General features: G+C 34.2%; 45 protein-coding genes (2 of these 45 running past the window's edge). 22 read left to right on the top strand and 23 right to left on the bottom strand.

From position 1 onward, the window contains the following. The 3 genes from R3L15_RS02505 to R3L15_RS02515 form a co-directional block, all read right to left on the bottom strand. Positions 1 to 58, bottom strand: partial view of a YpdA family putative bacillithiol disulfide reductase gene (locus tag R3L15_RS02505; RefSeq protein ID WP_405023544.1) — the 5' end (the start) only. Its footprint begins 908 nt before the window's first position; 58 of the gene's 966 nt are visible here — the first part of the coding sequence; the start codon lies at positions 56 to 58; its stop codon lies off the left edge, out of view. 2 nt (positions 59 to 60) lie between these two features. Further along, positions 61 to 1,290 (bottom strand): MFS transporter, encoded by a 1,230-nt coding sequence (locus R3L15_RS02510; protein ID WP_338733027.1) that lies wholly within the window; start codon positions 1,288 to 1,290, stop codon positions 61 to 63. 289 nt (positions 1,291 to 1,579) lie between these two features. Beyond that, positions 1,580 to 2,332 carry an NrtR DNA-binding winged helix domain-containing protein gene (locus R3L15_RS02515; RefSeq protein WP_338733028.1) on the bottom strand — a complete coding sequence of 251 codons (753 nt, stop codon included), beginning with the start codon at positions 2,330 to 2,332 and terminating at the stop codon, positions 1,580 to 1,582. Positions 2,333 to 2,947: 615 nt separating this feature from the next. Between R3L15_RS02515 and R3L15_RS02520 the strand changes: the two genes are divergently transcribed. From R3L15_RS02520 to R3L15_RS02535, 4 genes are all read left to right on the top strand, one after another. After that, positions 2,948 to 5,197 carry a TonB-dependent receptor gene (locus R3L15_RS02520; protein ID WP_338733029.1) on the top strand — a complete coding sequence of 750 codons (2,250 nt, stop codon included), beginning with the start codon at positions 2,948 to 2,950 and terminating at the stop codon, positions 5,195 to 5,197. Between the two features lie 274 nt (positions 5,198 to 5,471). Further along, positions 5,472 to 6,368, top strand: a complete 897-nt coding sequence (locus R3L15_RS02525; RefSeq protein ID WP_338733031.1) for an alpha/beta hydrolase — start codon at positions 5,472 to 5,474, stop codon at positions 6,366 to 6,368. Positions 6,369 to 6,407: 39 nt separating this feature from the next. After that, positions 6,408 to 8,747 carry a glycoside hydrolase family 3 N-terminal domain-containing protein gene (locus R3L15_RS02530; protein WP_338733032.1) on the top strand — a complete coding sequence of 780 codons (2,340 nt, stop codon included), beginning with the start codon at positions 6,408 to 6,410 and terminating at the stop codon, positions 8,745 to 8,747. A 204-nt stretch (positions 8,748 to 8,951) separates the two neighbouring features. Further along, on the top strand, positions 8,952 to 9,551 hold the full coding sequence (locus tag R3L15_RS02535; protein ID WP_338733033.1) for a DUF1684 domain-containing protein: 600 nt from the start codon (positions 8,952 to 8,954) through the stop codon (positions 9,549 to 9,551). 1 nt (position 9,552) lies between these two features. Here the strand turns inward: R3L15_RS02535 and crcB are convergent, their stop codons facing one another. Both crcB and R3L15_RS02545 read right to left on the bottom strand, forming a co-directional pair. Continuing rightward, complete coding sequence (gene crcB / locus R3L15_RS02540; RefSeq protein ID WP_338733034.1) at positions 9,553 to 9,921, bottom strand: fluoride efflux transporter CrcB; 369 nt, start codon at positions 9,919 to 9,921, stop codon at positions 9,553 to 9,555. Positions 9,922 to 9,923: 2 nt separating this feature from the next. Continuing rightward, on the bottom strand, positions 9,924 to 10,943 hold the full coding sequence (locus R3L15_RS02545) for an SRPBCC family protein (protein ID WP_338733035.1): 1,020 nt from the start codon (positions 10,941 to 10,943) through the stop codon (positions 9,924 to 9,926). A gap of 91 nt (positions 10,944 to 11,034) precedes the next feature. Between R3L15_RS02545 and R3L15_RS02550 the strand changes: the two genes are divergently transcribed. Then, the gene (locus R3L15_RS02550; RefSeq protein ID WP_338733036.1) at positions 11,035 to 13,077 is read left to right on the top strand and encodes a dipeptidyl-peptidase 3 family protein; all 2,043 of its coding nucleotides are present in this window, start codon (positions 11,035 to 11,037) and stop codon (positions 13,075 to 13,077) included. Between the two features lie 186 nt (positions 13,078 to 13,263). On the opposite strand, the gene R3L15_RS02555 is transcribed toward R3L15_RS02550, so the two are convergent. Continuing rightward, the gene (locus R3L15_RS02555) at positions 13,264 to 13,449 is read right to left on the bottom strand and encodes a hypothetical protein (RefSeq protein ID WP_338733037.1); all 186 of its coding nucleotides are present in this window, start codon (positions 13,447 to 13,449) and stop codon (positions 13,264 to 13,266) included. 154 nt (positions 13,450 to 13,603) lie between these two features. Between R3L15_RS02555 and R3L15_RS02560 the strand changes: the two genes are divergently transcribed. Beyond that, positions 13,604 to 13,990, top strand: a complete 387-nt coding sequence (locus R3L15_RS02560) for a nucleoside triphosphate pyrophosphohydrolase family protein (protein ID WP_338733038.1) — start codon at positions 13,604 to 13,606, stop codon at positions 13,988 to 13,990. 37 nt (positions 13,991 to 14,027) lie between these two features. On the opposite strand, the gene R3L15_RS02565 is transcribed toward R3L15_RS02560, so the two are convergent. After that, on the bottom strand, positions 14,028 to 15,098 hold the full coding sequence (locus tag R3L15_RS02565; protein WP_338733039.1) for a branched-chain amino acid aminotransferase: 1,071 nt from the start codon (positions 15,096 to 15,098) through the stop codon (positions 14,028 to 14,030). A gap of 110 nt (positions 15,099 to 15,208) precedes the next feature. On the opposite strand from R3L15_RS02565, the gene R3L15_RS02570 reads away from it, so the two are divergent. The 4 genes from R3L15_RS02570 (at position 15,209) to R3L15_RS02585 (ending at position 17,877) form a co-directional block, all read left to right on the top strand. Then, entirely contained in the window at positions 15,209 to 15,727 is a 519-nt protein-coding gene (locus R3L15_RS02570; RefSeq protein WP_338733040.1) for a DUF4920 domain-containing protein, read from the top strand. 11 nt (positions 15,728 to 15,738) lie between these two features. Further along, a complete protein-coding gene (locus tag R3L15_RS02575; RefSeq protein ID WP_338733041.1) occupies positions 15,739 to 16,191 on the top strand; it encodes a hypothetical protein in 453 nt (150 codons plus the stop codon). Position 16,192: 1 nt separating this feature from the next. Beyond that, a complete protein-coding gene (gene mnmD / locus R3L15_RS02580) occupies positions 16,193 to 16,873 on the top strand; it encodes a tRNA (5-methylaminomethyl-2-thiouridine)(34)-methyltransferase MnmD (protein ID WP_338733043.1) in 681 nt (226 codons plus the stop codon). 98 nt (positions 16,874 to 16,971) lie between these two features. Continuing rightward, complete coding sequence (locus R3L15_RS02585; RefSeq protein ID WP_338733045.1) at positions 16,972 to 17,877, top strand: TIGR01777 family oxidoreductase; 906 nt, start codon at positions 16,972 to 16,974, stop codon at positions 17,875 to 17,877. Between the two features lie 69 nt (positions 17,878 to 17,946). Here the strand turns inward: R3L15_RS02585 and R3L15_RS02590 are convergent, their stop codons facing one another. Further along, on the bottom strand, positions 17,947 to 18,600 hold the full coding sequence (locus R3L15_RS02590; protein ID WP_338733046.1) for a YceI family protein: 654 nt from the start codon (positions 18,598 to 18,600) through the stop codon (positions 17,947 to 17,949). Positions 18,601 to 18,761: 161 nt separating this feature from the next. On the opposite strand from R3L15_RS02590, the gene R3L15_RS02595 reads away from it, so the two are divergent. The 9 genes from R3L15_RS02595 (at position 18,762) to R3L15_RS02635 (ending at position 27,968) form a co-directional block, all read left to right on the top strand. Beyond that, positions 18,762 to 19,304, top strand: coding sequence for a nucleotide exchange factor GrpE (locus R3L15_RS02595; RefSeq protein WP_338733047.1), 543 nt, complete (start codon positions 18,762 to 18,764; stop codon positions 19,302 to 19,304). A gap of 3 nt (positions 19,305 to 19,307) precedes the next feature. Beyond that, positions 19,308 to 20,432 (top strand): molecular chaperone DnaJ, encoded by a 1,125-nt coding sequence (gene dnaJ / locus R3L15_RS02600; RefSeq protein WP_338733048.1) that lies wholly within the window; start codon positions 19,308 to 19,310, stop codon positions 20,430 to 20,432. A gap of 270 nt (positions 20,433 to 20,702) precedes the next feature. Continuing rightward, positions 20,703 to 21,632 (top strand): ABC transporter ATP-binding protein, encoded by a 930-nt coding sequence (locus R3L15_RS02605; RefSeq protein ID WP_338733049.1) that lies wholly within the window; start codon positions 20,703 to 20,705, stop codon positions 21,630 to 21,632. A gap of 2 nt (positions 21,633 to 21,634) precedes the next feature. Beyond that, complete coding sequence (locus R3L15_RS02610) at positions 21,635 to 22,948, top strand: ABC transporter permease (RefSeq protein ID WP_338733050.1); 1,314 nt, start codon at positions 21,635 to 21,637, stop codon at positions 22,946 to 22,948. A gap of 2 nt (positions 22,949 to 22,950) precedes the next feature. After that, positions 22,951 to 23,850, top strand: coding sequence for a mechanosensitive ion channel domain-containing protein (locus R3L15_RS02615; RefSeq protein ID WP_338733051.1), 900 nt, complete (start codon positions 22,951 to 22,953; stop codon positions 23,848 to 23,850). A 3-nt stretch (positions 23,851 to 23,853) separates the two neighbouring features. Then, positions 23,854 to 25,017 (top strand): sigma-54 dependent transcriptional regulator, encoded by a 1,164-nt coding sequence (locus R3L15_RS02620; RefSeq protein ID WP_338733052.1) that lies wholly within the window; start codon positions 23,854 to 23,856, stop codon positions 25,015 to 25,017. Positions 25,018 to 25,026: 9 nt separating this feature from the next. Next, positions 25,027 to 25,908, top strand: a complete 882-nt coding sequence (locus R3L15_RS02625) for a PPK2 family polyphosphate kinase (RefSeq protein ID WP_338733054.1) — start codon at positions 25,027 to 25,029, stop codon at positions 25,906 to 25,908. Between the two features lie 87 nt (positions 25,909 to 25,995). Continuing rightward, positions 25,996 to 27,399, top strand: coding sequence for a M20/M25/M40 family metallo-hydrolase (locus R3L15_RS02630; RefSeq protein WP_338733055.1), 1,404 nt, complete (start codon positions 25,996 to 25,998; stop codon positions 27,397 to 27,399). Continuing rightward, a complete protein-coding gene (locus tag R3L15_RS02635; protein WP_338733056.1) occupies positions 27,399 to 27,968 on the top strand; it encodes a hypothetical protein in 570 nt (189 codons plus the stop codon). Before R3L15_RS02630 ends, R3L15_RS02635 begins: the two co-directional genes overlap by 1 nt. A gap of 8 nt (positions 27,969 to 27,976) precedes the next feature. Here R3L15_RS02635 and lysA read toward each other — a convergent pair whose 3' ends face one another. Next, entirely contained in the window at positions 27,977 to 29,182 is a 1,206-nt protein-coding gene (gene lysA / locus R3L15_RS02640; RefSeq protein WP_338733058.1) for a diaminopimelate decarboxylase, read from the bottom strand. A 205-nt stretch (positions 29,183 to 29,387) separates the two neighbouring features. On the opposite strand from lysA, the gene sucC reads away from it, so the two are divergent. Then, the gene (gene sucC / locus R3L15_RS02645; protein WP_338733059.1) at positions 29,388 to 30,581 is read left to right on the top strand and encodes an ADP-forming succinate--CoA ligase subunit beta; all 1,194 of its coding nucleotides are present in this window, start codon (positions 29,388 to 29,390) and stop codon (positions 30,579 to 30,581) included. A 39-nt stretch (positions 30,582 to 30,620) separates the two neighbouring features. Here sucC and R3L15_RS02650 read toward each other — a convergent pair whose 3' ends face one another. Then, entirely contained in the window at positions 30,621 to 30,884 is a 264-nt protein-coding gene (locus R3L15_RS02650; protein WP_338733060.1) for a DUF1456 family protein, read from the bottom strand. A 235-nt stretch (positions 30,885 to 31,119) separates the two neighbouring features. Between R3L15_RS02650 and R3L15_RS02655 the strand changes: the two genes are divergently transcribed. Further along, on the top strand, positions 31,120 to 31,521 hold the full coding sequence (locus R3L15_RS02655) for a TerB family tellurite resistance protein (protein WP_338733061.1): 402 nt from the start codon (positions 31,120 to 31,122) through the stop codon (positions 31,519 to 31,521). Here R3L15_RS02655 and uvrB read toward each other — a convergent pair. From uvrB to R3L15_RS02700, 9 genes are all read right to left on the bottom strand, one after another. Beyond that, entirely contained in the window at positions 31,518 to 33,521 is a 2,004-nt protein-coding gene (uvrB, locus tag R3L15_RS02660) for an excinuclease ABC subunit UvrB (RefSeq protein WP_338733062.1), read from the bottom strand. The genes R3L15_RS02655 and uvrB overlap by 4 nt on opposite strands. Before the next feature lie 46 nt (positions 33,522 to 33,567). Then, positions 33,568 to 36,690 (bottom strand): T9SS type B sorting domain-containing protein, encoded by a 3,123-nt coding sequence (locus R3L15_RS02665; protein WP_338733063.1) that lies wholly within the window; start codon positions 36,688 to 36,690, stop codon positions 33,568 to 33,570. A 61-nt stretch (positions 36,691 to 36,751) separates the two neighbouring features. Beyond that, positions 36,752 to 39,079, bottom strand: a complete 2,328-nt coding sequence (locus tag R3L15_RS02670; protein WP_338733065.1) for a choice-of-anchor L domain-containing protein — start codon at positions 39,077 to 39,079, stop codon at positions 36,752 to 36,754. A gap of 63 nt (positions 39,080 to 39,142) precedes the next feature. Further along, positions 39,143 to 43,993: a choice-of-anchor L domain-containing protein gene (locus R3L15_RS02675; protein WP_338733067.1), complete on the bottom strand. Its 4,851-nt coding sequence runs from the start codon at positions 43,991 to 43,993 to the stop codon at positions 39,143 to 39,145. A gap of 91 nt (positions 43,994 to 44,084) precedes the next feature. Beyond that, the gene (locus R3L15_RS02680; protein ID WP_338733068.1) at positions 44,085 to 45,875 is read right to left on the bottom strand and encodes a gliding motility-associated C-terminal domain-containing protein; all 1,791 of its coding nucleotides are present in this window, start codon (positions 45,873 to 45,875) and stop codon (positions 44,085 to 44,087) included. Positions 45,876 to 45,959: 84 nt separating this feature from the next. Continuing rightward, on the bottom strand, positions 45,960 to 48,410 hold the full coding sequence (locus R3L15_RS02685) for a T9SS type B sorting domain-containing protein (protein ID WP_338733069.1): 2,451 nt from the start codon (positions 48,408 to 48,410) through the stop codon (positions 45,960 to 45,962). 9 nt (positions 48,411 to 48,419) lie between these two features. Then, a complete protein-coding gene (locus R3L15_RS02690; RefSeq protein ID WP_338733070.1) occupies positions 48,420 to 51,128 on the bottom strand; it encodes a T9SS type B sorting domain-containing protein in 2,709 nt (902 codons plus the stop codon). Between the two features lie 33 nt (positions 51,129 to 51,161). Further along, positions 51,162 to 51,989: an ABC transporter permease subunit gene (locus R3L15_RS02695; protein WP_338733072.1), complete on the bottom strand. Its 828-nt coding sequence runs from the start codon at positions 51,987 to 51,989 to the stop codon at positions 51,162 to 51,164. A gap of 17 nt (positions 51,990 to 52,006) precedes the next feature. Beyond that, positions 52,007 to 52,903, bottom strand: coding sequence for an ABC transporter ATP-binding protein (locus R3L15_RS02700; RefSeq protein WP_338733073.1), 897 nt, complete (start codon positions 52,901 to 52,903; stop codon positions 52,007 to 52,009). 101 nt (positions 52,904 to 53,004) lie between these two features. Here R3L15_RS02700 and R3L15_RS02705 point away from each other — a divergent pair, with 101 nt between their 5' ends. Next, positions 53,005 to 54,066 (top strand): hypothetical protein, encoded by a 1,062-nt coding sequence (locus R3L15_RS02705; protein ID WP_338733074.1) that lies wholly within the window; start codon positions 53,005 to 53,007, stop codon positions 54,064 to 54,066. Here R3L15_RS02705 and R3L15_RS02710 read toward each other — a convergent pair. The 4 genes from R3L15_RS02710 to R3L15_RS02725 form a co-directional block, all read right to left on the bottom strand. Beyond that, positions 54,063 to 54,575, bottom strand: coding sequence for an IS1096 element passenger TnpR family protein (locus R3L15_RS02710; RefSeq protein ID WP_338733075.1), 513 nt, complete (start codon positions 54,573 to 54,575; stop codon positions 54,063 to 54,065). The genes R3L15_RS02705 and R3L15_RS02710 overlap by 4 nt on opposite strands. Positions 54,576 to 54,674: 99 nt before the next feature. Beyond that, positions 54,675 to 55,691 (bottom strand): COX15/CtaA family protein, encoded by a 1,017-nt coding sequence (locus tag R3L15_RS02715; protein WP_338733077.1) that lies wholly within the window; start codon positions 55,689 to 55,691, stop codon positions 54,675 to 54,677. Beyond that, on the bottom strand, positions 55,675 to 57,102 hold the full coding sequence (locus R3L15_RS02720; protein ID WP_338733079.1) for an HD domain-containing protein: 1,428 nt from the start codon (positions 57,100 to 57,102) through the stop codon (positions 55,675 to 55,677). The genes R3L15_RS02715 and R3L15_RS02720 overlap by 17 nt, the downstream gene beginning before the upstream one ends. Positions 57,103 to 57,147: 45 nt before the next feature. Next, positions 57,148 to 57,671, bottom strand: partial view of an L-threonylcarbamoyladenylate synthase gene (locus R3L15_RS02725; RefSeq protein ID WP_338733080.1) — the 3' portion only. It continues 37 nt past the right edge of the window; 524 of the gene's 561 nt are visible here — the last part of the coding sequence; its start codon lies beyond the right edge, outside the window; it ends in the stop codon at positions 57,148 to 57,150.

Here is a 57,671-nt window from a genome sequence, read left to right on the forward strand (position 1 = left end):
CGCAAGCAATACCAATAGGACCTGCACCAATAATTATTACGTCTTTTGTTATTATCACTTTTATAGAATTTTTTTATGTAATTGTGTGTTAATTTTAGGTTTTATGACTTGTTTTAACCATTGTAAAAGTATTATACAAACTACTGATAAAAATACCATTACCAGCCACGTGTTGTTATATCCAAGTGTGTCTGTCATTTGCATTCCAGCATTATGTCCAAAAATGTGCGATATGGAAAAAGCAATGCTATACAACGCCATATATTCCCCTTGATTTCCTCGTTTAGAGCGATCTAAAGCAAAGGCATTAGAGAATGGAAACATAACCATTTCGGCAAAGGTCATTAATAAAATACCAATTACCAAAACCCCTGTCCAAGAAAATACAATGACTACTAAAAAACTTATAGCAAGAAGGATGGCACCTTGAATCATAAGTGTTATTTTAGAATAGCTTTTAGTTTCAAGCCATTTAATTATAGGCATTTCAAGCAAAAATATAACAAGACCACTTAAGCCTAATAAAAGTCCTATTTCAACCTCATTTAATAGGTGTATGTTTTTATAGTATATAGGCATGGTGGAAAAGTATTGCAAGAATACAATGCCGAATAGTACCATAGCCAAAATAAAAATCATGAAAGGCATGTCGCTATATGCCGATTTTGGGCTACTGTTTTTATACTCATCAAGAACATTTGCTTTTTTAGGATTGAGTACTCTAATTAATAAGAAAGCAGCAGCAATGCATGTTATACCATCTAACCAAAATAAACCATTGTAACCAACATTGGTGATTATAAACCCGCCTATAGCAGGTCCTGCAGAGAAGCCTAAATTAATTGCTAAGCGAATAAGGGTTACCGAGCGAGTTTTGTTTTCTGCTTTGCTATAAGCACTCATAGCCACAAAAGCTGCTGGACGGAAGGTATCGGCTAGAATCATAGTTATAAATATACCTAAACAAATGGTGTTAAATGTTTGTAGATATTGTAACCCTATAAACGCCACTCCTGTTGTAAATAAGCTAAGCATCATTACTTTGTAATAGCCTATAACATCGGTTAATTTACCACCAAGCCAAGACCCCACTACCGACCCTAAGCCAAAGGCTGACATAATCCAACCGACTTCGCTTACTGTAAAATTTAAATTGGCTGTTAGGTATAATGATAAAAAAGGAACCACCATGGTACCTGCTCTGTTAACTAGCATGATTAGTGCCAACCACCATATTTCTTTTGATAGCCCACCAAAGGTATTTATGTAATTGTTAAATAGTCGTTTCATTTGTTTGAACAGATATATAAAAATAAAAAGTCCAACGATGACGTTGGACTTTTTACAATTGTTTTATGTTGTAATTACATTACTACAATACATTGTTAGTCCAATACTCGTAAAGAATTTTGGTAGACTGTTTATATGTATTGACTGTACGTGTCATGTTATTTTTATAATTAGCTTTTGCTAAGGTAGTTATTTTTTTGATAGGTTTTAAGGTTTATACTAAAGCTTATTTGCATACCTATGCATTCTCGATAAAATTAAGGAACTGAAAGCAATTATTCCTAAAAGGTTACCAGTTCTCTTGTAAACCATTTTCTAAAGCTTTATTGTAGACTTCTAAATTAAAGCAGTATAAATCGGGGGCTTTATGTGCGCCACCTTTTCTAGTTTCCTCAAGTTTGGTTAAGATGCCGTAACGTTTCATTTTCCTAAAAAAGTTACCTCGGTTTAATTTTTTTCCTAGAATAGCTTCATACAGTTTTTGAAGTTCTGGCATGGTAAATTTTTCAGGGAGTAGGTTAAGACCTATAGGTTTATAATTTAAGTCTCTTCTAAGTTGTGCAAGCGCTTCTTGAAAGATTTGATTGTGATCCATCATAAGTGTTGGAGTTTTTGAAACGTCTATCCACTTTGAGCTATGAGAAAACTCATCGTTCCTTACGGTTACTGATGTATAATCTATTAAGGCGTAGTACCCAACTGAAATAAAACGTTGTTTAAGCCAAAAAGAATCATCAAATTCCTTAAAAAAACCTTCACTTCTATGAAATTTACCAAAGGTTTTAAACTGATTTAAAAAAATGTCTCTTACACCTGTTCGTTCTTGCAGTATTCTATGAGCTGCATCATCCATATTTTCCACTTTTTTGATATAACCTCCAGGAAGCGACCATGTGTTTTCGCGAATAAGCTCTAGAAGTAAAATTTTAAGGGAGTTATTATGGAAACCAAAAACAACACAATCAATAGATATATGAGGCAGACATTCTTTATGAAGTGTCTCCGACCATTTAAGAATAGTTTTACTTAATAAATCTTTCATAATAGTGTTCTTTGGTTCAAAAATACGTTTTCGTTTACTATTAGTCTATAAATTGTATACGTTTTGTTTTTTTCTTGTTTTCAGAAGTAAGAACTATAAAAAAATAACTTAGAAGCCTTTTGAAGTAAACGGCGCATAATATTAATATATGGTAAAATATAACCAGTAATATTTGTAAATCATCATTTTTGTTTACGTAAAATTAGTAAAAAATTAATGATTCATTTTGAAGCAATGAAAAAAAATTGTATCATTGCTTCAAAATGAAACGATAAAAAGTATTTACGAAAACGATATCACTTAGAAGTAACCAATTAATTTAAATTGACGATGAAATTTAAACATTTATCAATCTATAGTTCTAACATTGCAGATGAACATCCATATATGATTGCTGAAATTAATAAAGTTGTAGAAGCCATACCATCAATATGGTAAAAGGAGTAGACCAATTGAAATATTGGGATTATAATCCTTTTAAGGAAATGCAATTATAGGAGTAATCTTACTTTTTAATATCCTTAATAACGTATTTAAAGCGCAGAAAAAACTGCTTAATAGATTTCTATAAATAGAAGTCCTAACTAACCTATACTTAAACTCAAACATATTAAAATGAAAACAAATAACGTGAAACATAGGATAGGAGTATTACTTTTAATACTTATTTTACCTCTTTCTGTGTCGGCACAGATAGACAGTCTTACCGTTACAAAAAACCGAGACTCAGTAGCGGTTAAGAAGGCTGCTTCAAAGACGGAAGAAAGTGACAGAAATGTAATGCTTAATGCCGCCAACAATTCGGGTCCAAGAGATGTAAACATTGGTTTGCCTGCAACGGTTGGGGGAATTACCATTCTTGAGAATGATTTGCCTGTTGTGTATTATTTTTGGCCAGAGTTGCCTAACAAAACCTGGAGACAAAGTGTTTCTTTGAAAAATACAGGGCTTTTAAAAATGGAAGACCTCGCCAATTCTATGGGAGATCTTGGTTTTGCAGTAAACTCATACACACAAAACGGAACCAAAGATTTTCACGTAAAAGGTAATTTATCCGGAAGTCATTTTGGATGGTTCAAAGGAGATTTGAATGTTTCTGGACCTATGACTAAAAACGGATGGACGTATTCGGCAGGAGCTTTTGTAAACTTCGATCCTTCAACTTATGACCTTGGTTTTAATGATTATGTAGACCAAACAAAAGTGTTTAGAGCAGGAGTTACTAAGTATTTTAAAGATGATAAAGGGGAAATCAACATCTTTTATAAATATGCAGACTCTTATGTAAATACTAACTATGCTGTTTTTGAATACGGTCCAAATGGAGAAGCATCAGAAATTGATGGTTTCGAAATTGGTAGAGATTCATATTTCTTAAGAAGTGGAAATGTGAGGTTTCAAGATATTGTTTCTGGTGATTATTATTACGGTGCTTTTGATGGCGATGATAATACCAACACTTCGCACAACATAGATGTATTTGGTAACTATAAAATGGATAACGGATGGAATTTTAAATATTCTACGCGTTTGCATTTGGCTAACTCTAATTCGCTATACGGAGTTCCATTGAGTATTTTTAGTGTTGACGCAGCCGATGGTTATACCATTCAAAGCACAGGAGAAGCGTATACCGGAAATGTTGGTACGCAGTTAGCCCTAAACTCGCGCGATATTCCTACAACTACAATTATGGGAAGATTTTCTATCAACAAGCAAATCAAAAACCACAATATTACTTTCGGAATTTTAGAGCAATACTACAATGTAGATAAATACAACTCTAACAGATCATTGTATTTTCAAACTGTGGAAGATCAGCCGCAATTGTTAGTTGGTTCTGCTACAGATGAGTATGGTTTCTACGGTTACAACAGCAGTGCTGAATATTTCAACGGATCTGAAAACAAATTATCGGTATACGGTTCAGACGACTGGAAGGTTTCTGATAAATTCAACGTAAAATACGGATTAATGTTAAGATCTCATTTAGTAAACGGAGATTATTCACAAACGCCTCGTTCTGTAGGTTTTACTTTAGCAGATGCTGAATTAACAGATATAGATCACAGTTTCTTTCACATTGCAGGAAACATCAACGCTAACTATAACATTACCAAAAATTTTGGAGTGTTGGCTAACTTCTTGTACACAGAAGAAAATGGTAAGTTAGAAAGCTATTCTTCTCCAATTTCACCAAGTGTTGTAAAAAGTAGAAGTCCGTTAGCGGGAGCAGGTGTTTTCTGGAATACTAAATATTTCAGCTTAGTATCACAAGCAACGTATTTAACTAAAAACAACTATTTAACAAGATACAACTTAGTTAATCCGGCAAACGATACAGAAACGCAACAAACTACGATTTTCTATGATATTCAAACGTTGGGTTGGACTACCGACATGATGATTACGCCGTTCAAAGGGTTTAACTTACACTATTTAATTACATTACAAGATCCTGTTTATAAAGACTTTACGTTCGATGCTTTTGGTCAAAATTATGACTATAGCGATAAAACGGTATTAGAAATTTCTAAAGTTTTAATGGAAATAGATCCTAGTTATACAATAGATAAATGGAGATTTTGGGCAAGTTTTAGATACTTCAGTGAGCAATATGCAAACATTAACAATGCCTTGTATTTTGCGCCACGTTGGGAAAACTTCGGAGGAATCAATTATCAATACAATAATCACGTAAGTTTTGGTGCTACTGTGGTTAACTTCTTAAACCAAACAGGAGCTAAAGGAACCATCAACGGTGCTGAGTTGATCAACGATGCAAGTCAGTATTACGGAAGATTATTAACAGGGTCTTACATCAGACCATTCACCGTACAACTTTCGGCAAATTTCAATTTCTAAGATAGAATGAAAGTTTTATGAAGTATAAATGAGTTTTGGCAATCCCGATGTAACGTCGGTATTGCTAATGCTTGTTCGAATCAGAGAGTCATCATCTAGATTTCTGATTTTTCTTAAAAAGATACAGGTATGAAAAAAAGTATTGTTACAGGATTTTGTTTGCTATTGGGAAGCGCTACACTTTTTGCTCAAGATGCAGATATTAAAACTGTAAAAAGTAAATCCGGAATGGAGTGATTTTAGACGAAAGAACTCAAAAATATAAAATGAACTAATGATGAAAAATATTGCACAAAAATGGGGTGTGTTACTATGCTTTTTAGTAGTAAGGCTTTCAGCAATCGCGCAAGATCAAACTATCAAACTGTATGATGGAGTAGCACCAGGTTCTGAAGAATGGAACTGGAAAGAAAGTGAAATGTATTCAGATCTATTCGGAACAGAAGTGGTATATAATGTTACTTCTCCTGAATTATTAGTATTTAAACCCGAAGACGGAAAAGCCAATGGAACAGCAATGATCATTGCTCCAGGTGGAGGTTTTCAAAGTTTATCTATCAATAGAGAAGGTACTTTAGTAGCTAAAGAACTGGCAGCTAAAGGCATAACTGCTTTTGTGTTGAAATACCGTTTAATGGAAACGGAAACCAACGATCCAGCTCGAGAAATGATGGAAAAACTAAAAGATCGTGATCAGTTTTACAAAAGTTCAGCAGCAGTCCAAGAATTGGCGGGTAACGATATCAGAACAGCGATTACTTACATTCGTCAACATGCAACTGATTTTAAGGTAGATGCTGATAAAGTAGGTGTAATTGGGTTTTCAGCCGGTGCAACCGTAATTATGCATAGTGTTTTGAAAAGTGAAGATGAAATCACACAACCAAACTTTGCTGCTTCCATATATGGCGGTCCAACAGATGAATTGATGGCGCAGAAATTGCCGGAAAACAAATTACCATTATTCATTTGTGCTGCCACAGACGATCAATTAGGCTTGGCTCCAAAGAGTATTGCTTTGTACAACAAATGGTTCAAAGCAGGTTATCCGGTAGAATTACACATGTATGCAAATGGTGGTCACGGTTTCGGAATGGGAACGCAAGCGCTTCCAGTAGATACTTGGTATAAGAGATTAGAGGATTGGTTAAAGCAATTCAAATATTTATAAATCACAAATAACAAATAGAACAAGATGAGAAATTATATTATGAAGCTAGGAGTTGGTGTATTGGTAGCTGTAGGTGGTTTGCAGTTGGCAACAGCCCAAAAAGCTCCACAGTATGGGAAAGCTTCCATAGATGAGTTGATCCAGGCGATGACTCCGGAAGAAAAAGCAGCTTTACTAGTAGGTCCTGGAATGCCAGGATACGCAGGTTTGGTACCTTTAGAAGGTGAGCCAGATGTACGTGTGTTAGGTGAAGCAGGTGGTAATGATAAAGTAGACAGATTAGCAATTCCTGAAACGGTTTTTGCAGATGGTCCTGCGGGATTACGTATTCAACCAAAACGTCAAAACGATCCTAATACCTATTACGCAACAGCGTTTCCTGTTGGGACTGCGTTGGCATCAACCTGGAATACAGATTTAATTGAATCTGTTGGTGAAGCTATGGGTGAAGAAGTAAAAGAATACGGTGTAGATGTGTTGTTAGCTCCGGCTTTAAACATCCACAGAAACCCATTAAATGGTAGAAACTTTGAATATTATTCGGAAGATCCTTTGGTGGCTGGTAAAATTGCTAGCGCGTATATTCAAGGGATTCAGTCGAATGATGTGGGTACTTCTATCAAGCACTTTGCAGCCAACAATCAGGAAACAAACCGTTTGTCTGTCAATGCGCACATCACTGAGCGTGCCATGCGTGAAATCTATTTAAGAGGTTTCGAAATCGCTATTAAAGAGGCGAAACCATGGACGGTAATGACGGCTTACAATAAATTGAATGGAAAATATGCTTCTGCAAGCAACGATTTATTAACGGCTATTTTAAGAGACGAATGGGGATACAAAGGATTGGTAATGACCGATTGGTTTGGTGGATATCCTAGTTTTGAATCTATTTTAGTAGAAGGTACTGTAAGTGATGTTGTTGCGCAAATCAATGCGGGTAACGACTTATTAATGCCGGGAACTGAAACACAGCGTGAAGCTTTAGCAAAAGCAATTGCAGACGGAACCGTAAATGAAGAGGCTGTAAATACAAGTTTAAGACGTATTTTAGAATACATCCAAAGAACTCCAACTACTGATAGCTATAAATTCAGCAACAAGCCAGATTTAGAAGCGCATGCAGAAGTAACTAGAAAAGCAGCTGCTGAAGGAATGATCTTATTGAAGAATGATGACAATGCGTTACCGTTCACAAACAAATCTGAAACCATTGCTGTTTTTGGTGACCATTCGTATAGCTTTATTGCTGGTGGTACTGGTAGTGGCGATGTAAACGAAGCGTATAGCATTTCGTTATTGCAAGGATTAAACAACGCTGGGTATTCAGTAGATAAAGAACTGCAAGCTTTGTATGAGCCTTTCGTAGAAAAAGCGGTAGAAGACGAAAACAAACGTCGTGAAGAAGTAGGTTTATTGGCCGATAACAAACGTTTGCCGGAAATGTTACCAAATGCAGATTTAGTGGCAGCAAAAGCAAAATCTGCTGCTGTAGCGGTAATTACTTTAGGAAGAAATTCAGGAGAACAATTCGATAGAAAAATCGATGACGATTTCTATTTAGGTCAAGATGAAGTAAAATTGATCAACACCGTTACCAAAGCTTTCCATGCAGAAGGTAAAAAAGTAATTGTGATTTTGAATATTGGTGGAGTTATTGAAACTGCTTCTTGGAAAGATAAAGTAGATGCTATTTTGCTAGCTTGGCAACCAGGTCAAGAAGGTGGAAATTCTGTAGCAGATGTATTTAGTGGAGCAACCAACCCAAGTGGGAAACTAACCATGACGTTCCCAATTGACTACAATCACCATGCTTCTGCAGCAAATTGGTTAGGCGTTCCTGCTGAAAAACCAACCGATGTGTATTACAAAGAAGGTATTTATGTAGGATACCGCTATTTCAATACGTTTGATGTTCAACCATCGTATGAATTTGGTTTTGGAGGTTCGTACACTACTTTTGAATATTCAGATGTGAAGTTGAATACCACTACTTTTGAAGACGAAATTAAAGTATCTGTAAAAGTAACCAACACTGGTAAAGTAGCAGGTAAAGAGGTTGTTCAAGTATACTTGAGCGCTCCGGCTAATTTGGTTGACAAACCATCTGAAGAATTAAGAGCTTTTGGTAAAACAAAAACTTTAAAGCCAGGTAAAAGCGAAACCTTGAAATTTACTTTAAAAGCAAAAGATTTAGCTTCGTTTGTAGATGCACAAAGCGCTTGGATTGCAGAAAAAGGAACTTACACAGTTAAAGTTGGAGCTTCTTCAGAAGACATCAAAACAACTGCAACCTTTACAGTAAACAACAATATTACTGCAGAAAAAGTAAACAACACATTTGATTTAGATGTTCAGATGGAGGTCTTAAAGAACTAGTCTTAACAATGAAAAAATAAAAAGTCCTGTAGCTGCTACAGGGCTTTTTTTATTTAACGTATTAACTTATTAATTATGTCTTTCCATTTTTCAACAGCTTGTAATTGTCCGTTAAGCATCATTTGGGTTTAGATGTTAATCTAACCATATTAATTTTTTTATTGTTAGTAAGAGTTTGTTATATCTTTGTATAAACCTTTTTTTATGAGATTTATTCTGAGTTTATTTTTAGCTGTTACATTATTTACATGTGCCCAAGATAAACAACCTTTATTAGGTGATACCGATTGGCAGCGTGAACAAAATGCCGATTTTAAAGATGCTACTAAATCACCTTTGAAATCAAAAGATAGAAAACACTTTAAAGGACTAGATTTTTTTAAAGTAGACTCTAGTTTTGTGGTACAAGCTAGATTAGAACTCACGCCAGACAGTAAATGGTTTAAAATGAAAACAACAACTAACCGCATAAGTGAAGAGCGTGTGTATGGTATTCTACATTTTACTTTAAAAGGAACCTCTTATAAACTTAATGTATATCAAGGTAAAGATTTAATGACACGCGAAGGGTTTGAAGATTATCTGTTTTTACCGTTTTTAGATAATACCAATGGCGATAGTACTTATGGCGGTGGACGCTACATCGATTTGCGTATTCCTAAAGATGATACGATTGTTATTGATTTTAATAAAGCTTACAACCCGTATTGCGCCTATAACGAAAAATATTCATGTCCTATTGTTCCTAGGAAAAATTATCTTGATACCAATATTACAGCAGGTGTAAAAGCCTTTAAAAAATAATTTATTTAGCTAAGTAAATACCAAGAAACACAGCTAAAAAGCCAACAATAAAACTAGCTATAGTATAAAACGCAAAACTTGTAAAATCACCCGATTTTAAAAATACATGGTTTTCATAAGCAAATGTTGAAAAGGTGGTGAAACCACCACAAAATCCAGTGGCTAATAGTAATGTTTGATTTTGTGATAGAGTATTGTTTTTTGCTGCCAAACCAAGAATAATACCAATAAGTAAACTTCCCAATATATTGGCTAAAAAAGTACCATAAGGAATGCCTGTTTGAGAGTTATTAAGATATTTACCCAATAAAAAACGTAATACGCTACCAACACCACCACCTAAAAAAACGAATACTAGACTTTTAAGCATACTTATTTAATAGCTATAAATAATTCGGTAATCCATTCTGCTGGATTAGGTTCTTTACCAGGATCTGTTACATACGATTCTACCATAGTATGTTTATCTGCAAACACCAAATTATATTGTTCGACATATGTCATGGTTTTTTCCCAAGCTTCCGATAGGTTATTGTAATCGCCTTTTAAGGTTGTTTTTACAGCTTTAAACGGTTCTAACTGCCCTGTAAGAATATCGCCTTCAGGAATAATAATTTTTTCGGTAGTAGGAATACAACACGATAAAATAACGGTGCCTTGCTCTTCATTCCAATCATGGTATAAGGTAAATGGCATGCCAGCTTGTGAGATGTTGCTGTTAGCGGCGAAAGCCCCTACTTTTGGCATCATTTCTGGAATTTTATTTTTAATATCATCTATTCGGCATGAAGCTGTGGTGTAAATATAATAGCCGCCGCCATGTTGTGTTAAGCCATTTACTTTAATACTGTATTCTTTAAGCTTTGCTGTGGAAATGCTATCTAGTTTTTCTAAGCCGCGCTCAAAATCAGGGCCAATCATTTTATCAAAACCACCCATAAACGCTGCATAGCCTTTAAACATAAACGGAATATTGTCGCTATTCATTTTCCAAGTAACTTGTGTTTGGCCATCTTCTGTAGGTGTGAACTTCCAAGTTATTTTAGAAGGTGTATAATCGGCAAATTGAAGTTCTTGTTCAATATCAGAAAACTCTCTAGCACCAATAGTTTTCATGTTTCCAGCACCATCTTTATCTTTCCAAGAATATGCCCCATCAACACCTTTTGTTTTTTCAGCATAGGTTAACTTAGTTGTCGGATCTTTTTCTAACCAAGGCGACCAAGCTTCCCAGTTTTTAAAGTCAATAATCTGATTATAAATTACCTTAGCAGGTGCTTTTATCGTTCTAGTCCTTTTTACTTCAAACTCATTAGGTTGTACAGCAATATAAATTGCCATACCTATAATGGCTATTAAGATTATAAAGAGTAGATATTTTAAAAATTTCATAAAGTTGTTAATTAGTTACTCAAAGATAATCAATTTTAGCAATGTTGTTATATTGTTTACATTTGTAGGAATAACATAAAATCACTAATTAATGAAATTTAAATCGATATTACCAGTAGCCTTGTTGGTTATTATGGCTTTTTCGTGCAAAGAAGAGGCGTCGCAACCCGAAGTTGTAGAAACCAAACCTGTTGAAGTCGCTCAAGAATTTGACTATACGGTTGAACAGTTTGCCGATATTAAAGTATTAAGATATCAAATTCCAGGATGGGAAAACCTTACTTTAAAAGAACAAAAGCTTGTCTATTATTTAACGCAAGCGGGATTAGCTGGGAGAGATATTATTTGGGATCAAAACTACCGTCATAACCTTAAAATACGTGAAGCTTTAGAGCAAGTTTACACACAATATCAAGGTGATAAAACAACTGATGATTGGAAAGCGTTTGAAGTTTATTTAAAGCGTGTATGGTTTAGTAATGGTATTCACCATCATTATTCTAACACAAAATTAAAACCAGAATTTTCTTCAGAGTATTTAACCACATTATTAACAGAAACAAGTACCACTTTAGAAGGCGAAGCTTTTGAGGTTATTTTTAATGATAATGATACTAAGAAGGTTAATAAGGCAAAAAACATTGATAATGTTGCTATGTCTGCAACCAATTTTTATGGTCCAGATGTTACAAACGCCGATGTTGAAGCGTTTTATGCTAAGAAAACATCGCCAAATCCAGAAAAGCCATTATCGTTTGGGTTAAACTCCCAACTAGTTAAAGAGGATGGCGAACTAAAAGAGCGCATCTATAAATCGGATGGTTTATATGGTTCGGCTATTGATGAAATAGTATCGTGGTTAGAAAAAGCAAAATCTGTTGCCGAAAATAAAGCACAAGCCGATGCCCTTGCACTATTAATTACTTATTATAAAACAGGCGATTTACAAACTTGGGACGACTATAACGTAGCTTGGACAGCTGCTACCGAAGGAAATGTAGACTACATTAATAGTTTTATTGAAGTTTATAACGATCCATTAGGGTATAGGGGGTCTTATGAGACTATCGTTCAAATTAAAGATTTTGATATGTCTGAAAAAATGGCGGTTTTATCTGAAAACGCCCAATGGTTTGAAGATAATTCTCCATTAATGGAAGACCATAAAAAGAAAAACGTTGTTGGTGTTACATACAAAGTTGTTAACGTTGCTGGCGAAGCTGGAGACGCTTCTCCAAGTACCCCAATAGGCGTAAACTTACCAAATGCTAATTGGATTCGTGCGGCTGTAGGAAGTAAATCGGTATCCTTAGGGAATATTATTAATGCCTACAACAACGCAGGTGGTTCTGGTCGCTTAAAAGAATTTGCCCATGATGAAGATGAAATTCAATTAGAAGATACTTACGGACAATTAGCCGATAAATTGCATACCGCTTTACACGAAGTTATTGGTCATGCTTCAGGACAATTAAATCCAGGTGTAGGCGAAACGAAAGAAACCTTAAAAAATTACGCATCAACTTTAGAAGAAGGACGAGCCGATTTAGTTGGATTATACTATTTATATACTCCAAAGCTACAAGAGTTAGGATTGGTAGACGATTGGAAGTCCGTGGGTAAAGCAGCTTACGATGGTTATATTAGAAATGGTTTAATGACCCAATTAATTCGTTTAGAATTAGGAGACGATGTAGAAGAGGCACATATGAGAAATCGCCAATGGGTTAGTGCTTGGGTATTTGAAAAAGGACAAGCCGATAATATTATTGAAAAAGTAACTCGCGATGGTAAGACTTACTTTAATATTAATGATTATGATAAACTTCACGAATTGTTTGGTCAACTATTACGAGAAACACAACGTATCAAATCTGAAGGTGATTTTGAAGCGGTGCAAGCTTTAGTGGAAGGTTATGGTGTAAAAGTAGATCAAGATATTCATAGTGAAGTATTAGAACGAAATAAACAGTTTACATCGGCACCTTATAGCGGATTTGTAAATCCTGTATTAGTGCCAGAAACTAATGATGCTGGAGATATTATAAGTATAAAAGTAACGCAACCAGCAGGTTTCCCTGAGCAAATGCTAGACTACAGTAAAAACCACAGTTTTTTACCAACAGTTAATTAGAAATAGTTGTTATACAAAATAGAAAAGCAGCGAATTTACAAATTCGCTGCTTTTTTGTTTAGGGTTACTAAATAAACCATAGGAGTTTATTTATAAGTTCTATAATAAGAAACCCTAAAAATACTTTTATAACATGGTAATTTCAATACTCAATTTGAGTATTTCATTAAAAAAATGTCGTAAACACTACATGAAGATAAATTTTATAGTCGCAATAAAGGCAATAAAAGCAATAAATGCTATAAGTACCCAAACGGTTCCTGTGTAATACTTACGGTGTAGTTTTAAATCTTTACGGTAGGTAAAGGCAATAACAATTACAAAGGCTATAAAAAAAAGGATTCCAAATGTCCATTGACCGTTCGAGAACATAACGTATGTATTTTAAGTGCAAAAATAATTAAACGCTTTCGAAAAAAAGCAAAAAATTCCGTTAAACTGTATGAGTATGATAAATTTTATGGTATTCATATGACACTTAATGAATTAATTCTATTTTCGATTTAAAATAAAAAGAGATATCATCATGAAAGATAAAATTAATGCTGTTAAAGCTTTTCACACCGCTTTTAAAATTGGGTATCGCGACACCCCAAAAGCTAATTTAGGCACCGATAAAAATATGCTTCGTTATAAATTAATGCGAGAAGAAAACGAAGAATATCTAGATGCTGCAAATGATAATGATTTAGTAGAAGTGGCTGATGCCCTGGGCGATATGCTTTATATTTTATGTGGAACTATTATAGAACATGGTTTACAGCATAAAATAGAAGAAGTATTTGAAGAAATTCAACGTAGTAACATGAGTAAGTTAGATGAAGATGGCGAGCCTATTTACAGAGAAGATGGTAAAGTGCTTAAAGGCCCAAATTATTTTAAACCAAATATTGCACGTATTCTTGAAGATTAAAAAAAACGGGAGCTTGATTAAGTTCCCGTTTTTTGTTTTAGTCTATTTTAGCTCTCCAATTAAATGGATCTTCAGAGCGGTTGTACTGAATATCGGTAATTAGTGTTTTAAGTTTACTAGCATAACTATCGTCAAGTTCTGGTAAGGTGTAATCTTTGTTTTTGTAACCAAAACCAGAAATCGGAGAAATAACAGCAGCTGTACCAGATCCAAACATTTCTTTAAGACTTCCATTTTTGGCAGCTTCAACAATTTCTTTAACAGAGATTCTTCTAACATTTACATCAATACCTTCTTTTTTAGCTATTTCAAGAATACTCTTTCTTGTAATTCCATCAAGAATTCTGTCACTAGTTGGCGCTGTGATTAAGGTGTCGTTAATTCTAACAAAAATGTTCATTGCACCAGCTTCTTCAATATACTCGTGCGTTGTGTCGTCGGTCCAAATAACCTGATTATATCCCTTATCTATGGCTAATTGTGTTGGATAAAACTGCCCCGCATAATTTCCACCAGCTTTAGCATACCCAACGCCACCATTTGCAGAGCGTGAATATTTTTCTTCTATAGCCACGGTAACTTTTCCAGAAAAGTAAGCTCCCGAAGGTGCTGTAGCAATAATAAAAATATACTCGTTAGCAGGAGAGGCATGAAACCCATTTCCAGAAGCAAAAACAAAAGGTCTTATATATAAGGCACTTCCAGAAGTTGTAGGAATCCAGTCTTGATCTACTTTTAAAAGTTTTTTTAAACCTTCCATAAAGTAGGATTCAGGAATTTCAGGAATGGCCAAACGCTTAGATGAAATGTTTAAACGCTTGCAGTTTTCTAGAGGCCTAAATAAATAAATATCATTGTTACTATCCTTATAGGCTTTCATACCTTCAAAAACAGATTGGCCATAATGAAAAATTTTAGCCGAAGGGTCTAAAGTAATGGGTTGGTAAGGCACAACTTCAGGAATACTCCAAGAACCCTCTTTATAGCGCGAGATTAACATGTGGTCCGAAAAAACCTTGCCAAATGGTAAATTATTAAAATCAGTATCTTTTAATTTTGAGTTTTGAGTTTTTTCAACTGTAATATCTTGCTCTGAAATTGTTGTCATATCTTACCTATTTTATGTACGCAAAAGTACTGAATTTAACCCTTATAAAAAATATAATGTTTCTTTAAAAAAGCTGTATATTTGAAGCATTAAAACCATTTAATATTTTTATGAAAAAGATTTTTGGACTATTAGTAATGATTAGCGTGTTAGTATCTTGCAAGGACGCGCAAAAAGAGAACACAGAACAAACTACAGAAAATACAGAAGAAATAGCCGAGGCAACGTATGTGCCTTTTGGAGCTAAGGTAGAAGCTGATAATGCTATAGATGCCGCGAAAATGAAAGAAACTTTCGAGGCGCTTCCTGTAGGAGATAGCTTAGACACAAAACTTACTGCTACGGTAAATAGCGTTTGCCAAACAAAAGGCTGCTGGATGAAACTAGACCTAGGTAACGGTGAAGAAGTTATGGTTAGATTTAAAGATTACGGCTTTTTTATGCCAAAAAACATTGCTGGGAAAGAAGTTATTGTTGATGGTTTAGCTTTTGTTGATGAAATGTCTGTACAAGATCTTAAACATTATGCAGAAGATGCTGGAAAATCTGAAGAAGAAATAGCTGCCATTACAGAGCCTAAAAAAACGTATAGTTTTGTAGCGGACGGCGTTTTATTAGTAGAAAAATAAGCCTTGTTATAATGAAAAACACGTTTTGGTTATTAATTGTTTTATTAGGAAGCTTAACAGCTTGTAAAAACGATGTGAAAACAGATGTTTCTGAAGAAACGTCTAAAGATGAGGTTGTTTACGATATGTATAAACCCTCAGAAATGGCCATTCTTATGAATCAGATGTATGCGCATAATCTTAAGATAAAACAAGATATCTTAAATGGCGATATACCAGCAGAATTTCCTATAGATTTTATGGAGATTCATTCGGCCGAACTAACCAAGGCTAATCAGCGTAATGAAACCTTTGAAAAATTCTCGAAAATTTTCATTACAGCCGAAAAAAATATTTTTAATCAAGACTCTAAAACTCCTTTGGAAGCACGCTTTAATACCGCAGTAAATGCTTGTATTTCATGTCATGAAACTTCCTGTACAGGACCTATCCCAAGAATTAAAAAGTTATTGATTAAATCGTAGTTTGAAACGAAAAATAATTACTACAAAAGATGGTTCTAAAACCATTCATTTAGAAGACTGGAATGAACAATATCATTCCACTCACGGAGCCATACAAGAAGCCAAGCATGTGTTTTTAAAACACGGTTTGGCTTTTAAATTGTCACAAATAGAACACGCTAATCCATCATTGTCTATTTTGGAAATAGGATTTGGGACAGGATTAAATGCTTTTTTAACTTTTTTAGAATCACAAAAACATTGCATCCCAATAGCTTATACCGGCGTAGAAGCTTATCCCGTTTTATTAGATGAAATTTCCGAGCTTAATTATGCCGAGTTATTGTCGTCAAACCAAGAAGAACAAGCAATTTTTAAACAAATGCATACTAGTGAGTGGGAAGTACCGAATCATTTATCTAAAGAGTTTACCTTGCTTAAGGTAAAATCGTTTTTTAAAGATATAACTTTCAATAATCAATTTGATGTTATTTATTTTGATGCTTTTGGCTCTCGTGTACAGCCAGAATTATGGGAAGTTTCCATTTTTAAACTTATGTATCATGCGCTTAAAAGTCAAGGTGTATTAGTAACATATTCTGCTAAGGGATCGGCAAGACGTGCTATGCAGGAAGTCGGTTTTCAAGTTGAGAAATTGCCTGGGCCGCCAGGGAAACGAGAAATGCTACGTGCCATTAAGTAAAAAGCTTTTTTTATACCTAAAATTTCGTTAAATGTGTTAAAGCTAGCTAAAATCTTCGGTTAAACACATCGCACTTCGTAACTTTATGAATAAGGATTATGAAAAAGATTTTAATTACAGGAGCGACAGGTTTGATAGGGCAAAATATTGTACATGTTTGCCATGAAAAAGGTATTTGTGTGCACTATTTAACTACTTCAAAACACAAGATAGAACACAGAGAAAACTATAAAGGGTTTTTATGGGACCCTAGCAAAAATAGTATAGACACTGCTTGTTTTGAAGGAGTTGAGGTTATTATAAATCTAGCTGGGGCTACTATTTCTAAGCGTTGGACTTCAAGTTATAAAACGGTTATATTAGACAGTAGAATAGATTCTTTAAACACATTATACACAGGTCTTAAAAATACAACTAATAATATATCACATCTTATTTCGGCAAGTGCCATTGGTATTTATCCAGATTCTTTAACCAATTATTACGACGAAAGTGAGAAATCGGTGTCTTCCTCGTTTTTAGGAGACGTGGTTTCTAAATGGGAATCTGCAGCGGATACCTTTAAAACTCTTGGTTTAAAAATATCTAAAGTACGTATTGGTTTGGTACTAGATAATAAAGAGGGAGCTTTACCACAAATAGCAAAGCCAGTAGCGTTAGGTTTAGGTGCTGCTTTTGGTCATGGAAATCAATGGCAATCTTGGATTCATGTTACAGATTTGGCACGACTATTTGTTTTTGTAGCCCGAGAACAGTTAGAAGGTGTTTATAACGGTGTAGCTCCAAACCCTGTGAGTAATAAAGAACTTACAAATGCTGTTGCTAAGCAATTAAAACGCCCATTATGGTTGCCTAATATACCTAAATCTATCATGCGTTTACTTTTAGGAGACATGCATATTCTCCTTTTTGAAAGCCAACGTGTAAGTAGTAAAAAAATAGAGGAAGCAGGTTTTTCTTTTAAATACCATGCGTTACAACCTGCTTTACAAGAATTACTTTAAAACGTATTTTAGTCATAAAAAAAGCCTGTTTTTTTAAACAGGCTTTTTAAGTTTTTGTAATAAAGTGATTTATGACTTATTACCAACAATGTTTACTTGTAATTCAAATTCATCGTTAATAAACTTATCACCTAAATCATCAAAGAACGATTTAGAACCATATTTAACGTTCCATTTAGAGCGATCTATAGTGAACGTTTCACTTTTAATAGTTACTGTATTGCCGTTCTCTGTAACCGTTACAGGAATAGTAATGTTGTTTTCAGCATCTTTCATTTTTAAGTTTCCAGAAAGGGTGCTTTTTCCATCAACGGTTTTAAATTCTGTTACGCTAAAAGCAGCAGAAGGATATTTCTCTACATCAAAGAAATCAGGACTTTTTAAGTGTCCTGCTAATTTAGCGTTACCTTCATCTTCAGCAGGAATATCTTTAACAACAATAGAATTCATGTCGATTAAAAATGTTCCACTTTGAATAGCGTCATCTTTCATACTAATTACACCACTTTCAACAGCAATAGTACCGTTGTGGCTACCTGTTGGCTTGTATCCTTTCCATGTAATAGAAGAAGCTTCGGTGTCTACTTTGTATTTTGTTGCTACAGAAGGCGTTTCTGCAACCTCTTCGGCAGCCGTAGTTTCAGCTTCTTTTGCTTTTTTACAACCAACTAATGCTACAGATATAGCAACTACAGTTAAGATATTTAAAAACTGTTTTCTCATAAGATTATATATTTTGATTTTAGTGTTAGACACAAAAATAACCAATAGTTAATAAAGTTTATTTAAAAAAACACTAAAATTTTTAGGTGACATTTTGACATTTTATATATAATGGCAGTACTTTTGCCTCTTAAAAATAGATTGAAAAAAGATACACTTCGATGAGTAAAAAAGATAAAAAAGACGATATCGCGGTAGAGCAGGAGACGTCACAAAATACAGAGTCTCAAGACCAAGAGACTAAGCAAGAAGTAAGCGTAGAAGAACAGTTGCAAAACGACTTGCAGCAAGAAAAAGATAAGTTTTTACGCCTTTTTGCCGAATTTGAAAACTACAAACGCCGTACGGCAAAAGAGCGTGTTGAGTTGTTTAAAACAGCCAGTCAAGATGTTATGGTGTCTTTATTGCCTGTGTTAGATGATTTTGATCGTGCTTACGTAGAGATAAGTAAAACCCAAGAAAAAGACTTGTTAAAAGGTGTAGAATTAATTAGCAATAAGCTTAAAAATACGTTACAAGGAAAAGGTCTTGAACAAATAGAATTAAAACAAGGAGACGATTTTAATCCAGATAACCACGAAGCCGTGACACAAATTCCGGCACCAAGCGATGACTTAAAAGGAAAAATTATTGATGTTGTGGAAAAAGGATACAAATTAGGAGACAAAATTATTCGTTTCCCAAAAGTAGTTATAGGACAGTAAATTATGGCAAAAAGAGATTATTACGAGATACTAGGAGTTGATAAATCTGCTTCGGCAGCCGAAATAAAAAAGGCTTACCGGAAAATGGCCTTAAAATATCACCCCGATAAAAACCCAGGAGATACCGAAGCCGAAGCCAAATTTAAAGAAGCAGCTGAAGCCTATGAGGTGTTAAGTAATCCCGATAAAAAATCAAGATACGATCAATTTGGTCATCAAGCATTTGATGGCTCTGGTGGTTTTGGTGGTGGTAGCATGAATATGGACGATATATTCAGCCAGTTTGGTGATATTTTTGGAGGCGCTTTTGGTGGCGGCGGATTCTCTGGTTTTGGTGGCGGATTTGGCGGTGGCCAACGTAGAGTGAAAGGTAGTAATTTACGTATTAGAGTTAAATTAACCCTGGAAGAAATAGCCAATGGTGTAGAGAAAAAAATTAAAGTAAAACGTAAAGTTCAAGCACCAGGTACTACTTATAAGACATGTGCTACTTGTAATGGTACTGGCCAAGTTACTAGAGTAACTAATACTATTTTAGGACGCATGCAAACAGCAAGCGCATGTAATGCTTGTGGCGGTAGTGGACAAACCATAGATAAAAAACCAAACGATGCCGATGCCCATGGATTAGTTGTGCAAGAAGAAACAGTATCTATTAAAATACCAGCAGGTGTTGTAGATGGTATGCAATTAAAAGTTTCTGGTAAAGGAAACGATGCCCCAGGAAATGGAGTTGCAGGAGATTTACTAGTTGCAATAACCGAAGAGCAGCATGACACACTACAACGCGAGGGTGATAATTTACATTACGATTTGTATGTAAGTTTACCCGATGCTGTTTTAGGAAACTCAAAAGAGATTGATACTGTAACAGGTAAAGTACGTATTAAGATAGAACCAGGTGTGCAATCTGGGAAAATTTTACGCTTACGCGGAAAAGGAATTCCTAGTATAAATGGTTATGGAAAAGGCGATTTGCTTGTACATGTTAATGTTTGGACACCAAAAACATTAAATAAAGAGCAAAAAGCATTCTTTGAGGCGATGAGAGAAGATGAACATTTTGATCCTAAACCAGAAAGTAGTGATAAGTCATTTTTTGAAAAAGTAAAAGATATGTTCTCTTAGTGTGAGTTACTTGTTTTAAGCTTGATTATCAGGAATATTTATTGGTTTTCATTTATTATAAGTAAAAAAACACTATATTTGATTTATCACTATTATCAATAGTGGTAATTTTTCTTTTTCATAGCAATTTTTTCCCATCCTTAAACTATTATAAGATTAAGGGTGGGTTTTGTTTTTTGTAGCAACCCTAGATTATTAATGTTTTATTGGCGTCACCTCTTCAACATTTAATATATTTACCTAACTTATCATTTTTAAAGAATAAATTGTATGAATAATTTATTGGAAGCACAGGGTGTTTCTAAAAAATTTGGCGAATTTACAGCCCTAAACAATGTGTCTATTTCGGTTCCAAAAGGAAGTATTTTTGGCTTATTAGGTCCTAATGGTGCAGGAAAAACAACCCTAATAAGAATTATAAACCAAATAACGATGCCAGATACAGGGACTGTTACCCTGGATGGTAATCCTTTACAACCCCATCACATAAAAGATATAGGTTATTTGCCTGAAGAACGCGGCTTGTATAAATCTATGAAAGTAGGCGAACAAGCTTTGTATTTGGCGAGATTAAAAGGTTTAAGCAAGCAAGAGGCTAAAGAGCGTTTGCAATATTGGTTCGACCGTTTAGAAATAGGTGATTGGTGGCATAAAAAAATACAAGAACTCTCTAAAGGAATGGCTCAAAAAGTACAGTTTATAGTTACCGTATTGCACAATCCTAAATTATTAATTTTTGATGAACCTTTTTCTGGTTTCGACCCTATAAATGCTAATTTAATTAAAGACGAAATACTACGGTTACGAGATCAGGGCGCTACGGTTATTTTTTCAACACACCGTATGGAATCGGTGGAAGAGCTGTGTGATCATATTGCTTTAATAAATAAATCGCATAAAATCTTAGATGGCAAATTAACCGATATAAAACGGCAATACAGAACACATACTTACGAAGTAGGTTTGCGTACAGAACATAAAGAACAACTTCAAAAAGAACTAAGTGCAAAATTTGAGATTTCACCAACGAATTTTAAAACTTTAGAAGACGATTTAATGCTAAACATTAAACTGTCTGAACATGATACGTCAAACGATTTGTTAGGCTATTTATCTAGTAAAGGTGAAGTGTCTCATTTTGTAGAGTTAATACCTAGCGCCAACGATATTTTTATACAAGCTGTAAAGAACAATAATTAAGCATGAACCACTTATCATTAATTATAAAGAGAGAGTATTTAACCAAAGTGCGAAATAAGTCGTTTATAATTATGACTATTTTAAGCCCTATAATTATGATTGCTTTAGTAGCTGTTGTGGCTTATTTATCGCAACTTAATAATACAACAGAACGTACTATTTCGGTATTAGATGAATCTGGTCTTCTTGAAGATGCTTTAGAAGATACCGAAACAACCACGTATCAACTTTTAGAGAACCTAAGTTTAGAAGATGCTAAAATTGTTGCCGAAAAAGGCGAGCATTATGGACTTCTTTATGTAAAAGGTCTAGACAATATAGACGATTTAAGCAAACACATTAAGTTTTACTCTAAAGAACTTCCGTCGTTAACATTAATATCAAGCCTAGAAAATAAATTAGAAAAGCAGCTTACCGATTTAAAAATGACGCAAAAAGGTATTGATATTGCTAAAATAGAGGCCTCTAGAGTAAATGTAACGATTGGACAAGAAAGTTTTGTAGGCGAAAAAACCTCGAAAATAGATAGTGTTGTAAAACTTATTTTTGGTGGCGCTGCAGGATATTTACTATTCATGTTTATCATTATTTACGGGAATATGATTATGCGTAGCGTTATTGAAGAAAAAACAAGCCGCATTATAGAAGTTATTATTTCTTCTGTTAAACCTGTACAACTTATGCTGGGTAAAATAATAGGAACGTCGTTAGCAGGAATAACTCAATTTGCTATTTGGATTGTTTTAGGAGGCGTGTTAATGTCGGTTGTGTCCATGATATTAGGAATAGACTTAACTCAATCGGCAGCTGGTCAAGAAGAACTTATGAAACAAGCTGTAGAAAATCCAGAAATGGGATTAGAAGTTCAAAATGCTTTACACGCTTTTTATAATTTGCCTATTTTTAATTTAATTGTAGCCTTTATTCTGTTTTTTGTTAGTGGTTACCTTTTATATAGCTCTTTATATGCCGCCATTGGAGCAGCAGTTGATAATGAAACCGATACCCAGCAGTTTATGCTTCCTATATTAATGCCATTAATATTGGCTGTTTATATTGGTGTTTTTACAGTTATTGAAGATCCACACGGAACCGTATCAACTGTGTTTTCTTTCATCCCATTAACATCACCTGTAGTTATGCTTATGCGAATTCCTTTTGGGGTTCCAATTTGGCAACAATTGTTATCTTTAGCTATATTAATAGGTACATTTATATTCACCGTATGGTTTGCAGCCAAAATTTATCGCGTTGGTATATTAATGTATGGTAAAAAACCAAGTTATAAAGAATTGTATAAGTGGTTAAAATACTAAGTATGCAAAATAAAATTGAAGAAATAGAAGAAGCTGTTAAAGAGAGCAGCGTTTGGGAGTCTATTGTAGAGTTTTTAAAGCTAGGAATTACTTTTGGTGAGGACACCGAAAGCCCTGTAAAAATTACAGTTGGACTAGTACTTTTAGTTTTTATTATTTATTTAATAACCTCTTTAGTACTTAGGTTTTTTAAGCGATTGTATTCTAAAAGACTACCAGAGCAAGACCGTACAAAGTTCAATACCGTTTTTTCATTTGCGCGGTGGTTTATTTACGTTGTTGTTATTTTAGTTGTTTTCGATTCTATTGGTATAAATGTCACGGCCATATTTGCAGCTTCAGCAGCATTGTTAGTTGGCGTTGGTTTAGCGCTTCAAACACTGTTTCAAGATATTCTTTCAGGCGTGTTTATACTTATTGATCAAAGTTTACACGTAGGCGATATTATTGAAATTGAAGATAAAGTAGGTCGTGTAGTTGAAATAAAACTGCGAACAACACGAGCTGTAACTATTGATAATAAAGTACTGGTAATACCTAACCATTTATATTTAACCAATAGTTTATACAATTGGACACAAAATGGCACATCAACACGAGAAAGTGTTTCGGTAGGTGTGGCTTATGGTAGCGATGTGCAATTGGTGAAAAAACTGTTGTTAGAAGCTGCCTCAAAGCATCCAAGCGTATTAAAAAGCCCAGAACCCGTAGTGCTTTTTACGGGATTTGGCGATAGCTCATTAAATTTTAAAGTTGTTTTTACCCTTAACGATAGTTTTAAAGCACAATTTCCTAGTAGCGATATCCGTTTTGAAATAGATAAACTGTTTAGAGAACACAACGTCTCTATACCATTTCCGCAACGCGATATTCACATTATTTCAAAACCTAAAGAAGACTAAAACATGCCCAAAATATTAGTAATAGAAGATGAAGCGGCTATTCGTCGCGTTTTGGTTAAAATTTTAACCGAAGAAAATGATTCTTACCAAGTAGAAGAAGTCGAAGACGGTTTAAAAGGCATTGAAGCCATAAAAAATGACGATTTCGACCTTGTACTTTGCGATATAAAAATGCCTAAAATGGATGGTGTCGAGGTTTTAGAAGCCACAAAAAAAATAAAACCAGAAGTTCCTTTTGTCATGATTTCAGGTCACGGCGATTTAGATACGGCTGTAAACACAATGCGTTTAGGAGCGTTCGATTACATTTCCAAACCACCAGATTTAAATCGCTTGTTAAATACTGTTCGTAACGCATTAGATAGAAAAGAACTGGTTGTTGAAAACAAGAAGCTAAAGAAGAAGGTCAGTAAGAATTATGAAATGATTGGAGATAGTAAAGAAATTCTTCAAATCAAAGACATGATTGAAAAAGTCGCCCCAACAGACGCTCGGGTTTTAATTACAGGACCAAATGGTACTGGAAAAGAATTGGTAGCGCATTGGCTGCACCAAAAAAGCGAACGCCATAAAGGGCCAATGGTCGAGGTAAATTGTGCCGCTATACCAAGCGAGTTAATAGAAAGCGAATTATTTGGTCATATAAAAGGGGCTTTTACAGGAGCTAACAAAGATCGCGCAGGTAAGTTTGAAGCAGCTAACGGCGGAACTATATTTTTAGATGAAATTGGTGATATGAGCCTATCGGCACAAGCCAAAGTGTTACGTGCATTACAGGAAAATAAAATTCAACGAGTAGGTAATGATAAAGACATTAAAGTCAATGTACGTGTTGTTGCTGCTACAAATAAAGATTTAAAAAAAGAAATTGAAGATGGTAAGTTTCGTGAAGATTTATACCACCGTTTAGCCGTTATTTTAATTAAAGTTCCCGCTTTAAATGATAGGCGAAATGATATTCCATTACTTATCGATTTCTTTTCAAGTAAAATAGCTTCAGAACAAGGAACGAGCAAAAAATCGTTTTCTAAAAAAGCCATCAAATTATTACAGGAGTACGATTGGACTGGAAATATACGCGAGCTGCGTAATGTTGTCGAGCGTTTAATTATTCTAGGTGAGAAAGAGGTAAGCGAGAGCGACGTTAAATTATTTGCTTCTAAATAACTAAATATTATGAAGAAAAATATCAATATAAACGATTTTAAAGTCACCAAACCTATTCATTTAAAAGATATTTCTACAACCTATGATTTAGATGCCGATAAAGACAAGATTGAAGATGAGATGGAAGAGGTTTGCGAAGATCTTGCAGACATACAAAATGCTATGTATGCGCACGGTAAATATGCTGTATTAATTTGTATTCAAGGTACCGATACGGCAGGAAAAGATAGTATGATTCGGGAAGTTTTTAAAGAATTAAATGCGCGAGGTGTTATGGTGCATAGTTTTAAAACACCTACTAAATTAGAGTTAAAACATGATTATTTATGGCGTCATTATTTAGCATTGCCAGCCCGTGGTAAATTTGGTGTTTTTAACAGAACGCATTACGAAAATGTTTTGGTAACTAGAGTGCACCCAGAATATATTTTAAACGAAAATATACCAGGAATAAATAGCGTGGAAGATGTTAATGACGCTTTTTGGCATAAAAGATTTGAGCAAATAAATAACTTTGAACAGCATATTGCCGATAACGGAACAATTATCTTCAAGTTTTTCCTTCACTTGTCTAAAGAAGAGCAAAGAAATAGATTGTTACGTCGTTTAGAAAAACCTTCAAAAAATTGGAAATTCTCTCCAGGAGATTTAGACGAACGTGAACTTTGGGATAGCTATCAAGAGTGTTTTGAAGATGCTATTAACAGAACATCAAAACCTCATGCGCCTTGGTACACAATTCCTTCAGATGATAAACCAACAGCACGTTATATTGTGGCAAAAATACTTTACGATACCTTAAAAACCTATAAAGATATTAAAGAGCCAGAATTAGAGCCCGAAGTTATGGCTAATTTAGAAGCTTATAAAAAACAATTAGAAAGTGAATAATTTTATCCCGCATACGCGGGATTTTTTATGCTTTCTTTTACAAAATCACTTTATAGAAATAGTATATTAGTCACAAAATTTAACACTATGAGATTACGTTTACTGGTAGTAGCCTTATTATGTTCAACAACATTCTACTCTCAAACCGATGAGGGTGTTTTAAAAAATATTTATAAAACATCACTTACCAACGGAAAAAGTTATGAGTGGTTAGATTACTTATCCAACCAAATAGGAGGGCGATTATCTGGTTCGGTAAATGCCGAATTAGCTGTAGAATGGGGTGAAAAAGAACTTAAGGAATTAGGTTTAGATAAAGTATGGTTACAACCTGTTATGGTGCCAAAATGGATAAGAGGTGCCAAGGAATATGCCTATGTAAAATCAAGCTCAGGAAAAACAACAAGTGTTAATATTTGTGCTTTAGGAGGTTCGGTTGCCACAAACCCATTAGGTATAGAATCAGAGGTTGTTGAGGTGCATAACTTCGAAGAATTAGAGCAATTAGGACGTAATAAAGTTGAAGGGAAAATCGTGTTTTTTAACCGTCCAATGCAGGCCGATTTAATACAAACCTTTCAAGCCTATGGCGGTTGTGTTAACCAACGTTATAAAGGTGCTGTTGAAGCAGCAAAATATGGTGCTGTGGGTGTTATTGTGCGTTCTATGAATTTACGATTAGACGATTTGCCACACACTGGAAGCATGACCTACGATGATTTACCAAACTCTAAGCGAATTCCTTCGGCAGCAATAAGTACCAACGATGCCGAACTTTTAAGTAGTATGCTAAAATTAGATAGCTCTTTAAAGTTTTATTTCAAGCAAAACTGTCAACAGTTACCAGATGTTAAGTCTTACAATGTAATAGGAGAAATTACGGGTAGCGAATTTCCTAATGAATATATTATAGTTGGTGGCCATCTAGATTCCTGGGATTTAGGCGATGGCTCACACGATGATGGTGCGGGTATTGTTCAATCTATGGAAGTCTTACGTTTATTTAAAGAAACAGGAATAACACCTAAACGAAGCATTCGTGTAGTGATGTTTATGAACGAAGAAAACGGGTTGCGTGGTGCCACAAAATATGCCAAGGTTGCTAAACAAAATGGTGAAAATCATATTTTTTCATTAGAAAGTGATGCTGGAGGTTTTACCCCAAGAGGATTTAGTTTTGATTGTAGCGATGCTGTTTTTTCAAAAATAGAAGGTTGGAAACCTTTATTTAAACCGTATTTAATTCATTATTTTGAACAAGGTGGTAGTGGTGCCGATGTAGGGCCATTAAAAACCAAAACCAATGTTGTGGCTGGTTTACGTCCAGATTCGCAACGGTATTTCGATCATCATCATGCTGCCAACGATACCTTTGATGCTGTGAATAAACGCGAGCTGGAATTAGGAGCTGCCACCATGACATCTCTAGTATACTTATTTGATAAATATGGAATTGCACCAATTTCTAATAAAAATGAATTAAAAGATTAATGAGACATATCCTTTTATTTTTAGCTTTTATACTTGTTAGTACTATGCAAGCACAAAACAATACATTACCATATTATGAAGTTCCTGAAGCTCCAAAAACCTATACAGCTGGTACTGTTGTAGCTAGACAGATTGACGGTTTGGGTTTTCGGTTTTATTGGGCAACAGATAGTTTGAATGATAACGACTTACTGTATAAACCAAATGAAGAAGCAAAAACTGTTGCAGAAACTATAGAACATATTTTTAGTTTATCTCAAGTTATTTTAAGTGCTGCATTACAGAAACCTGTAAATAAAACTGATGCCTCCAATATGAGTGCTCAAGATATTAGAAAGGAAGTGCTGTTTAATTTAAAACAAGCTGCCGATATTTTGAGTAAAGCAGATGATTTAACGCAATTTAATATTGATTTTGGAGCAGGAAAAACCTATCCGTTTTGGAATGCAATTAATGGCCCAATAGCAGATGCCATTTGGCATTCAGGACAAATAGCATCGTTTAGAAGAACCTCTGGAAATCCCATTAATTCTAAAATCAATCATTTTACTGGAACTATTAGAGATTAGCTTACAGCTTAAAATTCCAATTCAATTTGATTTTTTATTAAATCCTCCATCGTTTCTCGTTTTCTAATTAATTTAGCTTCACTGTTATGCCATAATACTTCGGCAGGACGATATCGTGAATTGTAGTTTGATGTCATGGAGTAGCAATAAGCACCCGCATTTTTAAACGCTAAAACATCATCTTCAGAAATTTCATTTATACGCCTATTATTGGCGAATGTATCGGTTTCGCAAATATAACCTACAACCGAATAGAAACGCTCGCGCCCTTTTGGGTTTGATATATTTATAATCTCGTGTTGTGCGCCATATAGCATAGGTCTAATAAGATGATTAAAACCTGAATCAATTTGTGCAAAAACTGTTGAGGTAGTTTGTTTGACAACATTTACCTTGGTTAAAAAATATCCCGCTTCACTGACTAAAAACTTACCGGGCTCAAAAGCGAGAGTAAGCTCTTTACCATACTCTTTACAAAACTGATTAAAGCGTTTCGTAAGTTTTTTACCAAATTCTTCAATATTAGTTTCTATGTCGCCTTCTTTGTAAGGTACTTTAAAACCAGAACCAAAATCCAAAAACTCTAAATCATTAAAATGCTTAGCGGTATCAAATAAAATTTCACTAGCGTAAAGAAAGACGTCAATATCTAAAATATCACTTCCCGTGTGCATATGAATACCGTTAATAGTCATTTGTGTGTTTTCTACAATACGAAGAATGTGCGGAATTTGATGAATAGAAATACCAAATTTACTATCAATATGCCCAACCGATATATTGGTGTTTCCTCCAGCCATAACATGCGGGTTTATACGAATACAAACCGGAATGTTAGGGTATTTTGTGCCAAATTGTTCTAGAATAGATAAGTTATCAATATTAATTTGTACACCTAATTTAGCCGCTGTTTCTATTTCTTCTAAAGAAACGCCATTAGGGGTATAGATGATGTTTTCGGGTAAAACACCAGCCATTAATCCTAACTTTACTTCTTGAATAGATACCGTATCTAATCCAGATCCAAGTCCTTTTAAAAGCTTTAAAACAGAAATGTTAGACAATGCCTTAACTGCATAATTAATTCTTAAATTCTTTACCTTACTAAAAGCTTGAGTTAGCCTATTAAATTGCGATATGATTTTTTCGGAATCATAAACATAGACAGGGCTTCCAAATTCTTGAGCTATATGCAGTAGTTGTTTTTCTAACATGGTTTTTAAGCAATTTTCGCCAAAGGTATTTTATTACTTGTAATTAGAAATTAATTCATAAAAATATCACACAATTTAAACATGTTGTTAATTATTTAACACTCAAGAAAGAATCTATTCTAGAAGAAGGGTTTTCGTAATTAAAATATTAGGGTAAGTTATTGCGATTAATTACATTTGTGGCTCTTAAACTTTATAGCGAATTATGAATTTACACGAATATCAAGGAAAAGAATTATTAAGCAGTTTTGGTGTACGAATCCAACGCGGATTAGTCGCTCAAAATGCAGAGGAAGCAGTTGCAAATGCTAAACAGCTAACCGAAGAAACAGGAACAGGTTGGCACGTTATAAAAGCCCAAGTTCATGCTGGTGGGCGAGGTAAAGGTGGCGGTGTTAAACTGGCTAAAAACCTAGACGAAGTTAAAGATATAGCAGGTCAAATTATAGGCATGGATTTAGTAACGCCTCAAACTTCTGCCGAAGGTAAACGTGTACACCAAGTATTAGTCGCAGAAGATGTATATTATCCAGGTGACTCTGAGCCAAGCGAGTTTTACATGTCGGTGCTTTTAAACAGAAGCAATGGTCGTAACATGATTATGTATTCTACCGAAGGTGGAATGGATATAGAAGAAGTTGCTGAGAAAACACCACATTTAATCTTTACAGAAGAAATAGATCCTGCTACAGGAATTTTACCATTTCAAGCACGTCGTGTAGCCTTTAACTTAGGGTTAAGCGGTATGGCGTTTAAAGAAATGACAAAATTTGTAACGGCTCTATATACAGCTTACGATAAATCTGACGCCTCGTTATTTGAAATTAACCCAGTGTTAAAAACTAGCGATGATAAAATTATGGCTGTAGATGCTAAAGTAACGTTAGATGACAATGCTTTATACAGACATAAAGATTTAGCCGAATTACGTGATTTACGAGAGGAAAGCCCAATAGAAGTAGAAGCAGGAGAATTAGGCCTAAACTATGTAGACCTTGATGGAAATGTAGGTTGTATGGTTAACGGAGCAGGTTTAGCTATGGCAACTATGGACTTAATTAAGCAAGCAGGTGGTGAGCCAGCAAACTTCTTAGATGTAGGTGGAACAGCAGATGCTGCTCGTGTTGAGGCTGCTTTTAGAATTATTTTAAAAGACCCTAATGTAAAAGCTATCTTAATTAACATATTTGGTGGTATTGTACGTTGCGATCGTGTAGCGCAAGGTGTTGTAGATGCTTATAAAAATATGGGAGACGCTATTCAAGTACCAATTATTGTACGTTTACAAGGTACCAATGCAGACATTGCTAAAGAATTAATCGATAATTCTGGATTAGATGTACTAAGTGCTACCGAGTTTCAAGAAGCTGCCGATAAAGTACAACAAGTACTATCTTAAAAAGATATTCCAATCTTATATATAAAGAAAGAGCAACAGTTATTTGTTGCTCTTTTTTTGTGGTATTGTTTTCTGTTTTTTATCAGGTTTTGGGCCTCGTAAATGAATAACTAAACCATTTAAGAAATTCCTTAAAATCTGATCGCCGCATTCCTTGTATTTAGGATGTGTTTCTTTTCTAAAAAAAGCACCTAATTCGCTTTTTGATATTCTGAAATCTACCAATTCTAAAATTTTTACTATCTCGTCATCGCGAAGTTGAAGTGCTACGCGTAACTTTTTAAATATATCGTTGTTTGTCATAATTGTTTAGCAAGATAGTAAATACATTCTTATTTAGATTTTTTCTGTTTATAGAAAAACACTATTTTTTCGTTAAAACACTGTAAATAAGTTAGTTGAGTCGTTTGTTTTGCTGTATCGTAAAAAAATAACGATGAATGACCATGCTTTTTTCGATAAGTTGCAGATAATGAATGATTAAGAAAGTATAAATCTGCTTAATTTTATAAATCAATTAATTAATCCCTTCTTTTCTATGATAAATCGAGTTGAAAAGCTAAGCCTCCTATCCGAAATGATTTCTTTTGCTAAGAGTGAAAACATTCTTAAACCATTAGAACACAGTTTTTTATTGGCTATAGCTAAACAATTAGGGATTTCAAGAGAAGATTTTGATTACTTAATAAATAACCCGATTAATTATATTCATTTAGAGTCTCATAGCGAGCGCATTGTACAGTTTCATCGTCTTGTGTTATTAATGGATAGTGATGATGAAAATACATCTAAAGAAATTACCAAACTTCATAATTTTGGATTGCGTATGGGGTTAAGCCATGAGTCTATTAATAAAGTGCTATATCTTATGGAGAGTTTTCCTAATAAAATTATTCCACCAGATGTTTTAATAGATATTTTTAAAGTTCATTACAATTAAGCTTTTAGCTTTTCTAACTTTTCTTGATAAGTTTTTATTTGATCTCTAAATTTTGCAGCTTCCATAAAATCTAAGTTTTTAGCTGCATTTTCCATGTGTTTTCTACTGTCTCTAATTTTCTTTTCTAATTCAGGTTTAGATAAGTATTCACTTTCTGGTTCGGCAGCTTTTGCTGCTTCCATTTCATAATGATAGGTGCTTACCGAGTTTTTAGCTAATGCGCTATCTAAGCTTTTATTTAAGGCTTTTGGCGTAATGTTATTCGTTGTGTTATAAGCAATTTGTTTTTCACGCCTGTAATTTGTCTCATCAATGGTTTTTTGCATGCTTTTGGTAATTTTATCGGCATACATAATAGCTTTCCCGTTAAGATTTCTTGCAGCACGACCTACCGTTTGTGTAAGCGAACGAGCCGAACGTAAAAACCCTTCTTTATCAGCATCTAATATAGCTACTAACGAGACTTCGGGTAAATCTAAGCCTTCACGAAGAAGGTTTACACCAACTAAAACATCAAATAGCCCTTTGCGTAAATCTTGCATAATTTCTACGCGTTCTAACGTATCCACATCACTATGAATGTAGCGTACTCTAATTTGAATTCTGGCTAAGTATTTAGTAAGTTCTTCTGCCATACGTTTGGTAAGTGTGGTTACCAAAGTACGTTCGTCTTTTTCTACACGTTGTTGTATTTCTTCAATTAAATCATCAATTTGATTTAAACTTGGGCGCACTTCAATTACAGGATCAAGTAAACCAGTAGGCCTAATGACTTGCTCCACATAAATACCATCGGTTTTTTCGAGTTCGTAATCGGCTGGTGTTGCCGAGACATAAATTACTTGATTTTGTAAAGCTTCGAACTCTTCAAATTTTAATGGGCGGTTATCCATAGCTGCAGGTAATCTAAACCCATATTCTACCAAGTTTTCTTTTCTGCTACGGTCGCCACCATACATGGCGTGTACCTGAGAAATAGTCACGTGACTTTCGTCAACCACCATTAAATAATCGTCTGGAAAATAATCTAATAAGCAGAAAGGTCTAGAGCCTGGTTGTCTGCCATCCAAATAACGTGAGTAGTTTTCAATACCCGAGCAATAGCCTAATTCGCGAATCATTTCTAAATCAAATTCGGTGCGTTCTTTTAAACGTTTGGCTTCAAGATGCTTTCCTATGTCTTTAAAATAGTCGTATTGTTTTACTAAGTCGTCCTGAATATCTTTAATAGCATTTTGAAGAACTTCTGGCGAAGTCACAAACATATTGGCAGGATAAATGTTTAATCTGTCGTAATGTTCAATAACCTCGTTGGTTTGAATATCGAATGCTTCAATATCTTCAATCTCATCTCCAAAAAAATGAACTCTAAAGGCATTATCGGCATAACTTGGAAAAATATCTACGGTATCGCCTTTAATCCTGAAATTCCCATGATTAAATTCGGCTTCGGTACGCGAGTACAAACTTTGTACTAGCTTATGGAGTAATTTTGTGCGTGAAATAACCTGATCACGTTCTATAGAAATGACATTTTTTTGAAACTCAACAGGATTTCCTATACCGTATAAACACGATACTGAAGCGACGACTAAAACATCGCGTCTTCCAGATAATAAAGAAGATGTAGCGCTCAACCTTAGCTTTTCAATTTCGTCATTTATCGAGAGGTCTTTTTCTATGTAGGTTCCAGAAACAGGAATGTAAGCTTCTGGTTGGTAATAGTCGTAATACGATACAAAATATTCGACGGCATTATCGGGGAAAAACTGTTTAAATTCAGAGTATAATTGTGCTGCTAACGTTTTATTATGCGCTAAAACTAAAGTGGGACGTTGTATTTGCTCGATAACATTGGCAACCGTAAATGTTTTTCCAGAACCAGTAACACCAAGTAATGTTTGGTATTTATCGTTATTAAAAATACCGTTAGCAAGCTGCTTAATGGCTTGTGGCTGGTCGCCAGTAGGTTTAAACTCTGATTTTACCTTGAATTTCATACCCTCAAAATTACATAAAATTAACTTGAGGATATGATGTTTTAGATTATCTTTTTAATGTGAAATGACCTTTGATTTGGATTCCGGATTTTAAATTAATTAAATACCAATAATCGTTAGTTTCTAAGATATTACCATTATATGTGCCGTCCCAACTTAAATGAGATGTGGAAACCTGTTTTAATAACTTGCCAAACCTATTAAAAATATAAACCTCTTTAATGGTGTTATTAGGATCAGAAATTTGCCAAACATCATTATAGCTATCTCCATTAGGTGTAAAGAATGGAGGAATATCTAGGGTTTCGATACGTGATGTTTCAATATCAAAATTTATAGACTTTATAATACAACCATAACTGTCTTGGACGTATAGTGTATGAAAACCTTCGGATAGATTGGTGAAGTTATTATTGCTTTGAAAACTATTGTTGTCTATAGCGAATTCATAAGTTATAGAGGTGTTTGTCATTACAACAGTTAAAGCGTTTTCATTTATTATTAAGTTGTTTTCAGTTAATTGAAAATCAATACTTGGTAATATAGTTACCTCAAAACTAGATTCATTACTACACGTATTTGGAGGCGTTCCAATTTGGTTAAAAATATAAATAGTTTGTGATGTAGAAATCACATCGCCAGCATTAAGTTGCGTTCCTGTACCATTAGTTCCTGTAAAATAGTTTCCATCGGTTAAAGCTGGTAGTGTATAATTTTGACAAACAGTTTGGTTAGGCAAGGTATCGACATTAGGCGTTCCAGAAACAATAACCTCAAAACTAGATTCATTACTACACGTATTTGGAGGCGTTCCAATTTGGTTAAAAATGTAAATGGTCTGTGATGTAGAAATCACATCACCAGCATTAAGTTGCATTCCTGTTCCGTTTGTTCCTGTAAAATAGTCACCATCGGTTAAAGCTGGTAGTGTATAATTTTGACAAACGGTTTGGTTAGGCAAGGTATCGACATTAGGCGTTCCAGAAACGATAACCTCAAAACTAGATTCATTACTACAGGTATTTGGAGGCGTTCCAATTTGGTTAAAAATATAAATAGTTTGTGATGTAGAAATCACATCGCCAGCATTAAGTTGTGTGCCTGTACCATTAGTTCCTGTAAAATAGTTTCCATCGGTTAAAGCTGGTAGTGTATAATTTTGACAAACAGTTTGGTTAGGCAAGGTATCGACATTAGGTGTTCCAGAAACAATAACCTCAAAACTAGATTCATTACTACAGGTATTTGGAGGCGTTCCAATTTGGTTAAAAATGTAAATGGTCTGTGATGTAGAAATCACATCACCAGCATTAAGTTGCATTCCTGTTCCGTTTGTTCCTGTAAAATAGTTTCCATCGGTTAAAGCTGGTAGTGTATAATTTTGACAAACAGTTTGGTTAGGCAAGGTATCGACATTAGGTGTTCCAGAAACAATAACCTCAAAACTAGATTCATTACTACAGGTATTTGGAGGCGTTCCAATTTGGTTAAAAATGTAAATGGTCTGTGATGTAGAAATCACATCACCAGCATTAAGTTGCATTCCTGTTCCGTTTGTTCCTGTAAAATAGTCACCATCGGTTAAAGCTGGTAATGTGTAATTTTGACAAACGGTTTGGTCAGGCAAGGTATCGACATTAGGCGTTCCAGAAACGATAACCTCAAAACTAGATTCATTACTACACGTATTTGGAGGTGTTCCAATTTGGTTAAAAATGTAAATGGTCTGTGATGTAGAAATCACATCACCAGCATTAAGTTGCATTCCTGTTCCGTTTGTTCCTGTAAAATAGTCACCATCGGTTAAAGCTGGTAATGTGTAATTTTGACAAACGGTTTGGTCAGGCAAGGTATCGACATTAGGCGTTCCAGAAACGATAACCTCAAAACTAGATTCATTACTACACGTATTTGGAGGTGTTCCAATTTGGTTGTAAATATAAACAGTTTGTGAAGTAGAAATTACATCTCCGGCATTAAGTTGTGTGCCTGTACCATTAGTTCCTGTAAAATAGTCACCATCGGTTAAAGCTGGTAATGTGTAATTTTGACAAACGGTTTGGTTAGAAAGGGTGTCAACTTCAGGAGTATCAATATGTAACTGAGCGACACTGGTAACCAAAATACATGACGCCGAAGTAACTTCACAATAGTATTGGTTGCCGTCAAAACTTAAAGGTACATTTGTTATATCTAGCCATGCTTCATTAGGATTAGAGTAGTTCGCATTATTTGGAACATCAATCCAGTTTCCTGAGGCGTCGAGAACTTTCCATTGGTATTGAAAAATACTGTTGTTTATTGACGTGGAGAATGTTAAAGAACCATTTTCACAAACGGTTTGGGAAACTGGGTTTGCAATTGCTGGAGTGTTATCAGTTATAGGATCTGCAGTATGAAATCCTACATTTGAACAAGATTCGTTTAAGTTTATTGTAAAGTTACTGCTATTAAATGTGACTTGTGGTTCGTTAGCATTAGCGTTTCTTATAATGCTGTAACCTCTCTCGTTAGGAGCTTCAACAACATCAATAACAGTACCGTTTTTTAGTAGTTTAAACTCATCGTTATCGTTAAAACCAGTACTTACACTTGTATCAGGAGTAATCGCGCATGCGTTTCCGCTTGTTCCCATTTGTATAATATACGTCTGTTGAGGCGCAACAGAGTTAACTAAAGGAACTGTTATGGAAGGTGTTGGGTTTCCAATGTCTCCATAGCGTTCAATATCATATACGCCATCTAAACTTATAGATGTGTTTGTAGGATTGTAAAGTTCTATAATACCATAACTTCCTGGCTCCGAATCATAAATTTCAGAGATATATAAATCACCAAGATTGCATTCAGAAGTTATGACGTCAAAATCGGTAGTTGAGTTCCCTACACATCCTCCATTACTAGTTATGGAGATGGTAGACAAGCCATTGGCACCATTAGGAATAAAGGCTATAATAGTAGTATCGTCAATAATCGTGTAACTTGTACTTATACCACCAATAGTAACATTTGCTGTAGCGTTAAAATTGTTTCCCGAAATTGTTATACTAGTGTTTTCAGGTCCTGATGTTGGACTAAAACTAGTAATTATTGGATCTGGACAATTTGATGCTTGGTTAGGACTAGACCATAATCCTAAAAAAATAAAAAGTAATATAAAATGTCTCATAGTAAAAATTGGACGGCAAATAAAGTAATAAAAGTGAAAATATGTGTTAAGCAAAGGTTATTTAGCGTTTTAATGTGAAATGGCCAGTGTATGTTTTACCATTGGATAATTCAGTTTTAAACCAGTAATCATCGCTAGGTAAAAGCTTTCCTTTAAAAGTACCATCCCAACCATATTCATAGTTGTCTAAAATTTTCAGAAGCTTTCCATAACGGTTATAAATGCTAATTTTTAGATTAGGGTTTTGTTGATTAATACCTTTTGGAATCCAGGTATCGTTAACACTATCGCCATTAGGTGTAAAGAATTTTGGAAATCCTAAAATAGCAACATCAACGCTAATATAGCCGCAATTATTGGTGTCATTTATAGTAACTGTATAAAAACCGGGAGCTAGGTTTGCAAAGGTGTTTGATGTTTGAAAAACACCATTGTTTAAGGCATATTCATAAGTACCATCACCGCTGACTAGAATGGTTATGGAATTGTTATTGCTAGCTTCTACAACAATGATATCTTCTATTATTGCGGGGTTGGAAGGCAATACTTCAATATGTCTTATTGAGGAGCAATTATTGCTATTTGTAACGGTAACAGTATAAGTTCCTGTCTCGTTAATTTGAATATCTTGTGTGGTAACACCTAAATCATTACCATTAAACTCCCATTGATAATTAAATACGCCTGCTTGGTTAACCAAACCAGCATTTAATGTAATTTGTTGTGGGTATGAATTTGTACAATAAAAAGTTTCTTCATTAGGAAGTAGGTAGGGGTTTTCTAAAACATCTAAACGAATTGTTGTCACTGCATAACAAGATTGATTGTTGGTTATTTTAACAACAATATTTTCAGAGTAGGGGATGGTGTTTATGTAAGCGTTATTTATAGGGTTATTATTTAAAAAGGCATCTTCTTCTGATGTGTAAAAGTGTATTTGAGAATTTGCAGGAACACTTTGTGCTACATGAGCTTCTACTAGGTTGAGGTCAAATTCGGTATAACCATCATTGTTATTATCGTCGCATGTTTGGTATGGTTGTAGCGATAGCGGGTTGTAAGTTGTATTAAGTGTTACTTCGGCTACATTATAACATCCAAATTGATTTTCTACGCGCGCAAAAACAATTTCGTTTGGTATGGTATTATTGTACGCTGTTGGCGTATTTATCTCATTAATTTCATTATTAGCATCGTTTAATGAGTTATAAAAATTTGTAATATCTGTGCCATTTTCTGCTAGAACATCATTTTCGGCATCAAAAAGATTAAACACCGAAAGACCGTCTTGATTTGTATCGCATTGGGTAAGTGTCGTGTTGTTTACTTGTGGCGTTGGGGTGTATTCAATTACGACGTCTCCGTATAAAATACATCCGTTTATGTTAACTTCTACTTGATAGGTTCCTTCAGAATCTACATCAAGTGTTGTTCCTGTTTCATTTGTAAGTTCTACACCGTCTTTAAACCAACGATAAGTGTTTGTGTTGCCAGGCTCTTGAGCTATTAATTGGTGAGTTTCTCCTTCGCATAAAGCAGTACCATTGGCTATTAACCGGTCTGGACCTAAATCGGTGGCTAATTGAAAGCTTCCAGCTTCTAAAAACACTGCCGAATCATAACGGTAATTTTGTTCATCGGCTATAACTAATTTTACATGATACGTTTCATTTCTTTCAACGTTAGCCGTGGCAGTTAAAATGGCTGTTTGTCCATTAAAATTTATAGGTGCATTGCTGTTATTCCAACTGCCAAAATAAGCCTCGTTTATAGGGGCGCAAGCACCAGGAATACCAGAATGTACTGTGGTTACTTTAACTGGAGTTTGTGTGTTTGGTACAACAGCAATGTTCGTGTATTGTTGCTCGTTTTCTGGACGAATTAAAAATCCAAATAAATCGGAATACTGACATGTATTGGCATTGTTTTCTTGATATTCTTCGGAAGCAAAAATATAACGAAACGTGATTTGTTCTGCGATAGATTGAAAGTCGAACTCTATAATAGTAGCGTTAAGTGTATTGTGCTCGTTTAATACATTTTCTAGGTCTTGGTCGCCACCCCAATTATTAGCATTGTCATCACTTAAAGAGGTATTTGGACCTTCAACATTTGATAGCCTTCCTGTGCTTAACACCAAACCTTCGGAAAATGGAAAACTAGAGTTGTTGCCATTAAAGTAGCCATAACTTTGTTCTGTACCACCAAAGTTACCGCCAACAACATTGGTAACATTAATGTTACTAATACAATTACTTCCTATAAGAATATCTTCAATGAGTTCTTGTGCCGTATAGGATTGCGCATCGACTTGAACATTTTGCCCAAAACTAAAGTATACTGTAATGAGAGAAAAAAGTAAGCTTCCCCAGTGTTTCATTATTGTCATGATTTCGACTTGCAAAGATAGGGAATAAAAAAAGGTTTTATTTTTTTAAAATGTTAAGACTTGTTATCGTTTTAAGGTAAAATGTCTTTTTACTTCAAAAGCGATATCTCCTTTTTTTACCTCGGCTAAAAACCAATAGTCGTTTGTTGGCATATTTTCGCCTCTATAAGTACCATCCCAACCTTGAGAGCTATGACTTAGTGTTTTTAGTAGTTTACCAAATCTATCAAAAATGTAAATAACAGTACCTTCTAATTGTTCAACACCAGCAATGTGCCAATAATCGTTGTAGCCATCGTTATTTGGTGTGAAGAATAATGGAGCATCGATTACGACAATTTCTTTTGTTGCCGAAGCGCAGCCGTTTAAATCTTTAACTTCTATAATGTGTGGTCCCCAAGTTACATTATAAAATACGTTGGAGTCTTGCGGTGGGCCATTATCGATGCTATATTGATAATTTCCAATACCGCTAACGGTTACGGTGATGTTGTTTGGATCTGAAAAGTCTATGGTTTCCGTAAACTCTATTGTGGCTTGTTCAGATTCTATAACTGAAAATGTTGAGGTGGTTTCGCAACCGTTTTCTGTAGTTACTGTTACTGAATAGCTGCCAATTTGCGTGATTTCAATTTCTGATACCGTTTCATTGGTAGACCACGAATAGGTGTCTGTATTAAAACCGGTTTCTGCAGAGACAATTAACGGTAAATTGTCTAAACAAATGGTTTGGTTACCAATATTAATTTCGGGTTTTCTGTACACAATGGTGTTAAATGATGTTGTAGAAAAACAATTGGTGTAAATATTTTCTACTCTTACATAAATAGTTTGCCCGTTAGAAGCACTGTAATTTAAGGTGGTTATTGGGTTGGTGTTTTCTAGGGCATCATTTTCAGTTTCAAAATATAATACATTAAAATCGTTCGCATTTTGATTTCCTAGAATGGTACTCGTTTGTTGTGAAAAATCGAAGGTGTACATGCCATCAAAATTATCATCGCAAGATGTTAGGTTTTGCGGTTGATTGGCAATAGGTGTTGGGTTTATCGTTAAATTGAACGATTGTATAGCACGACAACCTGTACTACTATTTGTGGCAGCTATATATAAAGTTGTGTTGTTGCTTGTGTATGTGTAATCTGGGCTTATAGCATTGGTGTTGTTTTGGGCGTCTTGTTGGGAGGCGTAAAAGCTAACATCAATATTTTCTTGGGTATCTAATAGTTGCGATAGTGTGTTGTTAAGGTTGTAGCTGTTAGTATCATTATTACAAATTTCAAAATTACCAGTATTTATCGTAGGTGGTAAATTAACATTTAGCACTAATGGGACATAAACATAGCAGTTAGAAATCGTGTTGGTAGCTTTAATATATACTGTTTGTGGACTCTCAGTATTATTGTAAGATGCTGGGGTTGAAATTTGGATGTTATTTTCTACATCTGTAATGGATTCATGAAAAGTAAGTTCGACATTATCTTGTCTTATCCCTAAAACTTCGGTTTCTGCTATGGTTAGATCAAATGTTGCTGTACCATCATAATTAGTATCGCAAACGGTCATTTCGGATGGCGAATTAACTATAGGAACTTGAATAACGTTTAAGCCAAATTCTGCAATGCCATGACAGTAAGTTCCGTTTTCAACACGAGCAAAAATTTGCTGTGGGTTTTCAGTATTAGTATAATTTAAGTCAATAGCGTTTGAGCCATTATCAGCGTCATCGTAAGATGTGTGAAATGTAATGCTTAGGTTTTCGGGGCTGTTTTCTGACATGGTGCTTATAACCTCTGCTAGATTAAATTCCTCTTGACCATTGTTTGTAATGTCATCGCAAAGTGATAAATCTGTTGGGGCGTTGTAGATAGGAATGGAACCAACTTCTATAATAAAAGAAGATACGCCGTAACAGTCTTGATCGGTTAGGTTTTCTACTCTTACGTGAATAGTTTGCGGACTAGAAATGTTTTGGTAAGGTTGGGTTTTATCTATAATGTTTTGTCTGTTGTTGGCGTCATTTTCGTTTAAAAAGTATAAGACTTGCTTACCTGTTTGTCCATTAAGTATCTCTGTGTCTTTTTCAATAAAAAGAAATTCGGCCGTTTGGTTACCATCTGTTTCACAATTTGTGAAATCGGTTATGTCTGTAAAAACAGGTTGGGTGTTTATATATACCATAAAAGTAGATATGGCAAAACATCCCGTGGTATTGTTGGTTACTCGCGTAAAAATTTGTGTTGTACTTGTTGAGAAATTATCAGGCGTGTTAATAACGTTAATGTTATTATTGGCATTATCTTCCGTAGTGAAAAAGTCAATGCTTACGCCATTGGTGTTGGTTATAATTTCGGGTATTTTATTTTCTAAATTTACAGTAGAAACGCCATCCTGATCGTTATCACATATTAAAATATCTTGTGCTTGAGAAACTGTTGGTGCTAGTAAAACATTAATTTCTAAAGGAGCTATATCATAACAACCTGTTGTGGCATCGGTGACACGAACGTAAAATGTTTGTGGATTACTTGTATTTGTGTAAAATGGCGGTAAGAAGTTTATATTATTTTCGGCATCTGTTTGATTAAGAAAATAAGTAACACTTGGGTTAGGTATGCCAGTAGATACATAGTTGTTGAATGCATTTAAATCGATAGATGTAAACCCATTATCATCTGTGTCGCAGTAATCTTGAGGTTCCAAAGATTGTATAAAGACAGCAGGATTAACAATTAAGTTTATGCTGGTGTTATAATCGCAATCGGTATTGCTAATAGTTACAAAAAGTTGTGCCGAATTAGAAACCTGATAAGGAATGGTTTGGTCTATTGGGTTTGTGCCATTTTCTTGATCAGATTCGGTTTCATAAAACGTAATTGTAGCGTTTTCTAAATTGTTTAAAATAGAGTTTCCTATATTTTCTAGATTAAAATTGGCTATACCATCATTAGAACTATCGTCACATATTTGAAAATCTCTTATATTACTTTCTTGCTCTAAAATATTAGTGTAAATGGTGAAACTAGCAATTGAAACACAGCCTGTAGTATCATCGACTACTCTTACATATAAAATTTGTTGGTCTGGTGTTGTATTTTGAAAGTTTTCTATATCTTGAATAGGATTGTTTCCAGTACTAGCATCATCAAAACTAGTGTGTAATGTTGTTGTTACACTAGTTAATCCTTGTAAAACATCATCTATTACTGTAGATAGGTCGAAAACCTCAAAGCCATCTTCATCTTGTTCGCAAACATTAATATTTTCTGGGTTTACATTAATATTTGGTGTTTCTAGTACTGTAATGTCTAGTATTGTGGTTGTGGCACAGCCTGTATTTTCATTTATGACTCTTACAAAAACCTCTTCTTGAGGGTTTGCATTAACATAAGGCATTGGTATAGGGTTATTTCCTGTATTAGCATCAGATTGTGTGTAATGGTATGTGACAACTAATTCTGGATTATTATTTGTTACGTTGTTATCGTATTGTGTTAAATCTATTTGAGTTACTCCATCTGAAACGTTATCATCACAAATTTCTATTGGGGTTGGAGTTGTAATAGTAGGAAGTTCGTTAACCACAAGACTAAAGTTAGTAAAAGCTAAACAACCAGTATCTACATCTATAATTCTTACATAAATAATTTGTGGGTTTGCTAAATTTTGAATAGGGTTAACAATTGGGTTTTCGTTATTTTGAGCATTATCTAGAGAATAATGATATGTTATATTATAGTTGGCATTTGGTACTGTAGATAATACTTCGTTGTCTTTAGTGTTTAAGTCAAATGTTTCACTATTATCACCATTAGTGTCGCATATTTCATAATCTGTTATAGGGCCAGCAGTTTGTTCTGTTCCTAAGGTAACGTCAATACTATCTTCAATTTCGCAAGTTGTGTTATTTATAGGGATAGATATTTGTACAGTGTAATTTCCAGATGTTGCTGTAGTAAGTTGTGGAGCGTTTTCGTTAGCAATGGGTTGTTCATTTAAAAGCCAAGTATAGCTTGCTAAAGGGTTTTCAATGTCGGCATTTAAGGTTACTTGGTTGGCGCAAGTGTTAATGTCTGGGCCAAGATCGACAGTTGAGTTAAAGCTGTTTCCTTCAATAAATACGGCAGAGTCGTAGTTTTCGTCATTTTGGTCTGCAATCACCAATTTTATATGATATTGAACATTAGGTTGAATACTAGCTGAAGCTGTTAAAACAGTTGTTCTGCCATTAAAATTAGTGTCGCCAACATTATATCCTTCAAAATATTCTTCATTTTCTGCTGGGCACAAGCCTACAATTTCTTCGTGGATTGTGCTTGTGTTAACAGGTGTATTTGTGCCTGGAATAACAGCAATGTTAGTGTACGGATTGTTTGTTCCAGCTTCTCTAATTAAAAAGGCAAATCCATCTGAATACTCACAAGGATAATCGGCAAAATATTCTTCTGATGCTAATATATAATTAAACTGAATTTGATTGGTTACCGAAATAAAATCAAACTCGATAGATGTAGCATTTAATGTGTTTGAAATGCCTAAAGCGGTTTCTAAATCGTTGTCGGTACCCCAATTTGCTTCACCTTCATTAAGCACATTAGCATTGGTAGTATTTCCTGCAGAAAAGGCAGAGCCTGTAGATAATAAAATACCATTTTCGAAAGGAAAATTAGAGCTTGATTGCTCAAAATATCCATAACTAGATATTTGATTAACCTGGCCATTAATTGTAGATTGAATGTTTAATACTTCTACGCAGCCTAGAATTAAGTTATTTTCTATAAGCTGTTGTGGTGTATAGGTGTCATCAACAGAAATTTGTTGCGCATGTCCTAAGACTTGAAAAAGTAACAAAGCTATAACCGATAACTTGTAAACTTTTTTTAAATGGCGTTTATTTTTCTTGTTAGACTTCAATTTTTTCTTTTTTAGGGCTAATGCGCACGAAATGTAGTTAAATAACAGATGAAACGCAAAAAATACCGGTTAAATGCGTTTTTAGTTTTTGTTATCTGTTTAAATAAACCCAACCAACAATGTTGTCAAAGTTTCTATCGTTCAAATAAAGGACATAAAAATAGGTGCCAGTTGGTAAGAGTTTTCCTCTATTATTTATGCCTTTGTTGGCTTTTCCATCCCATTTAATATCATTGTTTCCTTCAAAAATTAATGTACCGTAACGGTTATAGATTAGAAGTTTGTGGTTTTCAAAAATATTATATAATCCCTGTATATTAAACCAATCGTTATAACCATCGTTGTTGGGAGTAAATATTTCTGGTATGGTAGGAGGGCAGTTTTTTATATTTAGACTAAAGTTAAATATTTTATAGCAATTTTCTGTATTAACTTTTAAATAAATGGTTTGTGGCGATGTGGTATTTTGAAAGTTTGACGGATTGATAATTTCTAAGGTGTCATTTTGTAAATCTTCCAGGGTTGTATAAAAACTATAATCTAAGCCATTTGTTTCTACAAGGGATAGTTGTGATGTTAAATCGAAAAAGGCCTGGTTAAAACCTTCGTCGCAAGCCTCCAGATTGTCGATAGGTGTATTAGTAATTGTAAGTAATTCTAAATTAATTTCGTAAGAGTTGTTTGCTTCATTAAGTTCTGTAATTATGCCAGTGCCATTTCCTATATCATCGACAACAATTTGGATATTAATAGAGTCACTTAATTCTTCTGGTACATTAAAGTTTATGGTTTGTGTTTCAGATTCACCAATGTCAATAACAGTGTTAGTTTGTGTAGCATGTATAAATGTATTATTGGCATAGACTGCAATAGGGGTGTTTTCAGGTAGAATATCGGTACTATTGTTATTAAAAACTGTAAAATCTACAGAGATATTTCTATTGCCGCATTCTAATTCATAATTATTTATGTTTACTGTAGCATCTGGAAGTTGACTATTTAATACGGTAATTATGTTGTTAATTATGATTAAATCGGCAGAAAATGTACCAAACTCATTAATAGCACCAGTGGTTAATTTTATATCAACTGTTTCGTCTCCAATAGCTATATAATTTTGTATGTTATAATAATCTATATCGCAGTTGTATAGCTCATTGGAATTTGTGAAAGAGTTTGTGCCGTTAAAGGCATTGTCGGCTGGATTAAGAGGCGGATTGGATAATAAATTGTTATTAATAAAAAGAGATTCACCGTAGTTTAGGTTGGCATCGCCTTCCCATGTTAAAAAACCTATTTTAGCCCCTTCATTGTCTAGTACATTAATATTCTCTAGTGTAATCGTTTTTTCTTGTTGATTTCTATTAATGATTTCTAACCCTTGAAATAAATTAATTTGATTTAAGGGTAAAGCTGCATCTTCATATATAACATAAATACACCAACCAGAAAAATTAGTGCTATTATTACAATATCCAGGATTTTGGGTGATTGTTTGTGTAATATCTAGGTTTGATAATTCGTATGTGATTTCGCCATTATTAATTATAAAATCGGTGATTTCTTTATAGCATGAAAAATAAGTAAGCGTACCATAATTTTGGTCAAAATAATCAACTGTATAAGTATTGTCGGCAATAAAATCTGTATTATTTAAAGTGATTTCAGTATCTCCGTTTCCTGAACCTGCCCAATATAGATAAGCAGAAATAATGGTTGCGTTTTCAGGTAAGTTTAATTCTGCAGATGATGCAGAAAGGGTTTCGCAATAGCCAGACACCAAATTGTTTTCTACTTCATTTAAAGTATTGCCTATGGCTAAGTAATCGTATTGTCCATTAAATTGGTTAAATAATGTTATATCTTGCCCCAAAATAGGCATGCAAAAAAGTAAGCATACTAAAACAAAGGACGTCTTTATACAATGCATAATTAACACGTTACTGTGTTAAAAATACTAAATCCTTTATCGTTTAAGTGTAAAATGGCCTCTAAATGTTCTTCCGTCTTGTAATTCTACCAAAAACCAATAATCATCAGTAGGCATAATCTCGCCATTAAAGAATCCGTTCCAACCTTCTCCAAGCGGGTTTATTTGTTTAAGTAGTTTTCCGTAACGATCAAAAATTTTAATTTTTGTATTAGGTTGAAAGATGTTAGAGATGCCTTTAATATTCCATTTATCGTTATAGCCATCGCCATTTGGGGTGAAAAATTTAGGATATCCAATAACAGCGACATTTTCAGAAACGATGCCACAATCGTTTTTAGTATCTCTAATACTTACAGTATAAATACCAGCTTCAATATTAATAAATGTGTTACTGGTTTGATAGTTGGCATATACAGTACCGTCTTCGTTTAGTAAGGCATATTCATATATACCTTCGCCAGAAGTAATAACAGTAATAGAGTTGTTTTCCGAAATATCTACCACATTAATATTATCGATTGTGGCAATATTAGAAGCTTCAACGGTAATTGTTCTTGTTTTTGAGCATTGCATGCTATTAATTACTGTTACCGTGTAAGTTCCAGGCTCATTCACTTGAATACTTTCGGATTGTTCGCCATTAGACCAAGAATATGTATAGGTGTTACTATTTCCAATAACGCCGGAGTTTAATGTTATGGTTTGTGGGTAAGTGTTTAGACAATATAAAACGGTTTCATCATTTTCCAAGTTTGGTAAAGGCTCAATGTTAAGTTGTACTTCACTTATACCATAACAAGCATTGTTGTTTTCTGCTCTAGCAAAAATAGTTTGCGAATATGGTATTGTATTATTGAAAATAGAAGGTAAAGGATTCTGTTCAAGAAGGGCATCTTCATAAGTTTCATAGTAAATGATAGGGAAGTTGATACCATTAATGTCTTGAATGTCTTGTGTGTAATTTGAAAGGTCGAAAGTGTTTAAACCGTCTTCCGAGTTTAATTCATCACAAACTAAAGGTGCTGTATAGTCTTGAATTTGTGTTGTGCTAACTTCTAAAATAACTTCTGAAATACTATAGCATAGAGAGTTGTTATCTTTTACTTGAGCAAATATGGTTTGAGCGCTAGAGGAATAGTTTTCGGGAGATGTGATAGCATTTATGTCGTTTTCGGCATCAGAAAAGGTTTCAAAAAATGTGGTAGAGACATTGTTGTTACCATTGGAGATATCATTAACAGCTTGTAATAGGTTAAAAGTTGTTATTCCATCGGAAACACCATCTTCATCGCACTGGAATAAGGAAAAATTATTTGATAAAGGGACTTCTAATACTCTTAAAGTTAATGGCGATGTGCTAAAACAAACTTGATTTGCAGCATCCTCAATTCTTACAAAAATAGTTTGCTCGTTAGGTGTTGTATTGTAGAATTGATTGTTTAGTGCATTTGTGTTGTTTTCTGCTTGAGTTAGGGTTTCATGATAAGAAATGTTAATACTCGAGGCGTCTTGCCCTTCTAAAATTTCTTCATTTTTATCGGTTAAGTTAAAGGTTGTTTGTCCATTAAAAGCATTGCCATCAGTATAGTTGTCGCAAACTTCAAAATCTGATGGTGTTACAAAATTGGGACCGCTATTTACTGTTAAATTAAATGGAATAATTTCAAAACAACCAGTAACAGTATTAGTTAATCTAGCATAAATTTCTTGTAGGGTTGAAATGTTATTGTAAGGTGACGTTATAGCATTTATTGCTATATTGGCATCACTTTCGGTTTCATGATAGGTTACTTGTACATTTGTTTGAGTACCAATTATATTATTGGTGTTTGCTTCAATATCAAATGTAGTAATGCCATCATTATAGGGGGCTACCGTATCGCATTTTTCTAAATTAAGAGCTTGTGGATTTCCTAATTCATTATTTGGAGGGCTAGAAAATTCTGCTGTTCCTGTCCACTCTAAAGAAAACGGACTATTACCTACGGGTCTATCTATTACTATAAAATATGTCTCCCCTGCTAGAGCATTAATGGCACTAACAAAACTATTCCCGTCTGGCCCAGGACCTTCGGATGACTCTGTTTCATTAGTGCTAAGCCCCGTAAGGTTATTACCTTGTCCTGCAGCTTGTGGATTTGTAGTTGAACACCTTATGGCAAAACCTAAATTGCTACAATCCTGTGTTGGTCCAAAAATAAAGAAATCATAATCTTCTGTTATAGCTGTGCTCTGCGGTGTTAATGTAAAAGCTAAAGTACCATCGGTTACAACAGTTACTTTTAACCATAGGCTGTTGTTTTCGCCACTAGAGCAGCTGTTTAAGCCGCTAACTTCTTGGGTTCCTATCCCGTTAACATTGAGGTTGACTTCAGAATTACCACAAACAACTACAGCGTCGACACAGTCTGTTGGTTGTTGGGATTGAACAGTGAAGGTGACAAAGAATATGACAAATATTCCTTTTCTTAAATGTTTAAACATGTTAAAAGATTATCTTTTTAAAGTAAAATGGCCTCTAAATGTTCTTCCGTCTTGTAATTCTACCAAAAACCAATAATCATCAGTAGGCATAATCTCGCCATTAAAGAATCCGTCCCAACCTTCTCCAAGCGGGTTTATTTGTTTAAGTAGTTTTCCGTAACGATCAAAAATTTTAATTTTTGTATTAGGTTGAAAGATGTTAGAGATGCCTTTAATATTCCATTTATCGTTATAGCCATCGCCATTTGGGGTGAAAAATTTAGGATATCCAATAACAGCGACATTTTCAGAAACGATGCCACAATCGTTTTTGGTGTCTTTAATACTTACAGAATAAATACCAGCTTCAATATTAATAAAGGTGTTACTTGTTTGGTAATTGGCATATACAGTACCGTCTTCGTTTAGTAAGGCATATTCATATATACCTTCGCCAGAAGTAATAACAGTAATAGAGTTGTTTTCCGAAATATCTACCACATTAATATTATCGATTGTGGCAATATTAGAAGCTTCAACGGTAATTGTTCTTGTTTTTGAGCATTGCATGCTATTAATTACTGTTACCGTGTAAGTTCCAGGCTCATTCACTTGAATACTTTCGGATTGTTCGCCATTAGACCAAGAATATGTATAGGTGTTACTATTTCCAATAACGCCGGAGTTTAATGTTATGGTTTGTGGGTAAGTGTTTAGACAATATAAAACGGTTTCATCATTTTCCAAGTTTGGTAAAGGCTCAATGTTAAGTTGTACTTCACTTATACCATAACAAGCATTGTTGTTTTCTGCTCTAGCAAAAATAGTTTGCGAATATGGTGTTGTATTGTCATAAGGTGAACTTAATGGGTTAGTTTCTAATAATGCGTCATTTGCAGAAGCATAATAGGTTATAGGAAGTGTAATATTATTAGCTGTTTGAATTTCTGTTGTAATATCTTCAAGTATAAAAGTATTAATACCGTCTTCAGAGTCTAACTCGTCGCATTCATCAATTTCAATATCATTAATTTGTGATGAAGGGACAACATCTAAGGTTAATTGTGCCGTTGAAAAGCATCCAGACTCACTATCAATGGCTTTTACAAAGATAACCTGTTGACTAGAAGCATTGTTATATATTTCTGACGCAATTGGAGAGTTATTTTGTAAATCTTGTTGATTTTCATAGAATTCTAATTCTATATTTTCAGGAATATTAGTAAATAATACATCTTGTGCTTGATTAAGGTTGAAAGTAGTGAAACCATCATTGTTATCATCGCATTGAACAAGTGTTGCATTATTAATGTTGGGGTTTTCATTAAACTCAATATAGGCTTCACCTTCAATAAAATCACATTCTCCAGCACCAACAAATTCAATTTGAAGAGTATACTCGGCTGTTTGTGAGACGACCAAATCGTTGTCGGTTTCGTTTAGCTGAACACCATCCATAAACCAGGTGTAAGTTGCACCAGGTATAGGGTCTGTAGATAAGGTATAGGAGTCTCCTTCACAAAGACTTAGGCTATTTGAGCTATTGCCGTTATTTATAATATCAACTTTTTCACTAAAGAAAGATACTATGAATGGTGGTAGTCCTTGAGTTGAATCGTTTTGTCCGAGGCTGATTGCGTTATTTTGATAATTACATGCTATTCCATTTTCATTAGGATTGTTTATAACGCTTAAAAATGGAGAGCCAGAATTATAAGTTTCACTCATTGAACGATATATTTTTCCATCTGGCCCTAATTGAAGAGCGCTGCGGTATAAATCTTGTTGGTCGATTAAAACCTGTGAGTTTTGGATATCAGTAGCTGTTACATCAAATTGAACTAAAACGGAATGGTGATTACTTGGATTAGTTTCTCCAGAGCCATTAAAATCATTGCTGGCAGTAACATATAGTTTAGAGTTGTCTGGTGAAAACTCTAAGCCATACGGTTTATTATTTTGACCATTAACATAAAGGTTTTGAGAGTTAGATACTTGTCCGCTAGTTTGTTCGAAATCAAATAAATACAGTCCGTTCTGAACGCTAGCAGATGCAAGTTTTGTGCCGTCAGGAGATATTTTTAAGTATCCTCTCAAATCTGATGTTGTTATTTGATTAAATGTAGACGTTGTAGCATTTGTATTTACACCGGTACTATTAACTTCAAAAGCATAGAAAGTGTTTAAAGCTCCTCCAGATGCATTTCCATTAGATGTAGATAAGACAACAACCCATATGTCTCCTGTGTTACAGTCTTTTAATACAGCAGTTATTTTTTCTGCACAATAATTTAACAAGTTTATATTCTTATCAATAACACTTCCAAGCCCGTTGTTAGCAGTTATATCTACAGTAGAGTAATTAAAACCCGTCAATGTTTGGTTAGACCCAACAGTAAAGATGTAGTAAATATCAGGATCATTTGGTTTGGGAACTACAATAGCAGACTGTGTACTTGAAGAATCTCCACTTAAGTCAGTGCCATTTTGCATAATGTTATGGTTGCTATTATAAACTAAAACGCCATCGGTGTAAAATAATAAGTTACCATCTTCATCAGATATTGAAGAGCAGCCTTCACGAGTGTTTAGTTGTCCATCATTTAAAGAGTTGACAGAACCATCATCATTAAAGTGAATTCCAGCGTTCTCCCCAAAATACCAGTTAGCGGCCTCGTCTTGAGCAAAACCAGAAAATGTAAATAAAATTAAGGAAAAGTATAATATGTAGTTTTTCATTTTGATAGCAAAAATTTAAAGCTATCAAAGATATCACAAATCTCGCTTTTTTAATAATCTATACGATAAAAAGGTAAACACACCTATCCAAACAAGGACTATTAACACTTCATACCAATAAACACTATAATCGTAGGTTAAATCAATTTTATCGGGATATTTTGTCATAATTACACGTTGCATAGGTTGGTCTATAAGTTTATACATAGATTCTAACGGTAAAAAGTTTTTAATTTTCCATGCAGTATCTGTAGTGCCAAATATTTCGTATGCGCCCCAGAACACTAACCATTCAAAAATGTATAAAATGAATAGAAAAGCTAGTGCAAAAGCAGATCTTTTAAGTAACATACCCAAAAACAAACATAAACTAAAGAAGCCAACTAATTTGACAAAGTAAGCTAGTAAAAAACTTGTTTCTCTAAAAATTATTGATATTTCAGTATAGCTAGAATAATAAAGTCCAATAAAAAAAGTAGCGACTCCTATTAGTATGGTAGCTATTAAAGAAAAAAATACAATGGTGTAAAATTTAGACAAAATAAACTCTTTCTTACTTAAACCATCTATAAGGTTTTGTTTAAGTGTTTTGTTACTATACTCGTTACCAATCATGCTTACCACAACAATAGCAAAGAAAAGCTTAAAATAAGAAGCAAAGAATGTGGTAATGTGCCATATAATGGGAAAGTTAAAAATACCTAGTTCTCCTAATTCCAAAGTAAAAAAACCAAAAAAGTTGATTTTTATTGATGATAGTATTAAAACCGTAAAAGGTAAAATAAACGATATAAATATTAAAACCTTACTTGTTCTGTTAAGCCAAAGTTTTTGTAGTTCAAGATTTATAAGACGTAACATATATTTTTTTTGATTGATTATTGGTTGTCGGTTAGTTGTAAAAATTGTTTTTCAAGGCTTTCCTTGCGTTTTACTAAATGTGTAAGCACAATATTATTATCAAACATTAACTGGTTTACAGATTTAGCGTCCATAGGTTCATCTAGAAAAGCGGTTATTAAGTCGTCTTCAATAGTTATTTTTCCAAATATGTTTTTGTCGTTTAGGAACTTTAAAAGCTGTTCTTGGTTTTCAGCTTTCAATTCTAAATACCCATGACTGCTTATCATTTCGTCTACACGACCAGAATATAGTTTTTCACCTTTTCGTAATACAACAACATGAGAGCAAACTTTTTCTACTTCGTCTAATAAATGCGATGCTAATAAAATAGTTGTGCCATTGGCGGCAATTTGTTTAATTAACGATCGAATTTGATGAATGCCTTGTGGATCTAATCCATTAGTAGGCTCATCTAAAATTAAAATTTCAGGATCGTTAAGTAATGCCGAGGCGATTGCTAAACGTTGTTTCATTCCTAAAGAATAGGTGCGAAACTTATTATCTTTTCTATCCCAAAGGCCAACAAGTTCTAATTTCTCTTGAATTTTACTAAAATCAACGCCTTTAATTTTACAAACAAGCTTTAAATTATCGTACGCTGTCATGTAGGGGTAAAAGTTTGGGCGTTCTATAATAGCGCCAACTTTTTTTAGAGCATCGTGAGTAGAAATATTGCCATCAAACCAATGGAAATCGCCAGAAGTTTTATTTACCACATTTAAAACAACTCCTAAAGTTGTAGATTTACCACTTCCGTTAGGGCCTAAAACACCATAAACATTGCCTTTATTAATAGTAAATGACAAGTTTTTTACAGCAGTGAGGTAACCAAATTTTTTGGTAAGATTGTTAATTGTAAGAATTGATTCCAAAATATTTTTCGATTGTTTAGTTAAAAATATGACGAACTTAATCACATAATGTTACAAACTAATTTATAAAACATTACATTAGTTGTTGGTTATTTTATGTTATGGATGATTTAAAGATATCGAAAAAAAAGCCTTCATACCCAATAGGGAACAAATTACACGATTACTTGCAGGAGTACAATCGTAATATACGATTGCCTATTTTTTATGATGATTTATTACGCTTTCAAGGCTCTGTTGTAGTATATGATAAAAATGATGAAGATACGCTTTGGGTTAGGGTGTATTTTAATGAGTTTGAAAGAGAAGAAATTGATTTAGCTTTAAAACGGGTATATTCCATTTTAATTTCAGATGGTAACGAAAATATATTTAAATACTTAAATGTTGATGCCATAGACTTTTGCACTTTTGGAAATTCTAAACCTTTTCGAGTAAAAATTAGAAATATTTTAAATGATAACTACACCTACTTCTATGTGAAAAAAGCCGACGCCTCTCGTGTTTACGGTTTAGAGTTCGAACATATGCTTTCTCCTTATAATCTTAATTTTTTGGTGTATAAAGACACATTAATAGAAGAGCATATTGCAGGAATACCAGGCGATGAGTTTATAAAAAATATATTACCTAAATGTACACATTCAGAAAAATCGCAAATAGCAAAAGAGTTTGTTAAGTTTAATGAACGTTGTATGATTAGGCTTTTAGGAGACATGCGTTCTTACAATTATGTTATTGTGCCAACACACGATTTTGATCATGTAGTATATAAAATTCGCGCTATAGATTTTGACCAACAATGCTACGAAGGCAAATTAAATATATACAGGCCGCAGTTTTTTAAAGAAAATATTACAATGGTTGATTTGGTGCGTGAAAAAATTCAAAAAGAATCTATCCAACAATATAAAATTGAAGAACGTTCTATAGTGGCTAGACGCATGATTAGCTATCACGATAGAATAGGAGAGTTGCTAGAATGTATGCAAGAAGACACGCTTTCTACGCCAGAACATATCGCACAATTAAAAGAAGAGATTTACAATTACACGCTGGATGTCGAATTTAGACGAAGTAATACGATGGGCGATATCATGAAAAATGCCCTGGATTTCGTTAAACGAAATTACCAAGGCGTGAATATGAAAAACTTTTTTTAATTCCAGTTTTCGTCAAAATCTAGATTATCGTAATCATTTACATCATAATCATCATCAAACTCATTAAACTCATCTAAGTTTTCAGCCTCAAAATTCTTTTCTGGTGCTTCATCTGGAATTTGCCCATGAACAAACATGAGGTTAGGGTAATCGGTACCTTCAGCTTCATCAACAATTTCAGCCAATTCTACAAAAAATGTCCAAAGGCTTAAAAAATCATATACATAAATTAATTTGGTTTGCGCTTCATGCACCACATCGTTAAGTGTTGTTTCATTCATTAAACGCGCATTACCATTATCGCTTAAATCGAATAACGAAATTTCCTCGCCTTGTTCCCATTCGTCATTACTTACATAAAACGAAGCCATCTCAGAGCCGTCAAAACCAAACGATTGTGTAATGGTGTTGTGAAGGTCTTCTAAAGTGTCGGTTTCACGTATTTCTAGGTCGCGAAAAATATCGTCTTCGGTGTCGTTATCTAATACTATTCTAAATCTATAAATCATATCTCAAAAAAATCTGCCGCAAAGTTACGTCATTTCCATTATTTACTTGCAAAGCGAGATTTAAAATTATGTAATATGTTTTTAGAAAAGTTTTCAGTGCTATTTACTAAACCTATGTAGAGTAAATGTCATAGCCGAAAGCAAGAAAAATGCACCTATTTGATGTGCTACGCCAAGCCATAAAGGGACTTGAAGTAAAATAGTAAATACGCCTAATACAAACTGAACAAAAACAATAATTAAAAGGCTTTGAATACCTTGCTGTTGTAATTTGGAAAGTTGTAGTTTTTTAGATTTTACCCAAAGAATAATAATAGATGCTACTACTAAATAAGCTATGGTTCTATGTATAAATTGAATACCGCTAGGGTTCTCGATAAGGTTTTTATAGAATGGTTCAAAAATATAAACTGTATGGTGTATAAATTTTCCTTCGTTCATTAAAGGCCAATGATTATGTAGTAAACCAGCCTTTAATCCAGCTACGAAAGCACCATAAATAATTTGAGCAATAAGAATGATAAAACTTATGATAATCAGTTTTCTAAACTTCGGAAACTCTATAGGTTTTTGGTTAGGATAAATTAAATCTAACGCTACCCAAAGTGTTGCGGCAAAGGTTAGAAATGCTGTTATTAAGTGTGCTGCCAATCTAAAATGGCTAACATCGGGTTTGTCTACCAAGCCACTTTTTACCATATACCATCCCAAAAAGCCCTGAAAAGCTCCCAAGGCCATTAAAACCAAACTCTTTTTTATGGTACTCTTTGTAAGTTGTTTGGTTATTAAAAAATATAAAAAAGGCACGAAAAATACGAGACCAATTAAACGACCGATAACACGATGTAACCATTCCCAAAAATAGATTTGTTTGAAATCTTCTAATTCAAAATGATTATTTAGTTTTTGGTATTCGGGGTATTGCTGATACAATTCGAAAGCCTTTTGCCACTCAGCATCGTTTAACGGTGGAATGGTTCCAGTAATTAACTTATAATTGGAAATTGATAGGCCAGAATCGGTAAGCCTGGTAATGCCACCAACTAAAACCATTATAAAAATGAGTAAACAACCCGTAAGTAACCAGTATATAACGTGTTTATTGTCTTTTTTCATCAGCTGTTAATCCTATTTTTTTTCCTTTATCAAGCATCAATTGGTAAGCGGCTTCATATTCGTTTGGTATTTTACCATCTAGAATAGCTTCTTTAATAGTTTCTTTAATAGTCCCTATTTCACGACTTGGTCCAATGTTAAACGTTGTCATAATATCTTCCCCAGATATTGGTGGTTCAAAGTTTCGAATACGGTCACGCTCTTCAACTTCAACCATTTTTTCACGTACAATTTTAAAATTGTTATGGTACTTCTTAAAGCGTTTTGGGTTTTTTGTGGTGATGTCGGCTTCACAAAGCGTCATTAAGTCTTCAATATAATCGCCAGCATCAAAAATAAGGCGTCGTACAGCAGAATCAGTCACTTCTTCGTCAACTAAAGCAATTGGACGAGAACTCATTCTTACCATCTTTTGAACGAATTTCATCTTATCATTCAATGGCATTTTTAATCTTTTAAAAAGATGAAACACCATTTTTGAACCTTTAAACTCGTGCCCGTGAAAAGTCCAACCTATTTTTTTATCGAAGCGTTTGGTTGGTGCCTTACCAATATCGTGCAATAAAGCAGCCCAACGTAACCAAACATCATTGGTGTTTTTTGAGATATTATCGACTACTTCTAGCGTGTGATAAAAATTATCTTTGTGGCGTTGCCCTTCTTTTTCTTCAATGCCTTTAAGTGCGGTAAGTTCGGGTAAAATACGTTCAAGAAGTCCTGTTTTTTCTAATAAAAGAAATCCTTTGGACGGTGTTTTGCTTTCTAGTATTTTATGAAGCTCGGTAACAATACGCTCCTTGGTAATAATTTCTATACGATGATTGTTTCTAGTAATAGCATTAAGTGATTCGTCTTCTATCCAGAAATCTAATTGCGTAGCAAATCGTATGGCACGCATCATTCGTAAAGGGTCGTCGCTGTATGTAATGTCAGGATCTAAAGGTGTGCGAATGGTTTTGGTTTCTAAATCAGCAATACCATTAAAAGGATCTAATAAGTCACCAAAATGGGCTTCACTTAAATTAAGGGCTAATGCATTTATGGTAAAATCGCGACGATTTTGATCATCTTGAAGTGTACCATTTTCTACAATAGGATTACGACTATCTTTAGTGTAACTTTCTTTGCGTGCGCCAACAAACTCGATTTCTAGATCATCGTAGCGCAACATAGCTGTTCCGTAAGTTTTAAACACCTTAACTTTTGGTCTGTTTGGGAGGTTTTTTGAAACTTCTTTGGCCAAAGCAATGCCGCTACCAATGGCTACAACATCAATATCTTTTTTAGCGTCTCGTTGCAATAAATAATCACGAACAAAACCACCAATAACGTAGCTGTCTAAGTTAAGCGTTTTGGCAGACTTTGAGATAATTTTGAAAATATTATGTTGTAAAGCGCTTTTGTAATTCATAGGTTTCAAATTTCAAGAATGATTTGTTGTTTGAAATTTGAGTAATTATTCTCGTATAACCTTCACCATACCATCGTTAGAAATTTTAATAATAGCCGATGGTTTGTTAGTCGATTTTACATTTTGCAAATTTACAACATAGTCCACACCTTTTAAAATATGGTCGCTTATTTCTTTATAGGATTTTGGAGTGTGTTCGCCACTTACATTTGCCGATGTAGACACAAGAGGTTTTCTTAATTTTCTAATAAGTTTGTTGGCAAAACCTTCTCTAACAACACGTATTGCTAATGTATTATCGGCTGCGACTAAGTTTTCTGATACTCGAATAGGTTTATCGTAAATAATTGTAGTAGGTTTATTAGCATATTTTAAAATATCGTAGGCAACTTCTGGAACATTTTCTACATATTGTTCTAGCATTTTAAAGTCGCTTACCAAGCAAATTAATGCCTTACTTTCATCGCGTTGTTTTAGTTTAAAAACCTTTTCTATGGCTTTAAAATTAGTAGCGTCGCAACCAATGCCCCAAACAGTATCGGTAGGGTAAAGAATAGTTTTACCTTGTT

Source organism: Mangrovimonas cancribranchiae, from assembly GCF_037126245.1.
Classification (GTDB): Bacteria; Bacteroidota; Bacteroidia; order Flavobacteriales; family Flavobacteriaceae; genus Mangrovimonas; species Mangrovimonas cancribranchiae.

Excerpts from the sequence above, each read along its gene's own strand:
- R3L15_RS02525 (WP_338733031.1), top strand. The coding sequence starts at position 5,472 with ATGATGAAAAATATTGCACAAAAATGGGGTGTGTTACTATGCTTTTTA.
- R3L15_RS02520 (WP_338733029.1), top strand. The coding sequence starts at position 2,948 with ATGAAAACAAATAACGTGAAACATAGGATAGGAGTATTACTTTTAATA.
- R3L15_RS02550 (WP_338733036.1), top strand. The coding sequence starts at position 11,035 with ATGAAATTTAAATCGATATTACCAGTAGCCTTGTTGGTTATTATGGCT.
- R3L15_RS02630 (WP_338733055.1), top strand. The coding sequence starts at position 25,996 with ATGAGATTACGTTTACTGGTAGTAGCCTTATTATGTTCAACAACATTC.
- R3L15_RS02595 (WP_338733047.1), top strand. The coding sequence starts at position 18,762 with ATGAGTAAAAAAGATAAAAAAGACGATATCGCGGTAGAGCAGGAGACG.
- R3L15_RS02545 (WP_338733035.1), bottom strand. The coding sequence starts at position 10,943 with ATGAAATTTTTAAAATATCTACTCTTTATAATCTTAATAGCCATTATA.
- R3L15_RS02685 (WP_338733069.1), bottom strand. The coding sequence starts at position 48,410 with ATGTTTAAACATTTAAGAAAAGGAATATTTGTCATATTCTTTGTCACC.
- R3L15_RS02590 (WP_338733046.1), bottom strand. The coding sequence starts at position 18,600 with ATGAGAAAACAGTTTTTAAATATCTTAACTGTAGTTGCTATATCTGTA.
- R3L15_RS02715 (WP_338733077.1), bottom strand. The coding sequence starts at position 55,691 with ATGAAAAAAGACAATAAACACGTTATATACTGGTTACTTACGGGTTGT.
- R3L15_RS02530 (WP_338733032.1), top strand. The coding sequence starts at position 6,408 with ATGAAGCTAGGAGTTGGTGTATTGGTAGCTGTAGGTGGTTTGCAGTTG.
- R3L15_RS02635 (WP_338733056.1), top strand. The coding sequence starts at position 27,399 with ATGAGACATATCCTTTTATTTTTAGCTTTTATACTTGTTAGTACTATG.
- R3L15_RS02665 (WP_338733063.1), bottom strand. The coding sequence starts at position 36,690 with ATGAGACATTTTATATTACTTTTTATTTTTTTAGGATTATGGTCTAGT.
- R3L15_RS02615 (WP_338733051.1), top strand. The coding sequence starts at position 22,951 with ATGCAAAATAAAATTGAAGAAATAGAAGAAGCTGTTAAAGAGAGCAGC.
- R3L15_RS02610 (WP_338733050.1), top strand. The coding sequence starts at position 21,635 with ATGAACCACTTATCATTAATTATAAAGAGAGAGTATTTAACCAAAGTG.
- R3L15_RS02720 (WP_338733079.1), bottom strand. The coding sequence starts at position 57,102 with ATGAATTACAAAAGCGCTTTACAACATAATATTTTCAAAATTATCTCA.
- R3L15_RS02650 (WP_338733060.1), bottom strand. The coding sequence starts at position 30,884 with ATGACAAACAACGATATATTTAAAAAGTTACGCGTAGCACTTCAACTT.
- R3L15_RS02575 (WP_338733041.1), top strand. The coding sequence starts at position 15,739 with ATGAAAAACACGTTTTGGTTATTAATTGTTTTATTAGGAAGCTTAACA.
- R3L15_RS02555 (WP_338733037.1), bottom strand. The coding sequence starts at position 13,449 with ATGTTCTCGAACGGTCAATGGACATTTGGAATCCTTTTTTTTATAGCC.
- R3L15_RS02515 (WP_338733028.1), bottom strand. The coding sequence starts at position 2,332 with ATGAAAGATTTATTAAGTAAAACTATTCTTAAATGGTCGGAGACACTT.
- R3L15_RS02620 (WP_338733052.1), top strand. The coding sequence starts at position 23,854 with ATGCCCAAAATATTAGTAATAGAAGATGAAGCGGCTATTCGTCGCGTT.
- R3L15_RS02695 (WP_338733072.1), bottom strand. The coding sequence starts at position 51,989 with ATGTTACGTCTTATAAATCTTGAACTACAAAAACTTTGGCTTAACAGA.
- R3L15_RS02655 (WP_338733061.1), top strand. The coding sequence starts at position 31,120 with ATGATAAATCGAGTTGAAAAGCTAAGCCTCCTATCCGAAATGATTTCT.
- R3L15_RS02680 (WP_338733068.1), bottom strand. The coding sequence starts at position 45,875 with ATGCCTATTTTGGGGCAAGATATAACATTATTTAACCAATTTAATGGA.
- sucC (WP_338733059.1), top strand. The coding sequence starts at position 29,388 with ATGAATTTACACGAATATCAAGGAAAAGAATTATTAAGCAGTTTTGGT.
- R3L15_RS02705 (WP_338733074.1), top strand. The coding sequence starts at position 53,005 with ATGGATGATTTAAAGATATCGAAAAAAAAGCCTTCATACCCAATAGGG.
- R3L15_RS02535 (WP_338733033.1), top strand. The coding sequence starts at position 8,952 with ATGAGATTTATTCTGAGTTTATTTTTAGCTGTTACATTATTTACATGT.
- R3L15_RS02605 (WP_338733049.1), top strand. The coding sequence starts at position 20,703 with ATGAATAATTTATTGGAAGCACAGGGTGTTTCTAAAAAATTTGGCGAA.
- R3L15_RS02560 (WP_338733038.1), top strand. The coding sequence starts at position 13,604 with ATGAAAGATAAAATTAATGCTGTTAAAGCTTTTCACACCGCTTTTAAA.
- uvrB (WP_338733062.1), bottom strand. The coding sequence starts at position 33,521 with ATGAAATTCAAGGTAAAATCAGAGTTTAAACCTACTGGCGACCAGCCA.
- R3L15_RS02690 (WP_338733070.1), bottom strand. The coding sequence starts at position 51,128 with ATGAAAAACTACATATTATACTTTTCCTTAATTTTATTTACATTTTCT.
- R3L15_RS02510 (WP_338733027.1), bottom strand. The coding sequence starts at position 1,290 with ATGAAACGACTATTTAACAATTACATAAATACCTTTGGTGGGCTATCA.
- R3L15_RS02565 (WP_338733039.1), bottom strand. The coding sequence starts at position 15,098 with ATGACAACAATTTCAGAGCAAGATATTACAGTTGAAAAAACTCAAAAC.
- R3L15_RS02585 (WP_338733045.1), top strand. The coding sequence starts at position 16,972 with ATGAAAAAGATTTTAATTACAGGAGCGACAGGTTTGATAGGGCAAAAT.
- lysA (WP_338733058.1), bottom strand. The coding sequence starts at position 29,182 with ATGTTAGAAAAACAACTACTGCATATAGCTCAAGAATTTGGAAGCCCT.
- R3L15_RS02625 (WP_338733054.1), top strand. The coding sequence starts at position 25,027 with ATGAAGAAAAATATCAATATAAACGATTTTAAAGTCACCAAACCTATT.
- dnaJ (WP_338733048.1), top strand. The coding sequence starts at position 19,308 with ATGGCAAAAAGAGATTATTACGAGATACTAGGAGTTGATAAATCTGCT.
- R3L15_RS02710 (WP_338733075.1), bottom strand. The coding sequence starts at position 54,575 with ATGATTTATAGATTTAGAATAGTATTAGATAACGACACCGAAGACGAT.
- crcB (WP_338733034.1), bottom strand. The coding sequence starts at position 9,921 with ATGCTTAAAAGTCTAGTATTCGTTTTTTTAGGTGGTGGTGTTGGTAGC.
- R3L15_RS02570 (WP_338733040.1), top strand. The coding sequence starts at position 15,209 with ATGAAAAAGATTTTTGGACTATTAGTAATGATTAGCGTGTTAGTATCT.
- R3L15_RS02670 (WP_338733065.1), bottom strand. The coding sequence starts at position 39,079 with ATGACAATAATGAAACACTGGGGAAGCTTACTTTTTTCTCTCATTACA.